At 58.3% G+C, this 57,671-nt stretch carries 41 protein-coding genes, 1 tRNA gene and 1 riboswitch (2 of these 43 only partly in view); of the genes, 28 read left to right on the top strand and 14 right to left on the bottom strand.

Going from position 1 to position 57,671, the window contains the following annotated elements; genetic code table 11:
* Both ASN_RS04805 and metH read right to left on the bottom strand, forming a co-directional pair.
* Window positions 1-477 carry the start of a Na/Pi cotransporter family protein gene (locus tag ASN_RS04805; protein WP_058987378.1) on the bottom strand. 1,281 nt of this gene lie to the left of the window's left edge, so 477 of the gene's 1,758 nt are visible here — the first part of the coding sequence; the start codon lies at window positions 475-477; its stop codon lies beyond the left edge, outside the window.
* A 72-nt stretch (window positions 478-549) separates the two neighbouring features.
* Window positions 550-4,056 carry a methionine synthase gene (metH, locus tag ASN_RS04800; RefSeq protein ID WP_058989130.1) on the bottom strand — a complete coding sequence of 1,169 codons (3,507 nt, stop codon included), beginning with the start codon at window positions 4,054-4,056 and terminating at the stop codon, window positions 550-552.
* 7 nt (window positions 4,057-4,063) lie between these two features.
* Between metH and ASN_RS04795 the strand changes: the two genes are divergently transcribed.
* The 8 genes from ASN_RS04795 to ASN_RS04765 all read left to right on the top strand — a co-directional run bounded on the left by ASN_RS04795 (window position 4,064) and on the right by ASN_RS04765 (window position 16,396).
* Window positions 4,064-4,567, top strand: a complete 504-nt coding sequence (locus tag ASN_RS04795; RefSeq protein ID WP_157765115.1) for a hypothetical protein — start codon at window positions 4,064-4,066, stop codon at window positions 4,565-4,567.
* Between the two features lie 139 nt (window positions 4,568-4,706).
* Window positions 4,707-6,968, top strand: a complete 2,262-nt coding sequence (locus ASN_RS04790) for a peptidase domain-containing ABC transporter (RefSeq protein ID WP_082666581.1) — start codon at window positions 4,707-4,709, stop codon at window positions 6,966-6,968.
* 3 nt (window positions 6,969-6,971) lie between these two features.
* Window positions 6,972-8,423 (top strand): HlyD family type I secretion periplasmic adaptor subunit, encoded by a 1,452-nt coding sequence (locus ASN_RS04785; protein ID WP_058987376.1) that lies wholly within the window; start codon window positions 6,972-6,974, stop codon window positions 8,421-8,423.
* A gap of 45 nt (window positions 8,424-8,468) precedes the next feature.
* Window positions 8,469-10,268, top strand: a complete 1,800-nt coding sequence (locus ASN_RS04780; RefSeq protein ID WP_058987375.1) for a tetratricopeptide repeat protein — start codon at window positions 8,469-8,471, stop codon at window positions 10,266-10,268.
* A gap of 47 nt (window positions 10,269-10,315) precedes the next feature.
* Window positions 10,316-11,461: a tetratricopeptide repeat protein gene (locus ASN_RS19875; RefSeq protein WP_167541292.1), complete on the top strand. Its 1,146-nt coding sequence runs from the start codon at window positions 10,316-10,318 to the stop codon at window positions 11,459-11,461.
* Window positions 11,386-13,389 (top strand): glycosyltransferase, encoded by a 2,004-nt coding sequence (locus tag ASN_RS04775; RefSeq protein ID WP_167541291.1) that lies wholly within the window; start codon window positions 11,386-11,388, stop codon window positions 13,387-13,389. The genes ASN_RS19875 and ASN_RS04775 overlap by 76 nt, the downstream gene beginning before the upstream one ends.
* Window positions 13,390-13,489: 100 nt before the next feature.
* Entirely contained in the window at window positions 13,490-14,824 is a 1,335-nt protein-coding gene (locus tag ASN_RS04770) for a hypothetical protein (RefSeq protein ID WP_058987374.1), read from the top strand.
* A 75-nt stretch (window positions 14,825-14,899) separates the two neighbouring features.
* The gene (locus ASN_RS04765) at window positions 14,900-16,396 is read left to right on the top strand and encodes a glycosyltransferase (protein WP_058987373.1); all 1,497 of its coding nucleotides are present in this window, start codon (window positions 14,900-14,902) and stop codon (window positions 16,394-16,396) included.
* 181 nt (window positions 16,397-16,577) lie between these two features.
* Here ASN_RS04765 and ASN_RS04760 read toward each other — a convergent pair whose 3' ends face one another.
* The 4 genes from ASN_RS04760 to ASN_RS04745 are packed head-to-tail and all read right to left on the bottom strand — an operon-like array spanning window position 16,578 to window position 20,081.
* Window positions 16,578-17,168 (bottom strand): PqiC family protein, encoded by a 591-nt coding sequence (locus ASN_RS04760; protein WP_039903505.1) that lies wholly within the window; start codon window positions 17,166-17,168, stop codon window positions 16,578-16,580.
* On the bottom strand, window positions 17,165-18,121 hold the full coding sequence (locus tag ASN_RS04755) for an MlaD family protein (RefSeq protein ID WP_006557671.1): 957 nt from the start codon (window positions 18,119-18,121) through the stop codon (window positions 17,165-17,167). The genes ASN_RS04760 and ASN_RS04755 overlap by 4 nt, the downstream gene beginning before the upstream one ends.
* A gap of 6 nt (window positions 18,122-18,127) precedes the next feature.
* Complete coding sequence (locus ASN_RS04750; protein ID WP_006557672.1) at window positions 18,128-18,910, bottom strand: ABC transporter ATP-binding protein; 783 nt, start codon at window positions 18,908-18,910, stop codon at window positions 18,128-18,130.
* Window position 18,911: 1 nt separating this feature from the next.
* The gene (locus ASN_RS04745; RefSeq protein ID WP_035381349.1) at window positions 18,912-20,081 is read right to left on the bottom strand and encodes an ABC transporter permease; all 1,170 of its coding nucleotides are present in this window, start codon (window positions 20,079-20,081) and stop codon (window positions 18,912-18,914) included.
* Here ASN_RS04745 and ASN_RS19545 point away from each other — a divergent pair.
* From ASN_RS19545 to ASN_RS04725, 5 genes are all read left to right on the top strand, one after another.
* Window positions 20,070-20,270 (top strand): hypothetical protein, encoded by a 201-nt coding sequence (locus ASN_RS19545; RefSeq protein WP_157765114.1) that lies wholly within the window; start codon window positions 20,070-20,072, stop codon window positions 20,268-20,270. The genes ASN_RS04745 and ASN_RS19545 overlap by 12 nt on opposite strands.
* A gap of 104 nt (window positions 20,271-20,374) precedes the next feature.
* Entirely contained in the window at window positions 20,375-21,289 is a 915-nt protein-coding gene (gene truB / locus ASN_RS04740) for a tRNA pseudouridine(55) synthase TruB (RefSeq protein WP_035381347.1), read from the top strand.
* Window positions 21,290-21,316: 27 nt separating this feature from the next.
* Entirely contained in the window at window positions 21,317-21,586 is a 270-nt protein-coding gene (gene rpsO, locus ASN_RS04735) for a 30S ribosomal protein S15 (RefSeq protein WP_006557675.1), read from the top strand.
* A gap of 294 nt (window positions 21,587-21,880) precedes the next feature.
* The gene (pnp, locus tag ASN_RS04730; RefSeq protein ID WP_035381302.1) at window positions 21,881-24,040 is read left to right on the top strand and encodes a polyribonucleotide nucleotidyltransferase; all 2,160 of its coding nucleotides are present in this window, start codon (window positions 21,881-21,883) and stop codon (window positions 24,038-24,040) included.
* Between the two features lie 60 nt (window positions 24,041-24,100).
* Window positions 24,101-25,519, top strand: a complete 1,419-nt coding sequence (locus ASN_RS04725) for an NAD(P)H-dependent flavin oxidoreductase (RefSeq protein ID WP_006557677.1) — start codon at window positions 24,101-24,103, stop codon at window positions 25,517-25,519.
* A 235-nt stretch (window positions 25,520-25,754) separates the two neighbouring features.
* On the opposite strand, the gene ASN_RS04720 is transcribed toward ASN_RS04725, so the two are convergent.
* Entirely contained in the window at window positions 25,755-25,940 is a 186-nt protein-coding gene (locus ASN_RS04720) for a YqaE/Pmp3 family membrane protein (protein WP_035381345.1), read from the bottom strand.
* A 268-nt stretch (window positions 25,941-26,208) separates the two neighbouring features.
* Here ASN_RS04720 and gyrA point away from each other — a divergent pair, with 268 nt between their 5' ends.
* The 4 genes from gyrA (at window position 26,209) to ASN_RS04700 (ending at window position 30,386) form a co-directional block, all read left to right on the top strand.
* On the top strand, window positions 26,209-28,989 hold the full coding sequence (gyrA, locus tag ASN_RS04715) for a DNA gyrase subunit A (RefSeq protein WP_058987372.1): 2,781 nt from the start codon (window positions 26,209-26,211) through the stop codon (window positions 28,987-28,989).
* Window positions 28,986-29,516, top strand: coding sequence for a pantetheine-phosphate adenylyltransferase (gene coaD / locus ASN_RS04710; protein ID WP_006557680.1), 531 nt, complete (start codon window positions 28,986-28,988; stop codon window positions 29,514-29,516). Before gyrA ends, coaD begins: the two co-directional genes overlap by 4 nt.
* Window positions 29,517-29,563: 47 nt before the next feature.
* Window positions 29,564-30,058, top strand: coding sequence for a peptidylprolyl isomerase (locus ASN_RS04705; protein WP_006557681.1), 495 nt, complete (start codon window positions 29,564-29,566; stop codon window positions 30,056-30,058).
* A 252-nt stretch (window positions 30,059-30,310) separates the two neighbouring features.
* Window positions 30,311-30,386 (top strand) — tRNA-Lys (locus ASN_RS04700).
* Window positions 30,387-30,669: 283 nt separating this feature from the next.
* Here ASN_RS04700 and ASN_RS04695 read toward each other — a convergent pair.
* Both ASN_RS04695 and ASN_RS04690 read right to left on the bottom strand, forming a co-directional pair.
* Window positions 30,670-31,590, bottom strand: a complete 921-nt coding sequence (locus tag ASN_RS04695) for a LysR family transcriptional regulator (protein WP_058987371.1) — start codon at window positions 31,588-31,590, stop codon at window positions 30,670-30,672.
* Window positions 31,591-31,732: 142 nt separating this feature from the next.
* On the bottom strand, window positions 31,733-31,903 hold the full coding sequence (locus tag ASN_RS04690; RefSeq protein WP_156479000.1) for a hypothetical protein: 171 nt from the start codon (window positions 31,901-31,903) through the stop codon (window positions 31,733-31,735).
* A gap of 225 nt (window positions 31,904-32,128) precedes the next feature.
* Here ASN_RS04690 and ASN_RS04685 point away from each other — a divergent pair, with 225 nt between their 5' ends.
* The 6 genes from ASN_RS04685 to gcvP all read left to right on the top strand — a co-directional run bounded on the left by ASN_RS04685 (window position 32,129) and on the right by gcvP (window position 41,370).
* Complete coding sequence (locus ASN_RS04685; protein WP_058987369.1) at window positions 32,129-34,828, top strand: hypothetical protein; 2,700 nt, start codon at window positions 32,129-32,131, stop codon at window positions 34,826-34,828.
* Between the two features lie 154 nt (window positions 34,829-34,982).
* Complete coding sequence (gene speD, locus ASN_RS04680) at window positions 34,983-35,447, top strand: adenosylmethionine decarboxylase (RefSeq protein WP_006557687.1); 465 nt, start codon at window positions 34,983-34,985, stop codon at window positions 35,445-35,447.
* A 96-nt stretch (window positions 35,448-35,543) separates the two neighbouring features.
* Window positions 35,544-36,416: a polyamine aminopropyltransferase gene (gene speE / locus ASN_RS04675; protein ID WP_058987368.1), complete on the top strand. Its 873-nt coding sequence runs from the start codon at window positions 35,544-35,546 to the stop codon at window positions 36,414-36,416.
* Between the two features lie 69 nt (window positions 36,417-36,485).
* Window positions 36,486-36,575, top strand: a riboswitch (glycine riboswitch).
* A gap of 172 nt (window positions 36,576-36,747) precedes the next feature.
* Window positions 36,748-37,881 carry a glycine cleavage system aminomethyltransferase GcvT gene (gene gcvT / locus ASN_RS04670; RefSeq protein WP_058989127.1) on the top strand — a complete coding sequence of 378 codons (1,134 nt, stop codon included), beginning with the start codon at window positions 36,748-36,750 and terminating at the stop codon, window positions 37,879-37,881.
* 50 nt (window positions 37,882-37,931) lie between these two features.
* On the top strand, window positions 37,932-38,297 hold the full coding sequence (gene gcvH, locus ASN_RS04665; RefSeq protein WP_058987367.1) for a glycine cleavage system protein GcvH: 366 nt from the start codon (window positions 37,932-37,934) through the stop codon (window positions 38,295-38,297).
* Window positions 38,298-38,451: 154 nt separating this feature from the next.
* A complete protein-coding gene (gene gcvP, locus ASN_RS04660) occupies window positions 38,452-41,370 on the top strand; it encodes an aminomethyl-transferring glycine dehydrogenase (protein WP_197603334.1) in 2,919 nt (972 codons plus the stop codon).
* Between the two features lie 253 nt (window positions 41,371-41,623).
* Here gcvP and ASN_RS04655 read toward each other — a convergent pair whose 3' ends face one another.
* From ASN_RS04655 to ASN_RS04635, 5 genes are read right to left on the bottom strand one after another with little or no spacing between them, the layout of a single operon-like run.
* A complete protein-coding gene (locus ASN_RS04655) occupies window positions 41,624-43,846 on the bottom strand; it encodes a beta-N-acetylhexosaminidase (protein ID WP_082666577.1) in 2,223 nt (740 codons plus the stop codon).
* Between the two features lie 22 nt (window positions 43,847-43,868).
* A complete protein-coding gene (gene nagB / locus ASN_RS04650) occupies window positions 43,869-44,669 on the bottom strand; it encodes a glucosamine-6-phosphate deaminase (RefSeq protein WP_058987366.1) in 801 nt (266 codons plus the stop codon).
* A gap of 58 nt (window positions 44,670-44,727) precedes the next feature.
* Complete coding sequence (locus tag ASN_RS04645) at window positions 44,728-45,648, bottom strand: N-acetylmuramic acid 6-phosphate etherase (RefSeq protein WP_058987365.1); 921 nt, start codon at window positions 45,646-45,648, stop codon at window positions 44,728-44,730.
* A gap of 20 nt (window positions 45,649-45,668) precedes the next feature.
* Window positions 45,669-46,988 carry an exo-beta-N-acetylmuramidase NamZ family protein gene (locus ASN_RS04640; RefSeq protein ID WP_058987364.1) on the bottom strand — a complete coding sequence of 440 codons (1,320 nt, stop codon included), beginning with the start codon at window positions 46,986-46,988 and terminating at the stop codon, window positions 45,669-45,671.
* Entirely contained in the window at window positions 46,985-48,472 is a 1,488-nt protein-coding gene (locus ASN_RS04635; RefSeq protein ID WP_058987363.1) for a sodium:solute symporter, read from the bottom strand. Before ASN_RS04635 ends, ASN_RS04640 begins: the two co-directional genes overlap by 4 nt.
* A 249-nt stretch (window positions 48,473-48,721) precedes the next feature.
* On the opposite strand from ASN_RS04635, the gene ASN_RS04630 reads away from it, so the two are divergent.
* The 5 genes from ASN_RS04630 to ASN_RS04610 form a co-directional block, all read left to right on the top strand.
* Complete coding sequence (locus tag ASN_RS04630; RefSeq protein ID WP_058987362.1) at window positions 48,722-49,615, top strand: LysR family transcriptional regulator; 894 nt, start codon at window positions 48,722-48,724, stop codon at window positions 49,613-49,615.
* Between the two features lie 154 nt (window positions 49,616-49,769).
* A complete protein-coding gene (locus ASN_RS04625; RefSeq protein WP_006558560.1) occupies window positions 49,770-52,628 on the top strand; it encodes a TonB-dependent receptor domain-containing protein in 2,859 nt (952 codons plus the stop codon).
* Between the two features lie 64 nt (window positions 52,629-52,692).
* A complete protein-coding gene (locus ASN_RS04620; RefSeq protein WP_058987361.1) occupies window positions 52,693-53,826 on the top strand; it encodes an acyltransferase family protein in 1,134 nt (377 codons plus the stop codon).
* 529 nt (window positions 53,827-54,355) lie between these two features.
* Complete coding sequence (locus tag ASN_RS04615; protein WP_082666576.1) at window positions 54,356-57,241, top strand: TonB-dependent receptor plug domain-containing protein; 2,886 nt, start codon at window positions 54,356-54,358, stop codon at window positions 57,239-57,241.
* 215 nt (window positions 57,242-57,456) lie between these two features.
* On the top strand, window positions 57,457-57,671 hold the 5' portion of the coding sequence (locus tag ASN_RS04610) for a serine hydrolase (RefSeq protein WP_082666790.1). It continues 1,426 nt past the right edge of the window; the window shows 215 of its 1,641 coding nt (coding positions 1-215); it begins with the start codon at window positions 57,457-57,459; its stop codon lies off the right edge, out of view.

Genomic DNA, 57,671 nt, shown 5'->3' with positions numbered 1-57,671 from the left:
CGGCTTGTGCGTGTAGGGGCTGAGCAGCATCAGGAACTGGCGGAGGGAGAGCAGGATAAGGCCCAGCCCGATGAACACCCGCCCGGAATCCCGCCATGCCCCCTGACTGCGGCGGAAGAGAATCACCCCCGTGAGCACAAAGGCTGGCGCGATGGACGACACATCAAAGGAGAGGAGCTGAACAATCAGCGTGGTGCCGACATTGGCCCCCAGCATCACGGCCAGCGCCGGTGCCAGATCAAGCTGCCCACGCGCGGCAAGGCCCGTGATCATCAGCCCTGTTGCGGTGGACGACTGGAGGATGGCCGTAATGCCCAGCCCCGTAAGAAACGCCTGAAACCGGTTGCCCAACATGCGGGCAAGCAGGCTGTTCAGCCGTGCGCCACAGGCTCGCTGCACGCCTGTCTGCACCATATGCACACCCCACAGCAGTAGGGCGACGCTTCCGGCAAGATCAATAAGCGTGAGCAGTTCCAACGGGTGAGGCTCCTTTGCGGTTCAGACGGGCCATGGCCCGGAGAAAACAGTGGAAGCCCCGGGCCGGGGAGGTCAGATGGTAAAGTATTTTGCGTGTTTGTTCAGGATAACAAGCGCGGAGGTGGATTGTTCTGGGTGAAGCTGGTCGCCATCCGTCAGGGAGACGCCAATTCGTTCTGCGCCCAGCAGGCCCAGAATGGGGTGCTGGTCTTCCAGCCGCGGGCAGGCCGGATACCCGAAGGAATAGCGCGAACCCCGATAGCCCTGTTGCAGCAGGGCATCCAGATCACGCGAATCCTCGCTTGAAAAGCCCAGTTCCGCGCGGATGCGCTTATGGGTGTATTCCGCCATGGCTTCCGCCACTTCCACGGAGAGGCCGTGCAGGTACAGGTAATCCTGATACCGGTTTTCTTCAAACCAGTCGCGCGCGATGTCAGACGCTTTCTGGCCGACTGTCACCACCTGCAGGGCCACCACATCACGCTCGGGGTCGGATACATCGCGCACAAAATCGGCAATGCATTCGCCATCTTCACGCGGCTGGCGGGGCAGGGTGAAGCGGGCGGCTTCCGTCACACCGTCTTCTTCAAACAGGATCAGGTCGTTCCCATCCCCGGCAGCTTTCCAATAGCCATAGGCTGCCTGCGGGCGGAGGATGTTCTCCTTGGCCGTCAGATCCAGCATGCGGCGCAGGATGGGGCGCAGTTCCTGCTTGGCCCACACCATGAAATCATCCAGAGAGCGGCCCTGTTTCCGGAACCCCCACTGGAACTGATACAGGGAGCGCTCATTCAGGAAGGGAATAACCGCTTCCGTGGGTGCTTCAATCACCTTGCTGCCCCAGAAGGGCGGTTTCAGGCGGGGTTCATCCGCTGTCATGCGCGCGCGGCGGGCACGGGCCACGGTGGGGTCTATGAGGGTGTAGCCACGGGTTTCGGCCTGCTCTGGCGTGCGGGCATTCTTCCGGGTGGCCTTGCCTGCCCGGCGTTTGCTGATGGCGGCCAGATAATCGTCAAAACCGTTCTGCGTGATCTGGTCCATCAGGGTCAGGCCATCAAAGGCATCCCGCGCGTAGGCCACGCGCCCCGTGGGGCTGTAGGCCGCCACACAGTCTTCTTCCACATAGTTGCGGGTCAGCGCGGCACCACCCAGCAGAACCGGCACATCCAGCCCTTCACGGCTGATTTCCTCAAGGTTCTCGCGCATGATGACGGTGGATTTTACCAGCAGGCCGGACATGCCAATGGCATGGGCCTTTTCTTTCTTCGCGGCCTCAATCATGTCCGCCACCGGCACCTTGATGCCCAGATTGACAACCTTGTAGCCGTTGTTGGTCAGGATGATATCGACCAGATTCTTGCCGATATCATGCACGTCGCCCTTTACGGTCGCCAGCACAATGGTGCCGCGCTGCTGGCCTTCTATCCGCTCCATGTGCGGTTCCAGCCATGCCACGGCGGCTTTCATGGTCTCGGCAGATTGCAGCACAAACGGAAGCTGCATCTTGCCAGCGCCAAACAGTTCGCCCACCACCTTCATGCCATCCAGCAGAACGGTGTTGATGATCTCAAGCGGCGGCATCTTGGCCATGGCTTCTTCAAGGTCTGTTTCCAGTCCCTTGCGGTCGCCATCCACAATGCGGTCTTTCAGCCGTTCTTCGACTGTTTCAGCCCGTTTGCGCTTGACGGCTTCCGATGCCTTGCGGTCTGCAAACAGTTCCAGCAGCTTTTGCAGCGGGTCATAATCCGCGGTGCGGCGGTCAAAGATCAGGTCTTCCGCAACCTTCACCTCTTCCGGTGCAATCATGTGCAGCGGCCGGATTTTGGAGACATGCACAATGGCGGCTGTCATGCCCGCACGCACGGCATGGTCCAGATAGACCGAGTTCAGTACGGCGCGTGCCGCCGGGTTCAGCCCGAAGGAGATGTTGGAGAGCCCAAGCACAATCTGCACATCCGGGAAGGCATCCCGGATCATCTTGATGCCTTCCAGTGTCCACTGCCCCAGTTTGCGGTCATCTTCCGCACCGGTGGCAATGGTGAAGGTCAGCGGGTCAATCATCAGATCGGACTGCGGCAGACCGTATGTGTCGCAGGCAAATTCTATCAGGCGGGTGGCAATACGCAGCTTGTCTTCCGGGCGGCGGGCCATGCCTTCTTCATCAATGGTCAGCGCCACCACGGCCGCGCCAAATTTGCGGGCCAGTGTCAGGCGGTCAGCCGCCGGACCTTCTCCATCCTCAAAGTTGATGGAGTTGATGATGGGTTTGCCCCCATGCAGCTTGAGGGCGGCCTCAATCACCGGGGTTTCCGTGGAATCGATCACCAGTGGCGCGTTAACGGAGGAGGTGAAGCGCTTGATCACTTCATCCATCTCGGCCCGTTCATTGCGGCCGACAAAAGCGGTGCAGATATCCAGCGCGTTGGAGCCTTCCTTGGCTTGCTCCCGGCCCAGAGCGACGCAGCCATCCCAGTCATGCGCTTCCTGAAGTTCGCGCCATTTCTTGGAGCCGTTGGCGTTGCAGCGCTCGCCAATGGAGAAGTAGGCGTTCTCCTGCCGCAGGGGCACCTGTGTGTACAGGCTGGCCACGGAGGGCACCCAGACTGATGTGCGCGCAACCGGGGCCGGGCGGTGTTTGCCCGTGCCTTCGGCCCGGCGCCGCAACATGGCGTCCAGCGCGGCTATATGGGGGGTGGAGGTGCCGCAACAGCCGCCAATCAGGTTCAGGCCGTCTTCCACAATAAAGCGCTCGACCCACACCGCCATTTCTTCGGGAGAGAGCGGATAACGGGTCTGGCCATCCACCAGTTCAGGCAGGCCGGCATTGGGCTGCACGGAAATCAGGCGCGGCCAGTTCTCGCTGAGCCAGCGAACATGCTCGGCCATTTCCTGCGGGCCGGTGGCGCAGTTCAGGCCCATCAGGTCCACATCCAGGCTGTGGATCACGGTGGTGGCTGCCGCAATATCCGGCCCCACCAGCAGGGTGCCGGTTGTCTCGACTGTCACCTGCACAAAAATGGGGGTGGTGGTGCCCATTTCCGCGCGGGCAATTTTCATGCCATTGACGGCAGCTTTGATCTGTAGCGTGTCCTGACAGGTTTCGATCAGGATGGCGTCCACGCCGCCTTCAATCAGGCCTCGGCCCTGCTCGGTCAGGGCGGCTTCCAGCGTATCGTAATCAATATTGCCTAGGGAGGGCAGTTTGGTGCCCGGCCCCACGGACCCTATGACGTAGCGTGTACGCCCATCGGCAAAGCTGTCCGCGGCCTCCCGCGCCAGAATGGCGGATGTGCGGTTGATTTCACGGGCCTTGTCTGTCAGCCCGAATTCACCCAGAGTAATGGGAGACCCACCAAAGGTATTGGTCTCGACCATATCCGCCCCGGCTTCATAATAGCCACGGTGGATTTCCCGGATCAGTTCAGGGCGTGATAGGGTCAGAATTTCGGTGCAGTTCTCCTGCCCCCAGTAGTCACGCGTCAGGTCCAGATCAAGCATCTGGATGCGTGAGCCCATCCCCCCATCGCAGAGCAGAACCTGATCACGCAGAGCATCAAGAAGCGGAAGACGAGAAGACATGGCATCCATGAAACAAAAAAATGGGGAGGAGCCCCTGCCGGAGCGCGACGGGGAAGGGCCAACCTTATTCCAGACACAGGCCAATATGTCCACTCATCCCGCATTCTGGAAAGGGAAAGGCGATGCTCGCATTCTTCTGCGAGTGCTGACACCACAGGAGTGTAAGGCCGTGCCGCGAGCGGAGGCTCTGGCACTTTTTGTGGCTCACCCTCCCTCTGACGATCTGCAGGCAGGCTGGTTGGTGACGCGATCGTGGGAGGGCACGGCCATTCCGTCCTCCCCTCACGGGGCTGGCTGTTCCTGCTGCCTGCCAGTGCAGGGGATGGGGCGCATGCTACTTCGCCTTGTGCAGGAACGGGCGCGTGGAGAATGTCCGTTTTTCAGCAGCGTAAATATTGTTTGTCCGGCATCGGAGAAGAGATTGCTCGTTTCTGCTCTTTGCGCAGATTCTCTTCTCACAGGGCTGTATGGACTTCTGCCCATTTCAGGCGGTTTTTTCTGCCATTCCTGAAAAAACTCAAACTAAAGACGCGGCAAAGATACAGAAAGACTTTGAGAGAAGGCGAACTCCCTGCCATAAGGGCTTGTCCGGCGGCTTTATTACAGGCTTTGTTCGGTAACAGAGTTAGGTTTTGTTAAAAGGGTTGTGCGTGAATCAGACTGACCATGTGCCTGAGGTTGCCGGCTCCTCTTCAGATTCAGAAGGCGCGAAAGCCTCTCGTCTGAGCCCGGCGATGATCCGTCTGCGCGCTGTTCTGGCAGCCGCCCATTATCATGGCCTTGAGCTTGATGTACGGGATTTTGCCGCAGACCCGGAAGAAGAAAGCCCATCGCCGGCCACCCTTGTCCGGTGGTTGGAGGAATGTGGCGCTGTTGCCAAAGGGATGCGGATCAAGTGGCGCTATCTGGTCAAGATGACCAATTCGCCGCCCATCGTCCTGATGTTCCGCGATGGCTCCGCCGCCCTCATGGTCAATGCATCACCCGACAAAGGCGTGGTCTGGCTGCGTGATCCCCTGAAGGGTGAGGGTGCTGCGCCCGTTCCCGTAGATGAACTGCGTCTGAGCCAGATCTGGACGGGGGACATCCTCCTCATCAAACGGCGTCGTGATGAGTCCGAAGCCGACGCCCCCATCAATTTCACATGGCTGGCCAAGATGGTGCTGCGGGAGAAAAAGTCTCTCCGCGATATCGCCATCGCCTCCATGACACTGAGTGTTCTGCAGATCTTTCCGCCCCTGATTGTCATGCAGGTGGTCGACCGGGTGGTGAGTTACCATTCGATGTCTACACTGATTTCAATCAGTGGTATCATAGTTGTATTTTCTTTGTACGAAGTCCTGCTGTCTTACGGACGGCGTGAGTTGTCGATGGTGCTGACAACACGGATTGACTCCCGTCTCTCCCTGCATCTGTTCAGTCGCCTTGTGTCGTTGCCTTTGGAATATTTTGAACGTCAGCAGGCAGGGAATATTCTGGGGCGCGTTTTGGCTATCTACAAGGTGCGTGACTTCCTCACGGGGCGACTGATGTCGACCTTTCTGGATCTTTTTACGTTGGTGGTCATTCTACCGTTCCTATTTTTCCTTAGTTCCACACTTGCCTGGATGACCGTCGCTGCTGCCGGTTTGATTGGTTTGATCGTTGTGGTTTTTATCGGCCCGCTTTCAAAAGTCATGGGAAAACAGATCGAAGCAGAACGGGACAGAGGAGCTATTCTTTATGAAACCGTCGCGGGTATTCGAACGTTAAAAACGTTGGCTCTTGAAAATACCCGTAAGCAGATATGGGATGAGGTCACTGCGCAGGTTGTTAAATGGAAGTTGGCGATGGGGCGTATATCTAACTGGCCTCAAACTCTTGTACAACCTTTGGATATGTTTATAAGTCGCGGCATTATCCTTGTGGGTGCTTATCTTGCTTTGGTTAGTCCATCCTCTGTGGGTGTGGGCGGTCTTGTTGCTTTCATGATGTTGGGGGGGCGGGTCGCTAGCCCGTTGGTAGGGCTGTCCAAGCTTCTGGCAGATTTTACAGAAGTAACAACCTCTCTTGGAGAAGCCGCGTCTGTTCTTAATCAGCCAACGGAAACCAGAGCGTTGACTACGGGTATGCGTCCACGCATCAAAGGGGCGCTTTCTTTCGACGAGGTCAATTTTTCGTACCCCGGTGCGAGTACGCTTGCGTTGAAAAATGTGAATTTTGAAATTCCGGCAGGGACCATGCTCGGGTTGGTGGGGCGAAGCGGCTCTGGTAAGTCCACAATCACACGGTTGCTGCAGGGTGTGAGCCGATCCTACACTGGTTATCTGAAGCTGGATGGGATTGATCTGCGTGAGATCAATTTGACCCATCTACGACGCTCCTTTGGGGTGGTGTTGCAGGACAACTTTCTGTTTCGTGGTAGTATTTACGACAATATCACAGCAGGACGGCCTGGTTTTACAATTGATGATGTGGTGCGGGCGGCGCGCCTTGCTGGCGCGGAAGAGTTTATTGAGCGGATGCCTGCGGGCTATGACACGTTCATTGAAGAAGGCTCTACCAATATTTCCGGTGGTCAGCGGCAGCGTCTGGCTATTGCACGTGCCGTGATTACAGACCCCAAGCTGATGATTCTGGATGAGGCGACATCAGCTCTGGACCCGGAAAGTGAGGCGTTGGTGAATGCCAATCTGGAGCGGATTGGTAAGGGGCGTACCATGGTGATTGTGTCCCATCGTCTGTCGTCCCTGGTAAATTGTGACCAGATTTGCGTGATGGATAAGGGCTCTGTTGCGGATATTGCGCCGCATGACGTGCTCCTGGAACGGTGCGATATCTATCGGACGCTCTGGATGCAGCAGAACCGGCATACGGAAGGGCGGCAGAAGCCTGAGGACAATCCGTCATCCCTGATTGCGGAAGGAGAATAAGCCATGGGCGAGAAGGACATCATTTCCGCAGGCCAGACTTCCGATTCGGATAACGGGGAAGAAAAAAGTTCCGATTTTCTGCGGCAGGCCGATGATCCCTATGCGCAGGGGGATATGCCGTCAGCGCTGCTGGAGTTTCATTCTCCCACTGCAGCGCTGGTCAATATGCCGCCGACGGCGTCTGCCCAGTATATAACGTGGCTTATTGGCGCGCTGGTTCTATCGTCTGTCACGGTCATGACAGTGTTCCCTCTTGACCGGGTGGTGTCCACGCAGGGACGTATGGTTTCTACGGAACAGACGTTGGTTGTGCAGCCGTTAGACGCGTCCATTGTCCGTTCTATTGAAGTGCGGGCTGGGGATTTTGTGCATAAAGGGGATGTGCTGGCCCAGCTTGATCCGACTGCGAGCGGGGCTGACATTGATAATATGCGCACGCAGGATGAGCAATATCAGGCCGAGGTTGATCGGCTTCTGGCCGAAGCTAAGGGTGAGATATATAAGGTTGACCCACAAAATCCGGAATCAGCAGAGCAGGAAGAGGCATTTCTGAAACGCAAGGCGGAGTACGACGCCAAGATCGAAAATTATGACAAGCAGATCGCCAGTCTGCAGAATGATCTGCAAGGCTATCTGGCGAGTGCGGCCATGTATGCGTCACAGGCAAAAGTAGCGGCAGATGTGCACAAAATGCGCATGCAGTTGCAGAAAGACCAGGTGGGAAGCAAACTTTCCACGTTGGGAGCACAGAGCTCCCTTATGGAAATTGAGCGCTCGCAAATTGGCGCACAGCAGCAGGCGGGTTCTACTCGTAACAAGCTGGCGGCTCAGGTTTCTGAAAAAGAAAGCTACGTTCAGAACTGGAAGGCCGAAGTTTACAAGGATCTGGTTTTGGCCCAGCATCATCTGGCCGAGGCAAAGGGTGCGTATCAGAAAGCTGTGCTGCACAGTAGCATGGTCACGCTGAAAGCGGATGAAGACGCTGTGGTACTCAGTCTTGCCAAAGTGTCCGTCGGATCAGTGCTTACTCAAGGGCAACAGATCATGACATTGGTGCCGCTGGGGAAAGGGCTTGAGATTGAATCTGTGATGTCCGGCAAGGATGCCGGCTTTGTCCGGCTGGGGGATAAGGCGCTCGTTAAGTTCGCAACTTTCCCTTTCCAGCAATATGGTGGGGCAGAGGCTACGGTACGGACCATCAGCGCGGATTCCTTTGTCTCTGATCAGAGCAACAGTCAGCAGGACCCTGGGGTGACGCCAGACAGCAGCACAAAGGCGTTTTATCGTATCCGGCTGCGGGTGGATCGTTATACCCTGCACGGGGTGCCCAGCTTCTTCCACCCACAGCCAGGGATGCCGATTACGGCGGAGATTCGGGTTGGGAAGCGGACAATCATGCAGTATCTGCTGAACCGCATCATGCCGCTGATGACAGACGGCATGCGTGAACCCTGATCCGGGTTTCGCGTCGTGTTCGGACGATAGTAGAGGACTGATGTCATGCTCGGTGGTCTGATCAGGCGGCTCTTCAGGCAGGGGCCGTCTCCCGTGGAAGTGCGTCTTGCCGATGCCAAGGTCCTGATGGAGGACCCCGACAGCGCCACACAGGGCTTTGCCGATCTTTCCGTTCTGGCGCGGGAAGGGGTGACGGAAGCCCAGTTTCTGGTGGGGCAGGCGTATCTGAACGGTATGGGTGTCCCTCCCAATCTGGTGGAAGGGGTGCGCTGGACACGTCGGGCCGCCCACAAAGGCTGGGCAAAAGCCGCCTTTGTTCTCGCCACGTTGTATCTGCATGGTTTGCCGCCAGAGGCAGAAGAGGGCAGCGCACAGGGGCCTTCAGTTTTTGATGAGGTTCGCCCTCCACCAGACCAAAAACCTGATCCAGATTTCGTCAAGGCGGCTCATTGGGCCAAGATTGCGGCGGAACAGGGGAATGCGGACGGACAGGCTCTTTACGGGTATGTGCTTAGTGCTGGGCCCGAGACAATCCGGAATGCCGCAGAAGGGCTGCGTTGGTACCAGAAAGCGGCGGCGGAAGGGTGTGCGCAAGGTCATCTCGGGCTGGGGCTGGCGGCACTGGCAGGGGCCAAAACGCACGATGACTACGCTGCGGCAGCCAAGGAATTAAAACTGGCGGCAGATAAGGGGCTTGGGACGGCCCTTTATCTGCTGGGTGTGATGAGCGAACGCGGAACCGGCGTGCCTCAGGATGATGCCGTCGCCATGCACTATTATGAGCAGGCCGCCGAAAAGAAGGTCCGTGGCGCACAGGCCAAATACGGGTTGGGCCTGATGGCCGGGCGTGGTGTGGACCGTAATGCGGGCCGGGGTGAGACCTGGTTGCGCCGGGCTGCCTTGGCCGGGGATGCGGAAGCCGCCGCCATTCTTGGAGATCTGTATGGGCGGGGCGGGGATCTGCCTCCCAATTATGCGGAAGCCATTTCCTGGTATCGTTTTGCGTCAGACCTCGGGCATGCGGCCTCCAGTCATACTCTGGGCACATTGTATCAGGCCGGAGTGGGCGTTCCCAAAGATCCCGAAGCCGCAGAACAGTGGTTCCGCAAAGCGGCCGAGCAAGGTAACAAAGAGGCCGTGGCTGATCTGGGCAATCTTGCTCTACGCGGGCAGATGTCTCCCGAGATCAGCGAAGATGTCATGAAGGCCTACCGCGCCAGTGCGGAGAAGGGTGATCTGCTGGCAGCATTCAACTTTGGTGTCTGTCTGGCGCAGGGCGTGGGAACGGAACGGAACGAAGAAGAAGCTCTGCAATGGTTGCGCAAGGCGGCGGATAAGGTTGTCAATGCGCAGTTCTGGTACGGGCGCATGCTGCTGAAAGGCCAGGGAACCGAGCAGAACCCTGAGGAAGGGCGAGCCTGGATTCAAAAAGCGGCAGAAGCAGGCATGGCGGAAGCCGAGGCTGCTTATGCGGATCTGCTGGTGCAGGGAATTGGCGGTCCACGTGATCATGGTGCAGCGCTTGCATTTTATAAAAAAGCAGCTGAGGCAGGGCAGGTTTCGGCCATGTTCTCCGTGGGGGCGCTGTATGGCGGTGGCCATGATATTCCTGAAAACCGGGCTTTGGCGCGTGAATGGTTTCAGAAGGCGGCAGAGCACGGAAACCCCGCTGCACAGTTGATGATGGGCCGTTATCTGGCCAACGGACTGGGTGGAGAGAGGGATCTTGAGGGGGCCAGCGTGTGGTACCGCAAGGCCGAAGCCCAGAATGTTATTCAGGCCAGCGCAGAACTCTCGGCGCTCAATGCAGTGCGGAAGGCAGAACAGGCCCCGGTAGAGGGATAAGGCATCTCAGTGTGTGATGATGTGACAGTGCCAAGGCTGGATGTATCATGACACTGTTGCAAAACATGCTGTTCTGGCAGGATGAAACCCTGACCAAAGAAGAGCGGACGGCCTTAGCCAGTGCGCAGGCGCAGGATTCTTTCCGGCGAGGGAATGCCGCGTGGGAAAGTGGACAGCAGGATGCTGCGTGGGACTGGTTGGAGCGCGCTAATCGTCAGGCGGCGGATAATCCTCATGTCATGTTTGCGTTGGCTCTTGCCCGCCATGCCGTGGGTGATGTGCCCGGTGCCATTCTCCTTCTGGAAACGCTGCTGAAGCGGTTCGACTTTCGGGAAGGCTGGGTTCTGCTCACCACATTTCGTCAGGCGAGTGGGGATGGTGGAGGGGCTGTGCGCGCGTTGGCGAAGCTTCTCTCCTGTTTTGCCGCAACGCCTGAAAGCCAGAAACTGGCGGCGTCTGTCTGTCGCCTGAATGGTGTGGCGCTCTGGGGTTTTCTCGACAGGGATGGACTGCTGAAACTTGCTGGTCCGCATGTGCCTGATAAGCCCGAATTCCGGCTGGATGGCGTGCCTGTTTGGGCTGTGAGAAAGCAGGGAGGCTGGTCTTTCCCGCAAGGCTGGCAACAGGCACATCTGTTGGAGGTCCGGTGTGCAGGTGTGCCGACCATGTTGGGAAGTCCCTTTTCTATAAAAGACTTTTTTAGATGCGAAGGCATGGTTTCCGCTGGGGCGGAGGGACTGGAAGGCTGGTGCTGGCATCCCTATAATGCGGATTGCGCCCCAAGCCTGACACTCTGCCATCCGCAGACGGACAAGGCCCTGCTGCGGGTGACAGCAGAAATGTTCAGTCAGTCTGTCAGCTCCGATCAACCTCTGGCACGGTATCGGCGCATTTTTGTGCCATGGAAGATGCTGCCAGAAGGTCCGGTGCGGGTGGTTGGTCCCAATGGACAGGAACTTGCGGGCAGTCCGTTGGAAGCGAGGCTTGAATGGCGTTCGGCCTATCAGACCGCTCAGATGCTGAATGGCGTAATGCCCGCATCTTCCATCAAAAACAAAACCGAAAAATCGCTTCTGCCCCTTCTTTGTTTTTGCCTTTGCCTGTTGTGGATACAGTCGTGGCTCAGCCAGACAAATCTGCCGGGCGCAAACCTGTGGCGGTTATTATTCCGGTTTTTCGGAACAGGGGTGTGACGTTGGCCTGCCTGCAAAGTGTGCAGGAGACTGTTGCGGACAAAAAGACCCGTGTTGTGGTGGTGGATGATGCCTCGCCCGAGCCGGATCTGGTGGAAGCAGTAGACATTTTTACCCGACAGCACGGGTTTCAACTGGTGCGCCATGAAAGAAACCGTGGTTTCCCGGCTGCGGTGAATACTGGGCTGCAAAAAGTTTCCGGGTGTGACGTCATTGTTCTGAACAGTGACACACTGGTGGCCGAAGGCTGGGTGGAGGAACTGCGCCATGTTGCCCATGCAGCCCCCAATACAGGCACGGTCACACCGTTTTCAAATGACGCCAGTATTCTGTCCTATCCATCGGCGGATAAGAAAAACCGTGCTCCTGATGATGAGGAAACGAAAACTCTCATGCTGGAGGCCCATGCGGCCAACGCCGGGCAGGCGGTTGAAATCCCGACGGCCAACGGGTTCTGCATGTATGTGCGGCATGATTGCCTGAGGCAGACGGGGCTGTTGCGGGAAGATGTTTTTGCCCAAGGGTACGGGGAGGAAAATGATTTCTGCATGCGGGCCCGCGCCTTGGGCTGGAAGCATATGGCTGCTCCCGGTGTATTTGTGGCGCATGTAGGGTCGGCTTCTTTTGGCGGAACGCGTGCCGCGCTGATGCAGCGCAACGCTGCCCTTCTGGAGCGTCTGCATCCCGGGTATCATGCGTTTATTGCCCGCTGGATGGCTCAGGACCCGCTTTTTGAGGCGCGGCGACGTCTGGATCTGGTGCGTTTTCGTAGCCAGAGTGCGCGAAAAGGGGGAAAAGCCAGGGCTGTTCTGCTGGTTACGCATCAGCATGGCGGTGGCGTAGAGCGCGTTGTGCAGGAGCAGGCCGCAGGCTTTCAGAAAAAAGGGGTCCGCGCGCTGGTGCTCAGGCCCGCACATCATGGCTGCGTACTGGAGGATGCCGCGGCATCCGCAGATGCGTGGCCCTCCCTGCGGTTTCGGTTGCCGGATGAATGGGCTGTTCTGACCCGCCTTCTGCGTGCGGAAGGGGTGGCTTTGGTCGCGCTCCATCATCTGGAGGGATACACGTCAGAGATTTACAAACTTGCAGACGCGCTCGGGTGCCCGCACACTGTGCATGTGCATGATTATATGTGGTTCTGTCAGCGAATTTCGCTACTGGGACCACAGGGAACCTATTGCGGCGAGCCTGATGTGGCGGGATGTCAGCAATGCGTGGCGCTGGCGGGCAGAAATATAACGGAAGAGCAGGATATTCCTGCTTATCTGGCGCGTTCTGCACGGGTGCTGGAAGAGGCACGGGCGGTGTATGTGCCCTCACATGATACGGCAAAGCGGATGGCGCGGCATTTTCCCACGGTGACGTTCCAGGTCAAGGCTTTGGAAAAACCACGCACCATGCTTCCAGACGCAGGTAATGCACCGATTTTTGCAGAAAAACATAGTGCATTGCCTCCGGTCGGCAGTGGTGTGCTGGGGCATGGCCTCGCGCAGAACGCACCGCGCCTCCGGTTGTGCGTTATTGGTGGCATCGGCTGGGAAAAAGGGTACGGCGTGCTGCATGAGGCGGCGCTGGATGCAGCCTTGCGTGATCTGCCGCTGGAGTTTGTTATTGTCGGACATACCCCTGATGACGCGACACTCATGAAAAGCGGGCGAGTTTTCATAACCGGAGAATATCAGGAGAAAGACGCTCTCTCCCTTATTGCCTCCGTGCAGGCGCAGGCGGCTTTTCTGCCATCCATCTGGCCGGAAACCTGGTGTTTTACACTCAGCCTCGCCTGGAAGGCAGGGCTGCCTGCCATCGTGTTTGATCTGGGCGCACCAGCGGAGCGCGTGCGGGCCAGCGGACGGGGAAAAGTGATTGATCCCGCTCTTTCCGGGGCTGCCTTGAATGACATTTTGATCAAAATGGATTTTACTGCGTAGGGAAGACGCAAATTATTAGACTTTGAGCCCGTGTTTCTTTACCTGTTCATAGTTTTTTGATTTACACTTGTGCCAACAGTGTCATGTTGAAAGAGGGTTTATGTCACAGACTAACCAGGCGCCTGCCCAGCAGCGTATTTCAGACCTTAAGGTATCAGGCCATCTGATGACGCTTCAGACTGGTTTGTTCTGTGTTTTTCACACTCCAGGCCAGCAGCCCCCAACGGCAGCAGGCCTGCCGGGCGTGCGTATTTCCCAGCCCCCCCTCAAAACACCCGGCGCTGTGGAAATTGTGACGTTCGAAGAGGATGGCTGGCTGGGTGCGCAGAATGGTGCGGCCCTTGTGCGTGTACGGCGTGGCCCGGCGCAGGTCATGATCACCATTTATCAGGAACTCAATTCCCCGCATGAAGCGCCACGTCTGCAGGTGGTGCAGTTGAGCGCGCAGGCTGATGCGCCCGCTCCGGCCGCTGCCGCCAGTGGTGCGGGCTTGCAGGCTCCTGCCGTTGCGCCACGGGCGCAGGGTGCGGCCTCGGCTTCTGAATCCACCTCCGTCGCAGCAGGCCAGAAGCCCGAAGTGGGCGCACACATCCAGCGCCGTGGCGATGTGGCTGTACGGCTTGGCGAATGGATGGGCGAACCCGGCAGCCATGCGTGGATTGAAGGGTTTGGCGTGGCGCCTGCTGAACTCATCGAGCCGTCCGATATTGAATATCAGGCTGTTCTGGGCAAAGGCTGGCTGTCTCCGTGGGTGGATGGCGGCCAGTATTGTGGCAGCCGTGGCATGGCGCTGCCTATTCTGGGTCTGTGCGTCCGCCTGAAAGGCGATGCCGCCAAGAAATTCATCTGCCGTGTTACCGCCACCTTTACGGATGGTACCAAGGTTGGCCCGGTAGAAAACGGCGAACCGGTAGAATCCGAAACACTTGCACCACTTGAAGCCTTCCTGCTGGAAATCCTGCCGCGGGGTGGCGCAGGGCGCGGTGGCCGTCGCAAGGGTGGCAAGACAGACAAGGCTGCCGCCAAGGCCGCAGCGGAAGATCTGGCCGCTCTGCTTGAAGAAGAAGTAGTAGAAGCCCTGGAAGAACTTGAAGAACTTGAAGAGATTGCAGAACTGGAAGAGCTGGAAGACGCTGAACCAGAAGAATTTGATCTCTTCATTGAAGAAGAGAGTGCGCCAGAGGAGCAGGAAGCTCCCCGTCGGCGTCGTGGTGGCCGCAAGCCGCTCAAGACCAAAGGGGCTGAGCCTGCTGCCGCTGCGCCGGTCAAGGCATCCCGTGGCCGTAAGGCCAGCGTAACTGAAAAGCCAGCCCCGGCTGCTCGGTCTGGTAGTCCTCGCCAGAGTGCGCGCGCCAAACTGGCAACATCCAAGGCTGGTCGGGCTACGGCTCCACGGGGCGCGGGCCGGGGCCGCAAGCCCGGATCACGCCGTTAAAGCGGGAATGGCCCGGTCTTTTCAGGCCGGGCCTTCTTCTTTGCAGAAGCCGAAAGACAGAACACAGGCGGCGTTTTGAAGTATCTTTTCATCCACCAGAATTTTCCGGGCCAGTATCTGCATCTTGTGCGCCATCTTGTGCGGGAGGGCGGGAACGAGATTGTTTTTATCAGTGAAGACAATGCGAACGTCATTCCCGGTGTGCGCCGTGTGCGTTACCGCGTGCCGCGCATGGCAACGGACAGGGCCCATCCCGGCGTGCGCGATCTGGATATGGGGCTCATGCGGGCGGATGCCGTGGCCAAGGCTGCCCAGACCCTGAAAACTCTGGGTTTTGTGCCTGACATTATTCTGGGCCACCACGGATGGGGAGAACTGCTGAACATTCAGGACGTGTACCCAAACGTGCCCGTTCTTGGGTATTTTGAATTCTATTACCACACGGAGCCCGGCTTTGATGTGGATTTTGACCCGGAGTTTCCCATGGCTCCGGAGGTCATTCCCTTGGTGCGGGCCAAGAATACGGTCAATCTGCTGGCCCTGACCAATCCCGGCTATGGGCAGACCCCCACGGAATTTCAGAAAAGTACCTATCCGCGCTGGGCGCAGGATAACATTACCGTCCTGCGGGAGGGGGTGGACCTTGAAATGTGCCGCCCAGACCCGAAAGCAGCCAAGAAAACGCTAAAAGTGGGGGATGTACGCATTACCCCCAAGCACAAGCTGGTGACATATGTTGCGCGTGATCTGGAACCCTACCGTGGGTTCCACGAATTCATGCGCGCTCTGCCACGGGTTCTGGATGAACAGCCCGATGCTCAGGTTGTGGTGGTGGGCGGAGATGGCGTCAGCTACGGCGCGCGCCTGCCGTCCGGTTGCTGGCGCGAAATCATGCTTGAGGAACTGAAGGGCAAGCTTGATCTCTCCCGCATTCATTTTGTGGGCAAGGTTTCTTACGAAACATTCCGTGCCTTATTGCAGCGTTCAGATGCGCATGTGTATCTGACCTATCCTTTTGTGGCTTCATGGTCCCTGCGGGAGGCCATGGCCATGGGGTGCGCATTGGTGGGGAGCGCCACGGCACCGGTTGAAGAATTCATTACGGATGGTGAAACCGGCCTTCTTGCTCCGTTCACGGAGCCAGAGCGGATTGCCGATGCCATTCTTGAGCTTCTGACCAACAAGCCGCTGGCCAAGCGTCTTCGCGCTGCGGTGCGGCAGGAAGCCGAACGCTCGCTCTGTATGGCGTCCTATCTGGCGGATTATGAAAAACTGATTGCGCGCCTGATCAAGGACCATTCCACGACAGAGCAGGTTCTGGATAAACAGGTTCAGACGAAAGATCAGGAAAAAGACACTGCGGTTGTACAGGCGTCTGCGTCAAAACCCCGCAGGGCCAGAAAAACGGTGGCTAAAACCAATGGTGCTGCCCCGCCTGCAACTCCGGTCAAAGCGCCTGCTCGTGCCCGTGTTGCGGTAAAAAAGGTCGCGTCAGCCAAGGTTGCGGCAAAGACCGCAGTGGTGGCTAAGTCCTCTTCATCCGTTCGGAAAAAACGCCGTCCTTCTGTGTGACAATCTCCCCTGCGACCCTTTGGGTTCGCAGGCTGGCAGGCTTCTCTTGTCGCCGGGCCGAAAGGTCTCCTCATATTCCAGTCGTGCCATGTCCCGCTGGAGGCATCCGGGGGACGGGCTCCCTTCCGCTTACCTCCTCGCACATTGGCAACAGACGGGGAGAGGCCCTTAGAGCGACCTCTCAGATATGCGGCGGGATGGACATGTTCACCCGGTCTGCCAACTGAAGGGTCATATGGCGCATCAATGCGGCCACATCCGAATCCGTGGCGACTGAGCCGGATGCGGTCAGATGTGCACGGTCACGAATCAGCGGCTTGTTGGGGTCCTGCGGCAGAACAGCCCAGTTTGCATCCAGCACGGCCTGCCCGTTGGCATCCACATCAAAGCGGGAAATGTTGACCTGCACCCGCAGCGTGGCCACGTCCACCAACGGCTGATCCGTAATCAGTTCATTGGGGTGGGAGTTAGCAATCTCGTTGGTAATCAGGTCCGTCATGCCAAGGGAAAGGCGTGTCGCCCAACGGGATTTCGGGCTGCGCACAATTTCTTCCCCATTGCGCAGCACCATGTCCTGAGAATCCAGATAATCAGGAATCACCACGCGGCTGATCTGAATGGTGGTGGCGCGGGAGGACAGGTGCGGCTGCCGCACTTCCTGATCAGAGGGCATGCCAAGGGTGTAGAGCCGCAACGGGGGCGAGGCACAGGCTGAAAGCAGGGCGCAGGCTGTAAGGGCGGTAAAGGCCAGACGGCGGGCGGAAAACATCATGGACGGCGTCCCATCAGCAGAAGTTGCGGGTTGCGTTCAACATCACTGGCAAAGCCACGCAGAGAGGCGGCGGCGGTCGCAATATCCCGCAGGGCAGCGTCCAGATTGGCCCGATCAGCCGAGCGCGGAGAGATAATGCCCTGCAGGCTGTCCAGCGCCTTGGTGGCGGACACCATGGTGGCGTGAATATCTGCCCCACGCCCGCTTAGCTGTGTGGTGCCGGTTTCCAGCAGCGTGTCCATTTTGGAGAGCGTGATATCCAGCTTGCTCTGAAGGTCGCGGATCGCCTGCGTGGCAGCCTGCACCGTGTCATGCGAGCGGTCGGTCGTGACTTTCATGCTGGCGATCAGCGGCGGCAGATCATCGTTCAGCTTGTCACTAAGGGACTGGATAGAGCGCAGCGTATCATCCGCGTGGTGGGCAATATCCTTCACGGGAAGCTGGCCCAGCGTGTCCTTCAGTTTTTCCATGGTGGACAGGCGGGCGGGAATTTCCGGCAGATCCGTAATGCGCGGGTGCAAAACAGCAGGGGCGGACTTGTCAAAATCCAGTTCGATGTTGGACTGCCCGGTTACAAAGCTTTGCAGGTTCAGTTCCGCGCGCAGGCCGTTGGCAATCATGTCCTGCACCCGCACCTTGGTGTCCCCCGGTACATCGCGCACCACATGGATCTGGTCTGGCTCAAGGGTCAGCACAACGGGAATGTAGGCTTTGTGGTCCAGCGGATCAAAACGCAGCGTGATGCTTTTGACAGACCCCACCTTCACACCACGGAAGTTGACGGGTGCGCCCACGGCCAGACCCGTAATGGAGTTCTGAAACACCACCGCAGCCTCCCGCGAGGGGGTGAAAAAGCGCATGTGCCCGAACAGCATGATGATGGCCAGCCCCAGTAAGCCGCCGCCTATCACAAACGCGCCGATCAGGGTTTTCCGGTTTGTGCCTTCAGCCATGCTGCTTCAGCCCTTTGTCTCAGAGGCAGGAGCGATGTCCGCCTTACGGTTCATGAATGCCACCACTTCAGGAATGGTGTTGTGGTCGCGCAGATCCCGCGGAGACCCACGGGCAATGGGGGTGTGGGTGCGGGCATCCAGAAAGATGCCGTCATCCGCAATCTTGAACAGGCTGGGCAGTTCGTGGCTGACAATCACAATTGTCGCGCCAAGCCCATCCCGCAGGGTCAGGATCAGATCATCCAGCCGGGCGGAGGTAATGGGGTCCAGCCCGGCGGAGGGTTCATCAAAAAACAGGATGTCAGGCTCCAGCGCAATGGCGCGGGCCAGCCCGGCCCGCTTGCGCATGCCGCCGGAAATTTCAGATGGCATCAGGTCAATGGCCTGCTCCATGCCCACAAAGCCCAGTTTGAGCTCCACAAGCCGCCGGATCACCTCTGGCGTCAGGTCTGTGAACATTTCCATGGGCAGGGCCACGTTTTCCCCCACCGTCATGGAACTCCACAGCGCGGCGCTCTGAAACAGCACGCCATAGCGATGGTTCAGCTCCGTGCGGCGCTTTTCGTTCTGTGCCCAGTAATCCTCCCCACCCACCAGAATCTGGCCGGAGGTGGGGCGCAAAAGGCCGATCATGCTTTTCAGCAGCGTGCTCTTGCCGCAGCCTGAACCGCCCATCACGGCAAAAATGGAACCGCGTTTAAGATCGAAGGAAACGTTCTGCTGAATAACCTTGGGGCCAAAGGCAATGGTCAGATCGCGCACGGAAATCAGGGTGTCTGGCTCGGTCATGTCAAATGTCCAGTGCGTTCGCGATAACCGCGAAAACCGCATCCATGGCGATAATCCCCACAATGCCGATCACCACCGCGCGGGTGGCGGCAATGCCCACATCTGCCGCACTCCGCCCGGCCTTCAGGCCCACACGGCAGGCCGCCAACGCAATAAAGCTGGCGAAAAAGAAGGATTTCACAAAGCCGAACACAAATTCATGCAGGGCCACGCCATCAAACGTGGTGGTCCAGTAACCAATGGCGGACACGCTCATCATGCTCATGGCCACCACAAACCCGCCTAGAATGGCGATCAGCGTGCCATACAGATACAAAAGCGGCATCATCAGCGCGAGCGAGAGGATGGACGGCAGCAGAATGTAGGTGGACACCGGAATGCCAAACACCTGTAGCGCGTCAATTTCCTCATTACCCAGCATGGTGGAGATGCGGGCCGCATACGCGCCGCCGGTGCGCCCCGCCATGATGATGGCGGTCATGATGGCTGAAATCTCGCGGGCGCAGGCAATGCCTACCAGATTGGCCACATAGATCTCGGCTGCAAAGCGGCGAAGTTCCACCAGCCCCACAAAGGCCAGAATGGCGCCCACCAGAAAATTCACCACACCCACAATCAGCAGCGCGGATGGGCCGGCGTTCCAGATATCGGTGGCCAGATCCTTCAGCCGCATCCCGCTTTTGCCGGTTACGGTTTTCAGCGCGCCCTTGGTGGTTTCTTCCGCCAGTTCGGCCACGGTGCCGGTTTCTGTCAGCGTGTTGAGGGTGATATCCCCCACCCGTTCCAGCAATGGTGGTTTGGGGCCGGGGCCAGCGGGCTTGGCGGCTGGCTGTTCTGGCAGCAACGCCAGCAGGCGTTGGGCGGGTTCTGGCAGATGTGTGGGGTCAAACGTCAGCCCGGCATGGCCCGCAGCCTGTTTGACATCCCACAGGAAGGTAATGAACGCGGAATCCCACTGTTGCAGGCCAGTGGTGTCTATTTGCAGCGTCTGGCCCTGGTGGGTCTGGTTCAGCCCATCGGTGGGGAAGGGAGCCATTCCGCCATTCTGCACCGTCCAGTCACCCTGCACATGCAGGCAGGGGGTGCCTGTGTGCATGTCCAGATCCCAATGGGGTGCGGCCCGGGGTGTCTGGCTGGCGGAGGAGGATGATGCGTTTGAATGATCAGTCATGGTGTGTGGCAACATTACGGCACGATGACAGGGCTGACCAGTCCTGCCCGCGCGCGCGGCTGGCCTGCTAAAATGGTCTGGATATTTCAGGCGCCCGCCTTGCATGGGGTGTTGGGTGGCTGGGCCGGGTCTTGCGAACGGCTGGCAAACAGGCCGTGCGCCATTGCCGCGGGCGCGGCTGTCGGTTAGATGCAGCGCGGTTCTGCCGGTTGTGCAAACCGGATGCAATTTGGTGTGATGGTGCCTGTTCTGAGCCGCAAGGCCGGAGAGCGCCTGTTGAAACGGGAGTTCCCATGCGACGCAGACGGGGCAGGCCGATAAACGGCTGGCTGATTGTTGATAAACCTACAGGCATGACCTCCACGCAGGTGGTGGGGCGCGCCAAACGGCTGTTTGATGCCCAGAAAGTGGGGCATGGCGGCACGCTGGACCCGCTGGCCACCGGCTTGCTGCCTCTGGCGTTTGGCACAGCCACCAAAACCGTGCCTTACGTGATGGATGGCACCAAGATCTACCGTTTTACCCTGAAGCTGGGTGAATCGCGCGACAGCGATGATGCGGACGGCAATGTGACCGGCCATTCTGACGTGCGCCCCACGGATGACGAACTGCGTGCCGCCCTGCCTGCCCTGACAGGGGATATCATGCAGGTGCCCCCCGTGTTCTCCGCCCTCAAGGTGGCGGGGGAGCGCGCTTATGACATGGCGCGTGATGGCCGACCGCCGGAGCTGCCGCCGCGTCCGGCACGGGTGGACCGGTTTGAACTGGTCGAACGGGTGGATCAGGATACGGCCATCTTTGAGGTCGAATCCGGCAAAGGAGTGTACATGCGTGCGCTGGCGCGTGATGTGGCGCTGGCTTGCGGCACTCTTGGCCATATAATCGCGCTCAGGCGCCTGCGCGTGGGGCCTTTTACTGAGGCAGACGCAATAACACTGGACAAAATCGCCCCGAACGACGACAACGCGCATGCCTCACCGGAGCTGCTGCGTCCGGTCGCGACCGCGCTGGCCGACATCCCGGCGCTGGCCCTGACCGCTGATGAAGCTGCTTCCCTGCTGCACGGGCAGGCGCTGAGCCTTGTCGATCTGATGGGACGCATCCCCCAGACCGAAGAAGGTGAGCCTGTTCGGGCCATGGAAGGGGGGCGCGTACTGGGGATCTGCCGCCTGGAAGATGGGCTGCTGCGCCCCGTGCGGATTCTGTGAACCTGATCTTTTTTATGGAGACATGTGATGTCGATTACTGCTGAACGCCGCACGGCGCTGATTAGCGAATACCAGACGACCCCGACCGATACCGGTTCCCCGGAAGTCCAGGTTGCGATTCTGACCGAGCGGATCAACAACCTCACCGAGCATCTGAAAACCCACGCGAAGGATTTCCATTCCCGCCGTGGTCTGCTGATCCTCGTTGGCCGTCGTCGTAGCCTGCTGGACTACCTGCGCGGCAAGAGCGTTGCACGCTATGAAGCGCTGATCGCCCGTCTGGGCCTGCGCCGCTAAGAGTGCGAAGCAAAGGGTGTCTGCCTGATAGTCAGGCGGCACCCTTTGCGTTCTCTTCTGGGCACGGTTTTGCCGTAACCCCTTGCATGTCAGCACGTTAGGCTGGATGCTAAACATGTTCGCCACAGGCTGTGAGCGCGGGAGTCTGATCCCGGCGGGCCACGGCGTTTCCGACCACATGGCGCCTGGGTGGTATAGCCGCCAGTCTCCATGCCGTCCGAGGCGCTGTCCGCTCCCTTCGGTTCTTTCCCGCCTGTTCTGTGGCTTTTGATCTGGAATGAAAGCTGGAACAGTATGAGTATTGATTTTAAGTATTATCGTAAGGAAATTGAATGGGCAGGTCGCCCGCTGGTGCTGGAAACCGGCAAGATCGCCCGTCAGGCTGATGGCGCCGTGGTTGTCACCTATGGTGAAACCGTTGTGCTGTGCACCGCCGTTGGTGCCAAGAACGTCAAGGCCGGTCAGGACTTCTTCCCCCTGACTGTCAACTATCAGGAAAAAGCCTACGCTGCAGGCAAGATCCCCGGTGGCTTCTTCAAGCGTGAAGGCCGTCCGTCTGAAAACGAAACGCTGGTCTCCCGCCTGATCGATCGCCCCATTCGTCCGCTGTTCCCCGAAGGGTTCCGCAACGAGGTGCAGGTTATCGCCACGGTGCTGACGCACGATATGGAGAATGATCCCTCCATTCCGGCGCTGATCGGCTGTTCCGCAGCGCTGACGCTGTCTGGCATTCCCTTCTTTGGTCCGGTTGCCGCAGCCCGCGTTGGCTACAAGGATGGCGCGTTCATTCTGAACCCCACCCTTGAGCAGATGAAGGACGCTGCGCTTGATCTGGTGGTGGCTGGCACGGAAGAAGGCGTGCTGATGGTGGAATCCGAAGCATCAGAACTGTCTGAAGACGTGATGCTGGAAGCCGTTACCTTTGGTCACACAGCCTTCCAGCCGGTGATTGAAGCCATCATCTCTCTTGCTGAACACGCTGCCAAAGCCCCGTGGGATCTGCCGGAAGCCTCCAAGGAAGAACAGAAGCTCCGCACCCGTGTGGACAAGGTTGGCCGCAAGCTGATTGCTGATGCCTATAAGGAAAAGGTGAAGCAGGCGCGCTACGAAAAGATTGGCGCTGCCAAGGAAGCCATCCTTGAAAAGCTGGCCGCCGAGGAACTGGACGTTGACGCTGCCAAGCCGATGCTGAAAGACCTTGAAGCCGATGTGGTTCGTACCGCCGTGCTGAAAACCGGCCTGCGTATTGATGGTCGTGATCTGGTAACGGTTCGTCCCATCGTGTCTGAAGTGGGCATTCTGCCGCGTGCGCACGGTTCCTCCCTGTTCACCCGTGGGGAAACGCAGGCGCTGGTTGTCACCACGCTGGGCACCGCACAGGATGAACAGGTGATTGACGCGCTGGAAGGCGAATATCGCACCAACTTCCTGCTGCACTACAACTTCCCCCCCTTCTCCGTTGGGGAATGTGGCCGTATCGGGTCTCCTGGCCGTCGTGAAATCGGGCATGGCAAGCTGGCATGGCGCGCCATTCACCCGCTGCTGCCCAGCCGTAAGGATTTCCCGTACACACTGCGCGTTGTGTCTGAAATCACGGAAAGCAACGGCTCTTCCTCCATGGCCACGGTGTGCGGTAGCTCACTGGCACTGATGGATGCCGGTGTGCCGTTGAAGCGCCCGGTGGCGGGCATTGCCATGGGTCTGATCAAGGAAGGCAAGAACTTTGCCGTTCTGTCTGACATTCTGGGTGATGAAGATCACCTGGGTGACATGGACTTCAAGGTAGCGGGCACCGAACAGGGCGTGACCGCCCTGCAGATGGACATCAAGATCACGTCCATCACGCCGGAAATCATGAAGATTGCGCTGGGTCAGGCCCGTGATGGCCGCCTGCACATTCTGGGTGAAATGAGCAAGGCGCTGACGGAAGGCCGGACGGATGTGTCCTCCACAGCCCCCAAGATCACCACTCTGACCGTGCCGCGCGAAAAAATCCGTGATGTGATTGGTTCAGGCGGTAAAGTTATTCGTGAGATCGTTGAATATTCGGGTGCGAAGGTCGATATCGGAGATGATGGCACGATCACCATCGCTGCGATGTCTGACGATCAGGCCAACAAGGCCATCGAACGGATCAACGGGATTGTGGCTGAACCGGAACTGGGCCGCATTTATGACGGCAAGGTCGTCAAGACGGCTGATTTCGGTGCGTTCGTGAACTTCCTGGGCGCGCGTGATGGGCTGGTTCACATCTCTGAACTGTCTCAGGGCCGTGTGGGCAAGACCACCGATGTTGTGAAGCAGGGCGATGCCGTGAAGGTCAAAGTGATCGGCTTTGATGATCGCGGGAAAGTTAAGCTGTCCATGCGCGTTGTCGATCAGGAAACCGGAGCCGATATCACAGAAACCGTGGGCGCAAAGCCTGCGCGGGCTCCCCGTCGGGATGCTGAATAAGCATCCCCCCAAGGGGTGCTTTGCACAGCAGCGCTGATTAAGCAGAACGATAGGACAGCAATGAAGGCGATCAACGCAGTTCGCATGGGGGGCGCAGATGTCCTGCCGCTGGTTGAAGGCGGCAAGGGCGTTTCCGTATCCACAGGTGCTTCAGCCGGAGCATGGGCTGCGGCGGGCGGGGCCGGTACGGTCTCGATCGTCAATGCGGACAGTTATGATGAGGCCGGAAACCCCGTGCCTCAGATCTATCATGGCCGCACCCGGCGGGAACGGCATGAAGAACTGGTAGACTACGCCATTCGGGGCGGGATTGCGCAGGCGCGCATCGCGCACGAGATGGCAGGCGGCAAAGGCCGTATCCACGCCAATATCCTGTGGGAAATGGGCTCTGCCGAACGGGTGATTACCGGCGTTCTTGATGGCGCAAAAGGGCTGATTCACGGCCTGACCTGCGGCGCGGGCATGCCGTATCGCCTTTCGGAAATTGCAGCCACGTATGGGGTGTACTACTACCCCATCGTGTCTTCCGCACGCGCCTTCAATGCGTTGTGGAAGCGGGCCTACAGCAAGGCGTCTGATCTGCTGGGCGGCGTGGTGTATGAAGATCCGTGGCGGGCTGGCGGCCATAACGGCCTCTCCAACACGGAAGACCCGCTGAATCCGGAAGATCCCTATCCGCGGGTTGCGGCTCTGCGCAAGCTCATGCGCTCTTTTGGTCTGGATAACACGCCCATCATCATGGCGGGCGGCGTGTGGTGGCTGGAAGAATGGGAAGACTGGATTGATAATCCGGAACTCGGCCCGATTGTCTTTCAGTTCGGCACACGTCCGTTGCTGACCAAGGAAAGCCCCATTCCGCAGGCGTGGAAAGATCGGCTGCTGACCCTGAAAAAGGGAGACGTGTACCTCAACCGCTTCTCCCCCACAGGTTTCTATTCTTCAGCAGTCAATAACAGCTTCCTTCAGGAACTGCGTGGCCGGTCTGAACGGCAGGTTGCGTTTTCTCCCGAACCGCTGGGTGCGCATCAGGTGCCTTACGGCGTGGGCGCGCGTAAGCGTGAAGTGTTTGTTGCGGCGGAAGATTTTGAGCGTATTCGCGGGTGGGAAGCAGAAGGCTTTGTTGAAGCCATGCGCACACCGGATTCCACGCTTATTTTTGTCACGCCAGACCGTGCGCGGGAAATCATGGCAGATCAGGTGGCCTGCATGGGGTGCCTGTCTGAATGTAAATTCTCCAATTGGAGCCAGCGCGGCCCCAATTACACCAACGGGCACAAGGCTGATCCGCGCTCCTTCTGTATTCAGAAGACGCTTCAGACCGTGGCGCATGCCAACGGTCCGGATGCGGAAGACATCATAGATCACAACCTGATGTTTGGCGGCACCAACGCATGGCGCTTTGCAACTGACCCGTTCTATTCCAACGGGTTTGTGCCAACCGTCGGTCAGTTGGTGGAAAAGATCCTCACCGGGCGCTAAGTCCCGCAGGCTTTTCAAAAGTGATCATCTGTTGCGGCTTTTGTTATGAGGCCACAACAGCAGAAAAGGGCGCTTCGGCGTCCTTTTTTTGTGCCTGCTGCGAGGGGTTTTTGCTTTCCTTAGCTAACAAAGAGGCAGCCCGTTTTGCGACGGGAGGCTGGATGAGGCAGCAAGAATTGCAGGGGCCGTCATGAGGAACCTTAAACTAATCCAGAATGTAACCGCAGCGGCCTTATTACTTTCCCATCCGGGCAATTTTCTGGTCGGTCTTATACTGGCTCAGAGCGTAAACGGACCAGATGGCTGCTGGAATCCAGCCAATGATCGTTACCTGCAACACCAGACAAATCAGGCCCGCGAAGGGACGCCCGATGGTGAAGAACTGAAGCCACGGTAAAAGCAGGGCCAGAAGAAGGCGCATGGAGGTCATCCTTGTCTTGGGGGCGAGAAGAACGCCCTGAAGGGGAGGATGGCTGCTGTGTTGCCGCAAAACAAGCCCCATTGCGCGCTTTGGCGCGTGAGAGATGGGGGTAGCCCTATGTGCGTTCGCCTTTGTGTGCTAGAAGAAAGACACTCACAGCCAGACTGCTGTACAGGCCGGGTTTTGCCCGGTTCAGCGGCCCGGCGCACAACAGTTTTCAGGCGCGCCTCATTCCCTCAGGCGCGCGGCATGACAAGACGGATGGACCTTGACCGAGATTTCTGACCAGCCGGGATCGCCGGAGCCTTCTGACCTTCTGCCTGTCACCATTGAGGAGGAGATGCGCTCCTCCTACCTCGCGTATGCGATGTCGGTGATTGTCAGCCGTGCCCTGCCTGATGTGCGAGACGGCCTGAAGCCGGTGCATCGGCGTATTCTGTACGCCATGCATGAAAGTGGCTTCACGCACGATAAACCCTACCGCAAATCGGCCCGTGCGGTGGGTGACGTGATGGGTAAATACCACCCGCACGGTGACTCCTCCATTTACGATGCCATGGTTCGTATGGCGCAGTCCTGGTCCATGCGCGTCAAGCTGATTGACGGGCAGGGGAACTTTGGTTCCGTGGATGGGGATAGCCCGGCGGCCATGCGTTATACGGAAGCGCGGCTGGCCAAGGCTGCCACCTTCCTGCTGAACGACATTGACCGCGATACGGTTGATTTCCAGCCCAACTATGATGAAAGCGAGCAGGAACCGACCGTTCTGCCCGCAGCTTTCCCTAACCTGCTTATCAATGGCGCCACCGGCATTGCTGTGGGTATGGCCACTAACATTCCGCCCCACAACCCGGCGGAAGTGATTGATGCAACCCTCGCTCTTATCGAAAAACCCGATATGGGGCTTGAAGAGTTGATGGAGCATGTGCCGGGACCCGACTTCCCCACAGGCGGCATCATTCTGGGGCGCTCAGGCATCCGCAGTGCGTTTGCTACCGGCCGTGGCGCGATCATTATTCGTGCCCGCGCCGAGGTTGAGGAAATCCGCAAGGATCGCAAAGCCATTGTGATCACGGAAATTCCGTATCAGGTGAACAAGGCCACCCTGCAGGAGCGCATTGCCGAATTGGTGCGCAACAAGCAGATTGAAGGCATATCAGACATCCGCGATGAATCGGACCGGTCCGGCATGCGCGTGGTGATTGAAATCAAGCGGGACGCCACGCCGGAAGTGGTGCTGAACCACCTCTACCGTTACACCCAGTTGCAGACGTCCTTTGGCGTGAACATGCTGGCGCTGGATGGCGGCAAGCCTCGCCTGATGGGGCTGAAGGATGTTCTGTCCGCCTTTGTTTCCTTCCGTGAAGAAGTCATTCTGCGCCGGGCGCGGTTTGAACTGAACAAGGCGCGGGATCGCGGGCATATTCTGGTCGGGCTGGTGATTGCCGTCGCCAATATTGATGCCGTGATCGCCCTGATCCGCGCAGCGCCTGATGCCGCAACTGCCCGTGAATCCCTGATGGCAGCAAGCTGGGATGCCGCAGATGTCGAGCCCCTGCTGGCGCTTATCCATGATGAAGGCAATCAGGTTGTAGACGGCAAGGTCCGTCTTACTGAAGCACAGGCCCGTGGTATTCTGGAACTGCGCCTGCAACGCCTGACCGGCCTTGAACGCGAAAAGATCCAGCAGGAACTTTCCGAAGTTGCGACCCGGATCAACGAGCTTCTTGAAATTATTGGCAGCCACATCCGCCGCATGGAAGTGCTGCGCGATGAACTGATACTGGCGCGGGCGGAAATTGCGACCCCACGCGCTACCGAAATTTCTGATTACGCAGGGGATCAGGATGATGAAAGCCTGATCGAACCCGGCCAGATGGTTGTTACCATCACGCGGGAAGGCTTCATCAAACGCACGCCGCTTGATGTCTTCCGTGCCCAGAACCGTGGTGGCCGTGGTCGCACCGGCGCTGGCACCCGCGGCGATGATATTGTGGTGCGGTCCTTCAACGCCCACACGCACCAGTGGGTGATGTTCTTCTCCTCCGGCGGCAAGGCGTATCGGGAAAAGATCTGGCGTCTGCCAGAAGCCAGCCCCACCGCTAAAGGCCGTGCGCTGGTCAATCTGCTGCCTGATCTGGGTTCGGACACCATTACCGCCGTTCTGCCGCTGCCGCAGGATGAGGAACTGTGGGAATCCCTGCATCTGGTGTTTGCAACCGCCAGCGGTGGCGTGCGCCGTAACCGTTTGAGTGATTTCCGCAACATCCGTTCCTCCGGCTTGATCGCCATGAAGCTGGATGAAGGCGATAGCCTGATTGGCGTTGCTACCTGCCGTGAAGGGCAGGATGTGTTCCTGGCAACCCGTGGCGCACGCTGCATCCGCTTCCAGATTACGGATGACACATTGCGCGTGTTTGCAGGCCGTGGGTCTTCCGGTGTGCGCGGCATCAGGCTGGCGGATGGCGACAAGGTGATCAGCCTTGCCGTGCTGAACCATGTTGAAGCCACGGTGGAAGAACGTTCTGCTTATCTGCGTATGGCCAATGCCAAACGCCGTGCAGAAAACGCCGCCGAAACCGAGGATGATGCCGAAACGCCAGTTGTGGATGCGGATGAGGAAGAAGCCTCCTCCGGCACAACCCTGCTGACGCCGGAACGCTTTGCCGAGCTTGAAGCTGCCGAAGAAATTCTGCTGGTGGTGAGCGATGGCGGGTTTGGCCGCCGGTCTTCCGCGTATGATTACCGTGTCAGCGGTCGTGGCGGGCAGGGCATTACCAACATGACCTTCTCCTCCAACAAGCGCGGCAAGGAAGTTGCAGCCACCCTGCCGGTTCTGGATGGCACGGATGTCATGCTGGTGACGGACGCTGGCCGTCTTATCCGTGTGCCGGTGGATCAGGTGCGCGTCATGGCGCGTCAGGCCAGCGGTGTGACCCTGTTCCGCCTGAATGAGGATGAGCGCGTGACGAGCGTGTTCCCCGTCATGGATGATGGTGAGGAAGAAGGGGGCGAGGACGCCGCTGAAACACCGGGCGAAGGCGCGTGATCACAGGCGTGCGCCCTGCCCGGCGCATTGGCTTTTATGCCGGGACGTTTGATCCCGTCACCACCGGGCACCTGGACGTGATTGAACGGGCCGCCCGGTTGGTGGACCGTCTGGTGATCGGGGTGGCGGAAAACCCCGCCAAAAACCCGCTCATGCCGCTGGCGGAGCGCGTGGAGTGTGTGGAGCATGAGCTTCCCGCCATAGCGGAGCGCACAGGCGGCGAGTTGAAGGTAACGCCCTTCAACTCCCTGCTGGTGGAAGCGGTGCGTGCGCATGATGCTACGCTTATTTTTCGCGGCCTGCGGGTGCTGACGGATTTTGATTATGAAATCCAGATGTCCGGCGTAAACCGGCGGCTGGATGCCACCATAGAAACCGTGTTTCTGATGGCGTCCGAGCGCACGCAGTTCATTTCCTCCCGCCTTGTGAAGGAAATTGCCGGTTATGGTGGTGCCGTTTCCGAGTTTGTCACCCCATATACACAGGAACGTCTGCTCGCCCGGCTAAAGGCGCGGGCTGCGGGGTAACAGGTGCGTTGGCGCCGGTTGCCGGAAAGAGTTAAGGAGAATTCTCTATGTCTACCGAGACAGACAAAAACGACCTGATCTACATGGATGTGCCCGCAGGCCGCGTGGTCATCCGCCTGCGTCCCGATATCGCACCGCTGGCTGCCGAGCGTATCCGCACCCTTTCTGCTGAAGGGTTTTACGATAACGTTCCCTTCCATCGTGTAATTGAAGGCTTCATGGCACAGGCCGGTGACCCCACGGGCACAGGCACAGGTGGCAGCCCGCTGCCGGACCTGAAGGCGGAATTCACGCGGGACGCCAAGTTCCTGCGCGGCACGCTGGGCATGGCGCGTACGTCTGACCCCAACAGCGCTAACAGCCAGTTCTTCATCATGTTTGAACCGTCTCCGCATCTGGATGGTCAGTACACCATTGTGGGTGACGTGATTGAAGGCATGGAAAACATCGACAAAATCAAGCGCGGTGGCGGCGCGTCCGGCATGGTGCGTGAGCCCGACCGGATTATCAAAATGCGTCCGGCTTCTTCTGAAACTGCCTGATTGTTTCAGAATTTATCCAGACAGGAAGCGCGGCCCCGCAACGGGCCGCGTTTTTTTGTTGGGGGCGATATTTCGGGAGACCGGGCCTGCCATCAAGAAGGGGTATTGGTGTTTTCAGGAACCCTTTTGCGCGTTATGGGCTTGAAAAAGCATGTCATCGCTTGACACGGGGGGAATGATCCGTCTAGACAGCGTCCCAACAGAGGGCGCACCCTGTTTCAAACCGAGTGCTGCTATTCTGCAAGATGGTGTGAGCCGGTAGCTCAGTTGGTAGAGCATTCGACTTTTAATCGAATGGTCGAGGGTTCGAGTCCCTCCCGGCTCACCATTCTTCCCCACAAGATACGGGCTCTAAAGCAGAGTTTCCACAGAAACCGGGACTCGACTCCGGATTCGTATAACCTGTTTTTTTTATTGCCTTTTTCTGATTCACCTCCGAATCGGGTTGCGCAATCTGTACCCGTTATCCACAGATTTACCCACTGCCCCTATTCCTGCACTCGGAGAGTGGTGCAGCACGCGCAGAATGTGTGGAAAAACCATGCGCCTCATCACAGAACCAGAGTGACTGTGTGGCGGATGGCCAGCGCTGTCTGCCCCTAGGGAGTGGCTTAGGGGAGATCCTGCTCCCATGGGGGAACGGGGCCATAGCATTCCACCAGATAATCAATCATGGCCCTTACTTTTAACGGGGTTGTCTGGCCGGGGGCGTAAACAGCGTGCAGGGGCGGGGCTTCCATCAGGGGCTCATCAAGCGTTATGGCCTGCAACTGGCCGGAACGTAGTTCATTGCTCACCACAAAAACGGGAAGATAGATCAGCCCTTCCCCCGCAACGGCGGCTTCACGCAGGGCATCGCCATTGTTGGCGCAGAGCGGGCCGGAAATAGAGACCCCGTGCTCTCCCTTCACACCGAAATTCCAGCGGCTCGGGTTGCCGGGGTCTCCCAAAGTGTACCCCAGGCATTTGTGCTGGCTCAGTTCCTCAATGCGCTGCGGTGTGCCGGCCTGCGCCAGATAGGCGGGGGAGGCGCACACCACGCAGCGTATGGGCGCGAGCTTGCGCGTGCGCAGGCTGCTGGGGGCCATGTGCTTGATCCGCAGGGTAAGGTCCCAGCCTTCTTCAATTAGGTCCACTGCGCGGTCATTCAGGCCCAGCTCGACCGTCACCAATGGGTGTCGGCGGTTAAATTCGGGCAGCAGAGGGGCAACATAGCGTATGGCAAGGGAAACAGGGGCATTAAGCCGCAGCCGCCCCTGTGGTTCGCGTCGCTGGGCGGTTACGGTCCGCTCCACTTCATCCAGATCAGCCAGAATTTTCTGGCATCCTTCCAGAAACAGCCGTCCGGCTTCTGTCAGCGATAATTTGCGCGTGCTGCGGTGGAAAAGGGTTACACCCATCTGCCGCTCAAGCGCTGTGATGTGCTTTGTCACCATGGTTTGGGAAAGGGAAAGCGCTCGCCCGGCAGCCGTAAAATTGCCGGTGGCTACAACCTTTACAAAAACCTGCATGCTTGTAATGCGGTCCAGCATAAAATCCACGCACGGGGTTAAGAGGGCAGTAAATGCGCCAGAAATCTGCTGGCGGCGTCACCCTATCATGGTTTGTTCGTGCCGTGCGTGGTTTTGCCAGTGTGGCGGCGTGTGCCGCCAGAAGGGCTGAAAAGCCCGAGGTTTAGTAGCGCGAGCCGGGTGGGCGGCCGCGGTAATCATTGTAATACCCATGGTCATGCCGCCCGTGGCGGTAACCATCCCTGTCATGATAGCGGTGCGGGCCAGAATAACAGCCAGCAAGGCCCAGCGGCAGCAAAAGCAGAAGAAGCGCCGGAACAGATAATTTCTTCATGGAATCCTCCAGAGCAAGAAAGCCATCTGATGTGGCTAAAGCGGTAATGAGGCTTTTTAACGTTCTCTCCATTCCCGGCGTTCCGCAGCCTGCGCGGTTTGTCTTTTCCTTTGTCAGCCTTGGCGATCAGTGCAAAGAGAGGGCACACTCACTAGGGCGCTGGGTGTGCGCTATTGCCCGGCATCCATGGCGTGGCGAAACCAGACAGGGAGCAACAGAAACCTCGTGACGGGACGGAACAAAACAGACCGGATCTTGGTTTCTTGCCTGATGCTTCAGGCGTTGGTGGCTGCGCCTGCCACAGCGGAAGGCGTGGATGGGCTGCAGCGGGCTCCGGTAGCGGCTGTCACGCAGGATGCTCTGGGCCAGAAAGGTGAGCAAAACGCCCAGACAGCACTGTTTCTGCCTTTTGATGCGCAAACCGGCATTGCGGCGTTCTGGTCCGGCCCGGATTTTATTGTGGTGGCAGACCAGCCTGTGCCGGCCATGATGCGTGCGTCTGGCGGAACAGGTGTGTTTTCCGGCCTGACAGTCACCGTGCTGGATCACGCCACCCTGTTGCGCATCCCTCTGCCGCAACACCCTGCCTTGCGGCTCTCGCGCCAGAAAGAAGGCTGGCAGTTGCAAGCGCCGGAACCTGCATCTTTACAGAAAAAGGATGGGCAGACGGCGCTGGCTCCTTCCGCCGCAGCAGGGGGCAGTGCTGCTTCTGCGTCGACTGCCGCTTCTACATCTGCTTCGGCTCCTGCTCCTGCTCCTGCTCCTGCTCCTGCTCCTGCTCCGGCTACGACTGCGGCTGCCACTTCCACTTCCACTACCACTGCGCCTGCAACTTCCGCTTCCGCAGGCTCCTCCTCTCCGCCCCCTTCTTCTACGGCTACGTTGTCGTCCACGGGGGCTGCGGAAGCGGGCAAACCATCTTCTGGCGGGGGAGGGGGGGCTGCGTCTCTGCACACAATTACGGCGCAGCCTGCGCCCGGTTATGTGCTGTTTCCGCTGCAACAGCCTGGGCATGAGTTTGAATTGCCGGACCCCGCTACCGGCGCGCGGCTGCTGATTGCAACATCCCGCACAGCCTCAGGCGGCGTGGCGCAGGCGCAGCACGCGGTTGGCTATTCCGTAAGGCCCACACTGGAAGGTGTGGTGGTGGAAGCCGATGCCGATCAGATCGTGATGCAGGGCACGGCCAAAGGGGCCGTTCTGTACGCTGTCTCGCTGCATCCTGTGCCTGTGGGCCTCCCTGTGCCCGAACAGGGGATAGAGGCCTCCCGCCAAAAGGACTGGCAGTGGTTTGGCTTGCAGGAGGCATCGCCCGCCACTCTGGCAGCGGAGCGGGAGGAAAAACTGGCGGCGTTGGCCAAGGCGTCGCCCCGGCAGAAAAAAGCGGCGACTTTTGCCGCTGCGCAGGCGGCTTTTGCGTCTGGAGCGTTTCAGAAAGCCGCCACGCTGCTGGCCGATATGCCAGAAACCACACCGGATTCGGGATCAGCCAGTGCTGGTGCACCTTCTACCCAGCGGCCGGAAATAGCGCTGCGTGCGGCGTCAGCTCTCCTTGCGGGCAACCTGAAAGGCGCACAGGCACTGGCCGCGCCGGAGTGGATCAGCCTGTCGGAGTTCCATTTGTGGCAGGGGCTGTATGGTCTGTATGCCTGGCAGAACAGCCAGCGCACCGCCATTCTGCTGGCGGCAGGGTTTGCGCAGGCGCAGCATTATCCCGCCCCGCTACGGGACCGGATTGCGCCAGCCATGGCGCTTTACATCGCCCGCTATGGCACCCCCGCCACGGTCAGGATGATGGAGCCACTGCCCGATGGCCCCGCGTATGATCTTCCCCGCGCGCTGCTACAGGCGCGGGAGGGAAAAACGGAAACAGCCCGCGTTGCACTGGAAAATCTGACAGCATCGGACGATGCTCAGCGCGCCGCCATTGCCCGCACGGAAATTGTGCGGCTGATGCAAGATGCGGATCTGATTGCGCCGGATATGGCGGCGGACGTGTACCGCAAACTGCTGAAAGGCGAGAACGGGGCTTCACCCGCGCCTGCTGACATCCGCACGCTTACTGCCGTGGGGCTTGCGCACGCCCTCATCCGCAATGGTGAGCCCAAAGTGGCGCTGAGCGTGCTGGAAGGGCTTCAACCTAGCGCGGATGTGCCAGAGGACGTGCTGGCGGAGGCCTATCGGGCCGCTTTGTATCGGCTGGTGTTCAGCGGTGCGTCCGCCTCCCTCGGCCTGCCGCCCGGCAGCGAGGAAGAACTCTCGGTCACACAGCGTACCGCGCTGGTGGCGCAGGGGCTGCCGCATGTGCCTGATGGGGCGGAGAAAGCCAAGCTGCTGCTGGGGTATGGTCGCCTGCTGCTGGAGGCTGGTCATGCAGATACCGCCGCGACGGCCTTCAGTCAGGCCATTGCCATGCAGGCAGACCCACAGGCACGGGCGGAGGGAGAAGAACTGTTGGCTCAGGCCGCCATGCAGGCGCATCAACTGGCCCTGGCGCAGATGGCTCTGGATCACGCGGTCTCCCCGCTCATGCCGGATGATCTGGCGGCCCGCAAAGCGTATGATGCCGCCCGCGTGGCGCAGGCACGTGGAGAGACGGAAAAGGCGCAGACCCTGCTGGCGCATGACGAATCGGACGCAGGGCTGGATCTGCGCGGCCAGCTTTATGAGGCGGACCACCGCTGGGCGGATGCCGTGCTGGTGGTGGGGCGTCTGGCCAGCCGTGGTCTGCCGCAGGATGGGGCGCTGACAGAGGCGCAACGGGCCCTTGCTTTCCGGCTGGCGACCGATGCCGCCGCCGCGCGGGACTGGGAAACCCTGCACCGGCTGAAAGACTGGCTGGCGGGCCGTACGCTGGGGCGCGAGCGTGATGCGTTGTTTACACTTCTGTTACGGCAGATGCCCCGCAGCGCCGCATCACATTGATTTCCTTCACTTCGTTTTCGGGCAGTGTGAAAAAACCTGTTTTTTATGCAAGATAATGCTTGTCATGCGGGGCTATAGGCCGTAGTTACACCCGCTCTTGGCCCAAGGGGGCGATTTCGCCCAACAGGCTGTCTACTGGTTTGGGGGTACGTCAATGAACGCACTTGCTCAACTGGGGATGGTCTCGGAACTCCCGAGCAATAACCAGGCATCTTCTGTTCCGGTCTCGTCTGACGATGATCGTAAGGATTACTTCGTCGAAAAAGACGGCGAGAAATTTGCAGGCACACACCTGCTGGTCGATCTGTGGGACGCCACAAATCTGGATGATCCGGAAAAAATAGACCGGACATTGTGTGAGGCTGCCGTGGCTGCGGGAGCAACCATCCTGCACAGCCACTTCCACCACTTCACGCCCAATGGCGGCGTGTCTGGCGTGGTTGTGCTGGCGGAAAGCCATATTTCCATCCACACATGGCCAGAACGCAATTTTGCGGCCGTGGATATCTTCATGTGCGGTGCATGTGATCCGCACCTTGCCATTCCGGTCATGCAGCGCCTGTTCCAGGCAAAGCGGCTGGAAGTGGATGAGCAACGCCGTGGGCGCGTGGCCATCTAAGGTCCGTTTCCGTCTTTGATGGTGTGTTTGAGGGGGCCAGAATAACGCCGTAACAGGCCGCGTTCTGGCCCTTTTCTTTGTTTGGGATAAAGAGACATGACTGAGCAGTGGATTGAAGAAACCCTTTATGACAACTGGGGCCAGCGCTTCCGCGTCACAAAGGAACTGGCCCGTACCAAAAGCCCGTTTCAGGACATTGTGGTCTTTGAGAGCGAGTCCCACGGCCGCGTGCTTCTGCTGGATGGCGTGGTGCAGATCACGGAGCGGGATGAGTTCGTTTATCAGGAAATGCTCACCCATGTTCCGTTGTTCACCCACGGCGCTGCGCGCAATGTGCTGATTATTGGCGCGGGTGATGGCGGTGTGCTGCGCCGCGTGCTGGAACATCCCGGCGTGGAAAAAGCCGTGATGGTGGAAATTGACGGCGCGGTCATTGAACTTTCAAAACAACACCTGCCCGGCATTGCCGGAGATGCCTGGACCAACCCGCGCGCGGAAGTGATTGTGGGTGATGGCATTGATTACGTGGCAAAGGCGGCTGATGCTTCCTTCGATGTGATCATTGTAGACAGCACGGACCCCATTGGCGTGGGTGAAGTCCTGTTTACGGATTCCTTCTATCAGCATTGCGCCCGTATCCTTACGGCGGAAGGCCTGATTGTGAACCAGTGCGGCGTGCCCTTCATGCAGGCGGATGAACTGCATGAAACCAGCGAGCGCCGGGCCAAGTTCTTCCCGCATGTGTCTGCCTACGTGGCGGCAGTGCCCACCTATGTGGGCGGCTTCATGACGCTGGGTATTGCCTCCAAGGGCAAAAGCCCCGTGGGGCAGGATGTGAACACCGTGCGCACCCTCGCGCAGGACGCCGGAATTCTGGGCAACACCCAGTACTGGACGCCGGAAATTCACGTGGGCTCTTTCAATCTGCCGCCCTATATTGCCAAACATCTGCCCAAGGCAGACGCATAAAACGGGCCATTTGGCCCGCGCAGACTCTACAACCGTGATTGACTTGAAAACGCAATGATGTCACGGTTTTTATCGCGCAGAGGGAGAGACTGGCCTAGCGCCAGCGCCGAAGGAGCAACCGCCCCGGAAACTCTCAGGCAAAAGGACCTTGCGCGATAAACTTCTGGAGAGAGGCGCTTTCGCGCCCGCCGACGGGATAGCGATCTCAGGCAAAGATACAGAAGGGGCAGACGGATATTCTCTGGTCCGGGGCCCTGAACTTTGTCTTTTTATCGGTCACAGTTTTCCGAATACGCAAGGTGCCCCAGTCTTTTTGCGGAAGGCTGCGTGCATGAGCACTGATTCTCTCCTCCACACCCCTCTTTTTTCCCTGCATGAAGATCAAGGCGGCAAAATGGTGCCGTTTGCCGGTTATGCCATGCCCCTGAATTATGCAGATGGCATCATGGCCGAGCACCGCCATGTGCGCACCCATGCGGGCCTGTTTGATGTCTCGCACATGGGGCAGGTGAAGGTGCGTGCCCGCTCTGGCAGTGTGGAGGCCGCCGCCAAAGCGCTGGAACGTCTGGTCCCGGCTGATATTGTGGCCATCAAGAATGGTCGGCAGCGCTACACCCAGTTCACCAATGCCCAGGGTGGCATTCTGGATGATCTGATGGTGGCGCGGCTGGATGATACTCTGCTGCTGGTGGTCAACGCCGCGTGCAAGGCCGCCGATATTGCCCTCATGCAGGATGAACTGGTGGATTGTCTGGTAGAGCCGCTTGAAGAACGCGCTCTGCTGGCGCTTCAGGGGCCGGAAGCCGAACAGGCGTTGGCGGCGCTTGCGCCGGATGTGAAAACCATGGCCTTCATGGATGTGCGCGCTCTGGATGTAGATGGCGCAAGCTGCGTGATTTCCCGCTCCGGCTACACCGGGGAGGACGGGTTTGAAATTTCCGTGCCCGCGCTGGATGCCTCACGCGTGGCGCGCCAGTTGCTGGCTCAGCCCAACGTTAAACCCATAGGCCTCGGCGCGCGGGACAGCCTGCGGCTGGAAGCTGGCATGTGCCTGTATGGCGCGGATATTGATGAGACGACCACGCCAGTTGAAGCGGCCCTTGAATGGTCCATTCAGAAATCCCGCCGCAAGGGCGGTGCGCGGGAAGGGGGCTTTCCGGGCGCGGACATCATTCTGGGCCAGCTTGAAAATGGCGTGACCCGTCGCCGTGTGGGGCTGCTGGCAGAAGGCCGTGCCCCTGTGCGCGGCGGTGCCCCCCTTTATTCTGATCCCGCTTTTGCCGATGGCATAGGCAAGGTGACCTCCGGCGCCTTTGGCCCCACGGTGGAAGCCCCGGTTGCCATGGGCTATGTGGCCACTGCCTGTGCAGCCCCCAAAAGCCCCGTTTTTGCCGAACTGCGAGGCCGCGCCGTGCCTGCGGTTGTGGCGTCCCTGCCGTTCGTGCCTGCGCGCTTCAAACGGTAATTCTGTTTTCTCAACGGTTTCAAAAGACTTTTTTCAAGGAGTGCTGAGGCATGACACTGTATTTTACTAAAGAACATGAATGGCTGCGCGTTGAAGGTGAGTCCGCCGTGGTGGGCATTACCAAGCACGCTGCCGAGGAACTGGGCGAACTGGTGTTTGTTGAAGTGCGTGATGCCGGAACCGAGGTCAAAGCCGGTGAATCCGTAGCCGTGGTGGAATCCGTCAAGGCGGCTTCAGACATTTATGCCCCGGTGGATGGCGAAGTGCTGGAAGGCAACGCTACCCTGACGGATGACCCCGCCCGCGTCAGTTCCGACCCGGAAGGCGAAGGCTGGATTCTGAAATTCCGCATCACCAACCCGGATCAGCTTTCCGGCCTGCTGGATGCCGCCGCCTACGCCGCATTGATCGCCTGAGTCTGCCCGCCGGGGCGTGGAGGGCGGTCTGTTCCCGCCCTTATGCCCCGGCACCCTGCCAAAGGGGCGTTGCGCTGCCCGGTTTTTGTTAAGCCACAGCGCAACGCCCGCCAGAAACATTCTTCCTGTTTCCCGCTTTTTCAGGATACCCCGCATGTTCACCCTTGCTTCCGGTCCGGACCGTTCCTCCGGCTGTTCTGCTGATACGCTGCCCGCTTTTGCAGGCCTGCAACCGGAGGCAGATACCTTTGTGCCCCGCCATATCGGTCCCACGGCGGATGATCTGGCGGTCATGCTCAAAACAGTCGGTGCGCCCTCGCTTGATGCGCTGATGCAGGAAACGCTGCCTGCCGCCATTCGGGCCACACAGCCCATGGGTATTGGCAAGGGCTGGAGCGAGGTGGAGGTTCTGGCCCATCTGCGCACATTGGCCAACCAGAATCAGGTCATGACATCGCTGATCGGGCAGGGCTATTACGGCACCGTTCTGCCAGCCGTCATTCAGCGCAATATTCTGGAAAACCCGGCATGGTACACGGCCTATACGCCGTATCAGCCGGAAATCAGCCAGGGCCGTCTGGAAGCGCTGCTGAACTTCCAGACCATGATTTCCGAACTGACCGGGCTGGATATTGCCAACGCGTCCCTGCTGGATGAAGCCACTGCGGCAGCGGAAGCCATGGCCATGGCGAACCGGGTATCCAAATCCAAGGCCACAGCTTTTTTTGTAGATGCAGACTGCCACCCACAGACCATTGCCGTGCTGAAAACACGTGCGGAACCGCTGGGCATTGCATTGGTCATTGGCGCGCCGGAAACAGATCTGGTTGCAGCAGATGTTTTTGGTGCGCTGTTCCAGTATCCGGGGTCTTCCGGTGCTCTCAAAGACCCTCGCGCAACCATTGAGGCCCTGCATGCGGCGGGCGGTATTGCCGTCATGGCGGCAGACCCGTTGGCGCTGACAGTGCTGACCTCTCCCGGTGAACTGGGGGCGGATATCGCCATTGGCTCCACGCAGCGTTTTGGCGTGCCCATGGGGTTTGGTGGCCCGCACGCGGCCTATATGGCCACGCGGGATGCGTGGAAGCGCAACATGCCGGGCCGTCTGGTCGGGGTGTCCATTGATAGTCAGGGCCGCTCTGCCTACCGGCTGGCGCTGCAAACGCGTGAGCAGCATATCCGGCGTGAAAAAGCGACCTCCAACATCTGCACGGCGCAGGTGCTGCTGGCCGTTATTGCGGGCATGTATGCGGTCTATCACGGGCCGGAAGGGCTGCGCGCCATTGGCCGCCGGGTGCATGGGCTGACCACCACACTGGCTGCTGGTCTGAAAGCGCTTGGTGTTACAGTCCAGACCGAACAGTTTTTTGATACCATCACCCTTCAGGTGGGCGATGGTGCTGCGGATATTCTGGCTCGCGCCCGGTCCGCTGGCCTTAACCTGCGTGATGCTGGCAAGGGGCGTATCGGCATCAGTCTGGATGAAACCTCCACCCCCAAAACCGTTCTGGCCGTATGGTCCGCTTTCTGTGCGGAACAGGGCCGGGTGGATAAAATGGCGCAGGCGCTGGCTCCGGCCACCAGCACCATTCCCACTAATCTGAGCCGCCAGTCTGCTTTCCTGACGCAGCCGGTGTTCAGTTCCTGCCGTTCAGAAACAGACATGCTGCGCTATCTGCGCCGTCTGGCTGATAAGGATCTGGCGCTTGACCGCACCATGATCCCGCTTGGCTCCTGCACCATGAAGCTGAACGCCACCGTGGAGATGATCCCCATCACATGGCCCGGTTTCAGTGACATTCACCCCTTTGCCCCGGCAGATCAGACGCGGGGGTATCAGGCCCTGTTTGCTGATCTGGAACGCTGGCTGTGCGCCATCAGCGGGTATGATGCCGTGTCCTTCCAGCCTAATTCCGGCGCGCAGGGTGAATATGCCGGGCTTCTGGCCATCAGCGCCTATCATCGCGCACGGGGGGAAACCAACCGTACAGTGTGCCTGATTCCGGCCTCCGCCCACGGTACCAACCCGGCCTCCGCCCAGATGGCGGGCATGAAGGTTGTGGTGGTGAAGTGTGATGCCGGTGGCAATATTGATCTGGAAGACATGCGGGAGAAAGTGACTGCTCACGCGGCTGATCTGTCCGCCGTGATGATCACCTATCCCTCCACCCACGGCGTGTTTGAAGAAAGCATGCGTGAAATCTGTGATCTGGTGCATCAGGCCGGAGGGCAGGTGTATGTGGATGGCGCGAACATGAACGCGCAGGTGGGCCTTGCCCGCCCCGGTGATTACGGTGGCGATGTCAGCCATTTCAACCTGCACAAAACGTTCTGTATTCCGCATGGTGGCGGTGGTCCGGGCATGGGGCCAATTGGCGTCAAGGCGCATCTGGCTCCGTTCCTGCCCGGCAACCCTGCGGCGGAAGGCACGGCTCTGGCCGTCAGCGCCGCGCCGTTTGGTTCGGCCTCTATTCTGCCGATCTCCTGGGCCTATATCCGCCTGATGGGGGATGAAGGGCTGAAACGCGCCACGCAGGTGGCCATTCTGAACGCCAATTATATTGTCAGCCGTCTGATAGAGGCCTACCCGGTGCTGTATCGGGGCGCGCAGGGCCGCGTGGCGCATGAATGCATTCTGGACCTTCGCCCTTTGAAAGATGCAGCCGGTGTCACGGTGGATGACATGGCCAAGCGTTTGGTGGATTACGGCTTCCATGCGCCCACGGTCAGCTTCCCGGTGGCGGGCACCTTCATGATCGAACCCACGGAATCTGAAAGCAAAGCGGAACTCGACCGCTTCTGCGAGGCCATGCTGGCCATTCGTGAGGAAGTGCGCGCCATTGAAGCGGGCAAGCTGACGGCAGAGCAATCCCCCCTGCGCCACGCGCCCCATACCGCCAGCGATGTCACGGCAGAACCGTGGGACCATGCCTACACCCGTCAGGACGCCTGCTTCCCGCCCGGTGTCAGCCGTTCCAGCAAATACTGGCCACCTGTGGGGCGGATTGATAACGCCCATGGGGATCGGAATCTTGTCTGTTCCTGCCCCGATATTTCGGAATGGATGGAATAAGAAAGCCACCCGGCCACAGCAGACCCACGACAAAAGAAAAGGGCGGAGCCAGCAGGTTCCGCCCTTTTTGTTTATGAGGTTTTGTAGAATTCTTTTGAAAAAGATATGGTGCAATCAAAGGCTATCTGAAAGCCCTTACCTGCCAACCTGCCAACCTGCCAACCTGCCAACCTGCCAACCTGCCAACCTGCCAACCTGACCAGACAGGCTTTCCCTTCACCCTCTGGTTTGATGATTTGCGAGTTAAGGCTGCTTAGTGGGCACCCCCCTCTCCATGCATGATGCGGGCGGAAAGCGCTTCAATCCCTGGCAGGATATCCTGAAGCAGATCACCCGGCGGTTGCGGCGTGTTGGTGACCACTTTGGTGGTAGCAGAGGCTGCAATTTCCGCACGCGCCTTGCGCACGGCGGCGCGCACCCGGTGCTTCCAGCCAGCCGAATGATCATACCCCAGCATCATCAACCCGGCCTGTGCCAGATTTTTCAGGTTTTCAGAAGCAGGCAGGGCATTTTGCAAGGCGGGATTACGGGCTGCGGTGGCCTGAAACGCGGCGTCATTCGCAACCCAGTAACTCAGTTGCGCCCGCAGGGTGGCTTTCAGGTCCTTCTGGCCTGCGGCATAGGCTGCGGCCTGTCGGTTGAAGGTATCCGCTGCAAAGCTGTCCGGGCTGGCAATGTCGGCCAGCGTATTCAGGTCCTGCTCCGTAGCGCGCTGCTTGTGGCGGATCTGTAAAAACTCGTGATTATGCGCGTAATTCCGCACAGGGCTGGTTACACTCAGCAGCACACTGGCGGGAGCCGTCTCACCCGGAGCCAGCCGAGCAAGCCTCTGGCTGGCATGGGCGCTGCTTTCCAGCCCCAGTTCTTCCAGCTTGTCCTGCGTTACGGCAAGGCGAGGGTAAAGGGTCTGCCCGTCACAGGCTGAGGCCGGGGACCAGAAGCGCTCGGCAAGGGCGGCCATGCGGGGCCACAGGCGGCTATCCAGCATCTCTTCAGTGACAATTTCCGTCCACAGCGCGGCTTCCGCGCCCAGAACCAGCCCCTTCTGCGCGTCTGTCAGCGGTGTGGTCTGGGTTGTGACTTTGTCGGCAATGGTGCCACCCGGCCCGGTGGCCTGTGCGGCGGCTTCCGCTTCCGCCATGTTGGCAACATTTCCCAACGGGTCCTGCGCATACGGGATGGCGGCGGGTTGCAGTCGGTCCAGATAATAACCATCAGACACAACCACCGGGTGGCCTGCCGCCGTGGCGGCGGCTGTGCGGGCTGCCCCGCGCCAGATTTCCACCACGGTATCACGCGGGATATCGGCGGCGGTGATCTCATCCCAGCCAATAACCTTCTTGTGGCGGCGGGTCAGCGCCTGCGCAACGCGCGTGGTGAATTCTGCCTGCATTTCCGCAGGTGTTTTGAAACTATGCGCCTGCATATAGGCCTGAATGTGTGGGGACGTTGTCCATTGCTTGGCCACAACCTCATCCCCGCCTATGTGAAAATATGCGTCCGGGAATAGGGATGCCATTTCTCCATATAGCGCCGTGACAAAGCGGTAGGTGGCGGGGTTGGTCGGGTCCAGCGCGGCGCGGTTTTTCTCGGCCCGGTCTTCCATGTTCAGTGGGGCCTGTGCCGCGTAACGCGGATAGGCTTCCAGCAGGGCAAAGGTATGGCCCGGCGTGTCAAATTCGGGCACCACGCGGATGCCCCGTTCCGCCGCATAGGTGACAAGGGCCCGGATCTGCTTTTGCGTATAATACGCCCCGTGTGACGCCACGGTGTGCAGGCGCGGGAACAGGCGGCTTTCAACCCTGAAGCCCTGCCCATCAGAGAGGTGTAGGTGCAGCACATTCAGTTTCACCATTTCCATGGCGTCAATCTGGCGCTGCAACGTGGGGATGGACATGAAATGGCGGCTGACATCAATCATCAGCCCGCGCCAGCGGAAGCGGGGGGCATCATTCAGGCTGGCATGGGTTATCACCGCGCCAGTAGCATCCCGCCCGGCAAGTTGCAGCAGGGAGGCCAGACCATGCAGAATACCCACCGGCCCGGCAGCATTCAGCGTTGCGCCAGAAGCTGAGACAGTCAGCGCATACTGTTCCGGCATGTCCAGAGCGGGAAACGCACCGTCTTTCCCGGCGCAATGGAGCGTGATGGTAAAGGCCGAGGCATCCGCAGAGGATGAGACAAATCTGATCGGCTGGCCTGTCAGTTTTTCAAGGTGGGTGCGGAAGCGTTCAACCGCCGTGACCAGAACGGGCAGCGCTTTTCCATCCCACCGGATCACTATGGTTTTGGGCAACGGAGACGTTGCACCATCGGTCTGGATACTGGAGGGTGCTGGCATGATAACGGGTTTTTCCGCCCCGCCCAGTCCCGCCCCGCTTGTAACAGGGGCGCTCAGTGCGGGGGCGGCAGACCAGACCAGCGCCGTTGCGGAAACCAGAAAACAGCGCATGGGCCGGGTGATCTGTCGCATCATGAAAAATCCGTTGTCCTTCTTCTCAGGTCAGCAGCGTGTGCAGGGCGCGTAATTCCGGGTCATGCTTCAAGGCATGATCCAGCGCCGGGCGTATGGTCAGGGCGCTGGCGGCGTCTTCATCTGCCAGAACAAGGCAGTTGGTATGAAAATGCAAGGCCGAGGCGCTGATTTGCGCTGTCACTGGCCCTTCCAGCACGGCGCGCAGCATCTCGGCCTTGGCCTTGCCAGCCACTGTCAGCACAATGCGCCTGCTTTCCAGAATGGTGCCAGTGCCCATGGTCAACGCCAGAGGCGGAACAGATTCCGGCTTACCATCAAAAAGCCCAGCATTCTGCAGGCGTGTTTCCGGGGCCAGCACAACCGGGCGCGTGCGGGAGGCAAGGGAGGAAAGGGGTTCGTTAAACCCAATATGCCCGTTTTCTCCCAACCCCAGAAGTTGCAGGTCTATGCCCCCTGCGGCCTTGATGGCGGCATCGTACCGTTGCCCTTCGGCTGCCAGATCTGCCGCCATGCCGTTGGGCAGATGTGTGCGGTCCGGGGCAATGCCGACATGCTGGAACAGGTGCGTGTGCATGTAGGCATGGTAGGAACGCGCATCCGTTGCAGGCAGGCCCACATATTCATCCAGATTGAAGGTGGTGCAGCCTGAAAAATCCAGCCCATCCTCCCGGTGGCGCTGCACAAGGTGGGCATACACCGCCTCCATGGTGCGGCCAGTGGCCAGCCCCAGAACAGAATTGGGCTTGCGGCTGATCTGCTCGGCCAGAAGGGTGGCCGTCAGGCGGGCCAGATCCGTGCGGTTGGGGCACAGAAAAACTTTCATGGTCCTACAAGGTCCTTTGCAAAAACGGCTGGAAGGGCAGGGGCATTGCGGGTGGTGTTCAGCGCTGCGTCTGCGCCAGAACGATGCGCAGATTGCCACCGTTTTCAGCCAGCACGGTGCGGCCTTCCTCCGGGGTAAAGCCAAAACACACCAGAATGGCCAGCTTGATGCTGCCTTCGGCTTTTTCCAGCGCGGCGTGGGCCTCGGCCTCGGTGCAGCCTGTCAGTTGCTGCACCATGCGGTGGGCGCGGCGCACCAGTTTGGCGTTGACTATCCGCATATCCACCATCTGCCCGCGCCATGTGTGGCCCAGCCGCACCATCAGCGCGGTAGAGAGCATGTTCAGCGCCACTTTCTGGGCTGTTCCGGCTTTCATGCGGGTGGAGCCTGCTACCACTTCCGGGCCGGTTTCAATCAGAATACCGATCTCGGCATCGTGCAGCAGGCGGGCGTCCGGGCTGCAGGAAAAACCAATGGTCAGGCTGCCTGCCGCACGGGCGGCGGTCAGGGCTGCGCAGGTATAGGGCGTGCCGCCACTGGCTGCTACGCCAATCACCACATCATCCGGCCCGGCCTTGTGGGTGGCAATGGCGGCGCGGGCGGTGTCTTCTTCATCCTCGGCCCCTTCAACGGGCTGGAACAGCGCTGCGTCTCCGCCTGCCAGCAGCAGTACAAGCCGGTCTTCCGGCCAGCCATAGGTCGGGATCAGTTCCACCCCATCCTGCAAGCCAATGCGGCCTGATGTTCCTGCCCCCACGTAAAACAGCCGCCCACCGCGCTGCAGGCGCGGCAGGGCTGCCGTTATGGCGTCTTCCATGCCCGGCAGGGCGGCTTTGACAGCGGAAACCGCACCAAGCTGGCTTTCCAGCAGCGCTTCCAGCAGGGTTCCCGTGGGCCAGAGATCAAGTGCCTCATACCGGGAATCAGACATTTCAGTTTTGGCGGGCACACCGGCGGAGGACGAAACCGTGGAGGTCATGAAGCGGAAAATCCTGTTCTCTAGTATAAAAGATGCGTGTGGCGCAGGGCGCTGAAGCGGTCCAGATCAGCCTGCCATGTCGCGGCCAGTGCTGTGGCGTCTGCTCCATGGTCAAGCAGGGGGCGGATCTTTCGGCTACCGCAAAGCTGGTCAAATGTCTTGCCATTCCCGCGCCAGAAGGCTGGTCCGGCCAGCCTGCGGCCCGTGCTTAGCAGGGTCATGCCGGTGGCAACGGGGTCAAACACGGTGCGGTCCATAACGGCGCAGTGCAGCCCATGCAGCAACGTGTTTTTGAACGGATCTACCTGCGGCGTGAACCACACATCCCGGAAGGCGGCACCGGCACAGCCAGCCGCAGCTGCCTGCTCCGCCCAGATCCGGCCATCCACGCCCGCGCTGCCCAGATACAGGAACGGCATGGTGGTGCCACGCCCTACGGAAAAGGATGTGCCTTCAAATAAACAGGTGCCAGGATACACCAGCGCCGTCAGCGCGGAGGGCATGTTGGGGCTGGGTGGGCACCATGTCAGGCCGGTGTCTTCAAAAAACATGCCGCGCTGCCAGCCTTCCATGCGCACAACGTCCAGCGTGGCGGCCTTGCCCGCCAGTGCGGGCATGAAGGCGGCATTGAACAGCCGCGCCAGTTCCGCAACCGTCATGCCATGGCGCAGGGCAATAGGCGCACGCCCCACAAAGGAGGACAAAGCCGGGTCCAGCACCGGGCCGGAAGCATCGGTGCCGGAAATGGGGTTGGGGCGGTCCAGCACCAGCAGCGGCAGGCCAAGCTGCGCACAGGCCGCCATGCAGTCAAACAGGGTCCAGATATAAGTGTAAAACCGAGATCCCGTATCCTGAACATCAAACATCAGCAGCGTAATGCCTGATTTTTTCAGGATGCTTTTCAGCGCGTCTCCGCTTTTGGCGTAGATGTCATACACTGTGCAGCCCGTTTGCGGGTCCTGCGTTTCGGGCTCGGAAAATCCTTCCCGCATGGAACCACGGAACCCGTGTTCCGGCCCGAAAACAGCGTGCAACTGCACGGAGGGCGCGTCATGCAGGCAATCCACAATGGAGCGGAGTGCAGCATCCACGCTCGCCACGTTGGCAATGACCCCTATCTTGTGGCCCTTGAGGGGAGCGTAGTTGTCTTCACGTAGTTTTTCAAAGCCGGTTTTTACGGGGGCGGTGGCCTGCTTCTGGCAGGGTGTTGGTGCGGGTGGGGCGGCGTGGGCTGTAGCGGCAGCCCCGCGTGTTGCCATGGCTCCCCCCAACCCCACAGCAGCCTGAAGAGCAAGTTTGCTGGCGCGTGTGGCCAGAGCGCGGCGGCTGATACGGGTCATGATTTAGGCCTTTTGGCAGGCAGGGAGATCACGCCGCGCACCACATGCAGGCCCGCGGCAAATACAAACAGCAGCACCATGCCCAGCAGAATCAGCCACGGAAACGCCAGTGCATGGCCACCGGGGTGCAGCACCACCATGGCCAGCAGCATCAGCGGCACGGTCATGCAAAAGGCGGGCAGAAGTTCGGCAGAGCGGGCGGAGGGCAGCAGCATGCCTGCCAGAAAGGTGCCCAGCATGGGGCCATAACTACAGGCGGCAATGGACAGCCCAAGCAGCACGGCGGACTGGCTTCCCTGTGCAAACAGCAAGGAACAGCCAACAAGAGCCGCAGCCCAGACCACGGTAATGCCACGCGCCAGCGCCAGCGGGCCAACGCTGATCATCCGGCTCAGACGGGTGCAGAGCGCGGAGAAATCTCCCACCGTGGCGGCTGTCATGGCGGACAGGGTGGAGGAGAGTGACCCCATGGTGGCCGCCAGAATGGCCGCAACCATCAGCCCGCGCAGCCCCGGTGGCAGTCCGTGCACAATGTAGTCAGGAAACACGGCATCTGGTGAGGATAGGCCCGTTTGCGCCAACGGCACTTGCCCATGATACATCCACAGCAGAATGCCAACGCAGGAAAGCAGGAAGAACAACGCCGCCACGCCCACGGCGCTGCCCATCAGCGCCATGCGGGCTTCCTTCAGGTTACGGGCTGCCAGCACACGTTGCACCATCAACTGGTCTGTCCCGTGGGAGGCAAGCGTCATCAACGCGCCCCCACCAATGGCGGCAACAGGGGTGAAAGCACTGCTGAAAGGGACGGATGCCTGCGCAAACAATGCAAATTTCCCAGCATGCTGCAATGTGCTGAAGGCGCCGGAGGGCAATCCATGCAGCAACAGGGCCGCACACAAAGCGGAGCCCCCAAGATACAGGCAGAACTGAATGGCGTCAGACCACACAACCGCCCGCAGGCCCCCGCATAAGGTGTAAAAAAGCGTAATGCCCACAATGCAAACCAGCAGCAGGGTACGGGGCACAGCCATATGGGCCGCGGCCAGCATGGCCGTTAGTGGTAGCATGCCGGCAAACAGCCGCACGGCTTCCGCCAGAACGCGGGTGCCCAGAAAAGTGGCTGAGGCCGCACGCTGCATACGGCCACCAAAGCGCTGGCCCAGATAATCATACGCGCTCAACATGCGGCCGGAACTGTAAAGCGGCAGAAATTTCCAGGCCACAATGGCACGGCCCAGAAGATAGCCAAGTGCCAGCCCCACAAACACCATGCCGCTGCCAAAGGCCACGCCGGGCACACTGATAACGGTGAGGGTAGAGGTTTCCGTTGCCACCATGGAAAGGCAGAGCGCCCACCATGGCAGATCATGCCCGCCTTCCAGATACGCGGCGGTGGATGCCTGGCGGCCCGAAAGAGCTACGGCCAGCAGCGGCATGCCCGCCAGGTAGGCGAGCATCACGGCCAGATCAAGTATGGTCATAAAAGCCGTGTCTTCACAGTCTGGTCTCTCCCTGCAATGCAGGGGCAAGTATGCGGCCAAGCTGGCGGGGGGACAACACGGCACGGGGCATTGTGTCTTTCAATTTTGTTGTGGCATGTTAACATTCTGTTATGACAGGACAGCAGGCTAGGCAGGCTTGCGTCTTTATGGAACGCGTTCTGCACGCTGCCCGCGCAGAGACTGTGTGTTTCAGGAACACGATAAAACAGGAAGGATGAAACGCCCGTTATGCGTTTACGTCAGATCGAAGTTTTCTATGCGATCATGTCCACAGGTTCCCTGCGTCGTGCTGCTGAAGTGTTGCATGTCTCTCAGCCTGCGGCCAGCAAGGTTCTGCGCTATGCGGAGCAGTCTTTGGGGTTCGCGCTGTTCGAGCGTACGGGCGGCAGGCTTGTGCCCACGCGTGAGGCCCTGATCATGCTGCCGCATGTGAACACCATTTTTGAGAAAGTGTCCGATCTCAAAAGATTGACGGAAAACCTCCGCTACGCGCGGGATGGTCACGCCATCAGCATAGGCTGCGTGCCGAGCCTGGGGCTGAGCGTGGTGCCACGGGTAATTCAGCGTTATCACGCCACCCATCCGGGTAACGAACTCACAATTGATACGCTGCATGGGCCGGAGATTGTCTCGCGCATTCTCAACCATGATCTTGATCTGGGCATTGTGTTCGGCACGTATGAAAAACAGGGCCTGACCGCCAGCCATATTGCCGAAGTACCGCTGGTGCTGATTGACCAGAACTGCACCAAAGGCCCCGTTGCGTTGGAGGACATTGATCCCGCCCGCTATATCGGCCTGAGCGAGAACGATCCCACAGCCCGCCTGCTGGATATGGCGTGGGAGGAAGCGGGTCTGTCTGCCGTGCCTGTTGTGCGGGTGCGAACCCATTACATGGCGGCCGAACTGGTGCGGCTTGGCGGTGGGTGCGCCATTGTGGATGGGCTGACGGCCCTGCATCATCCGGGCCTGCCACCGCCGCTTCCGCTCAAGCCACCGCTGGGCATGGCCTGCACGGTTCTCTTCCGGGCGGATTACGCACTTTCCCATATCTCGCAAGATATTCTCACGCTTCTCAAGGAAGAGATAAAACGTGATCTCGCGGCTTTGCCCACGCTCTAACTGCGGAAAGCCGCCATTTCTGTCCGGTCATTCGGGCCTGTCTTAACCATTGGCTAATGGAAGCAGATGTTTTTGACATGGACAGATGTCCATTTTCTCCTGACCATTGCGCTATCGTATTCAGGTGGTAGTCGGGGCGGGAGGGAAGCACGTTATGCGAGGATCAGGTTCTTGTAGAAAAGCAGCACTTCTTTTAGGAATTTCAGCTTTCTGTTACGGCTGGGCGACTGAGGCGCACGCCCAGATCATTTCCCTGCCAGGCACCACAACTGGTAAGGCCATTACCAACAAATCCTCTAAAAGTTCCAAGGTTTCCTCAACGGCCGAGGGCAAGAACGAGACCATTACCGTGGTCGGCACCCATCTGGGCGCAAAGGAAACAGCGGAAATTCAGCCCGTTACCATGATTACGGGTGAACAGATCCAAAAATCATCTTCCATGACACTGGGGGATGTTTTTGCCCATATTCCCTCCATGGGGTTCTCCGGCAACACGTTCAGTAACGATGGCGGCTCCTGCCTGAATATTCGTAGTTTGGGTGTGGCCCGCACGCTTGTTCTGGTCGATGGTCACCGTATGGTAAACGGCAATGGCTCCGTTGACTGCCCGGACGTGAACTCGATCATCCCCGCCATGGTGGACCGTATTGAAATTCTGAAAGACGGATCTTCCACCACCTACGGGTCAGATGCCATTGCGGGTGTGGTCAACATCATTCTTAAAAAGAATTTTACAGGCACAACCGTTACGGCCAATGGCGGCATCAGCGAATATGGTGATAACCAGACCGCCAATGTCACCATCGCGCATGGCTTCAACTTCATGCATGATCGGGGTAATTTTACTATTGCTGGTTCCTACAACTATCAGGCCCCCATGGCAGCCGACCAGCGGAAATGGGCGATGGAAGAAGCCAAGGTCAACAACCCGCCCGGGCAGGCCCAGTATTTTGGCTCACAATACGGACCCCAGCCTGTTTTTGCCGCAGTAAATGGTGGCGCACCGCTTACAGCCCAAAGTGATGGTGTGGCGCAGTCCGTCATTTCTGATGGTCACGGCGGGTACCGTCCCTATAGCTGGAATGATAATTACGATTACTCCAAAGATAATCAGATCATTTCCGAGCAGCAGTGGGGCGCATTGTCCGGCACGGGTCATTTCGATGTGAATGATTACGTCCAGCTTTACATGACCGCCAACTATACTCACACCCAGACGCAGGATGTGGGCACCCCCATGTATGTGGCCACGCCTGCCACAACCCTGACCGGAAATTCCGGCGCGGTGGTTGTGCCATCCGGCACACCGGGCAACCCGTTTGGTGAAGATGTGGCAATGTATCAGCGTATGTTCGGTCTGGGCCGGGAATACGGATACAACAATATCAACATGTATCAGTTTACCGGCGGGGTGCGTGGCGCGCTCCCACATTCCGGCGGCTGGACATATGATGGCTTCTTCTCATTCGGTAAGACCGTCACATCCTCCAGCCTGAGCAATCAGGTAAACTGGAGAAATCTTGAAAATTCGCTGGGCTTCCATCAGACCGGCGGCGCTGGGTCTACAGAAGGGTATTATGATCCCAACCTGTGCGCCGGTATTGCCGGGTGTGCGTCCTATAACCCGTTCACCGGGTCCATGTCGCAGGCCGCAGCGAATTATATCGGCTTTACGGATACCTACCCCTCAGCGCAGGAACTGCGTGACGTACAGTTGACGTTCTCCAACAAGCATATTGCAAAACTGCCCTATGGTCCGCTGGGTATTTCCGTTGGGGTGGAGCACCGTAGTCTGGATGGGTACTGGCACGCTTCCGACGAGGATAAGGCCGGTCTCAACTCAAACTCCTATCGCACGGACACCAGTGGCGGTTACAACGTGACCGAAGTGTTTGGCGAACTGAGCATCCCGCTGCTGAAGGACCTTCCGGGCGCTAAAGCGCTTTCTGCTGAAGTCTCTGGCCGTTTTTCCAATTACAACACCTATGGGCAGACCTATAACTGGCATGCGGGCCTGATCTATGCTCCCGTGCCGGATATCAGCTTCCGCGCCAATATTTCCACCGGGTTCCGTGCCCCGACCATTCAGGAACTTTACAAAGGAAACCTGATCAGTCTGACCGGCACGCGTGATCCTTGCGCGTATATCGGCACGTTCCCCAGTTCCTTGCAGTCCATTGTAGCGGGCAACTGCCGTGCACAGGGCATCAATCCGGATACATTCAAGCAGAATAACGGCGTTATCAAATACCAGACGGGCGGCAATATTCATCTTCAGCCGGAAATCTCCCGTACCTATACCATCGGCACGGTGGTAACCCCCCGGTTCCTGCCTGGCTTTACGGCAACGGTTGATTACTTCCATACGCATATTACGGAAACCATCGGTTATCCGACTCTCTCCACGGAACTCAATGGCTGTTACAGCAGCGCCAATTTTTCCAGCTCCTACTGTTCAATCCTGAACGGGCGAGACCTCAACGGGCAGCTTAACCCGGTCAACCGTTACCAGAGCAACATGGGCGCGTTTATTGAAGATGGGTTGGATATCAACGCCAGCTATCATGTGCCGATTGATTACAATAACGCTCTGACATTCGGTGCGGATATTCAGGATGTGATGGCTTATAAAACCCAGACACAGCCAAACCAGCCTTTTGTCAGCTATCTGGGTACGGATTACGGCCCCATGAAGTGGGTGGCCAACGGCACCATTACCTACACGCACGGCCCATGGGCGCTGACATACATGCTGCGCTATACGGACGGGTTCAATTATTATCCCAACTCATCCTACGGGCCGGGCCTGTCCATGTGGTACAAGGTGGATCAGACCTTCTATCATGACCTGATGGTGACCTACACGGGCAATATCTATACCGTAACAGGTGGTGTTAAAAACCTTGGAGGTCAGGACCCAACGTTCTACGCAAACGGGTCTTACAATACGGCCCCCGGAATTTATGATTACTCCGGCCGCTATGTTTATCTGAAAGCACAAGTTCATTTCTAGGCCTGACCATGGGGCGGAGGCCACAGGGCTTCCGCTCCCCCGGCGCATTGTCTCCATTGATATCATGCGTGGCGCTACAATTGTGTTCATGGTGATTGTCAATAACCCCGGAGACTGGAACAGGGTCTGGTCACCTCTGGACCACGCGGCATGGAACGGTTGCACACCGGCCGATCTTGTTTTTCCGTTCTTCCTTTTTCTGATGGGGTGCGTCATCCCCTTTGCGTTTGACAGACGGCTGAGGGAAGGGGCGCAGCGCAGCCAGTTGGTGGGCCACATTGCCTGGCGGGGGTTGGCGCTTGTCGGGCTCAAGCTGCTTCTTAGCCTGTATCCTTTTTTCCACGTCACGCATCTGCGTTTTTTTGGCGTTCTGACACGGACCGCCCTGTGTTACGTGGCTGCCGCCAGCCTTTATCTCTGCTCCCGCAAAACCGGGTTTCTTGTCTCTGTCATTGGTCTCATTCTGCTGGCCTATTGGGCCATTCTGTATGCGCTTCCGGTTCCGGGGCTAGGGTGGCCGGGGAAGGATTTTGCGTTTCTTGACCCAGACCGAAATATGGCCGCATGGCTAGACCGCCAGTTTTCCGCATGGTGCCAGACATGGCTGCATACAGGCATCCTGTATGAAAAAACATGGGACCCTGAGGGACTTTTAAGCACGCTTCCGGCTATTGCCACCACCTTGTCCGGTGTTCTGGCCGGGCAGGTTTTTAGAAGGAGGGATATCTCACCTGCTCGTCGGCCAATGCTCTTTATGGCGGCCGGGGGTGCCTGCATTCTGCTGGGGCTGCTGTGGGGGCAGGTATTTCCGCTGAACAAATCCTTGTGGACCAGTTCCTTCACGCTCGTCTCTTCTGGTGCAGCACTGTGCAGTCTGGCGGTATGTGACGGTATTTTTGATGTCCTGCGGTTACAGAACAAAAACACTATTATTCAAGCCATTGCGACTTTTTGTCAGATGTTCGGCATGAACGCTGTTTTTGCCTTTCTGTTCTCCGGATTTCTGGCCAAAACCCTTCTTGTGCTGCCGTCGCCTGTAGCTGGGAGCACAAGTTTGGAGGGCGGGATATATCAGGTGCTACGGGCGGGTTATCCTTCCTCAAACCTCACCTCTTTCCTCTTCTCCTGTTGCTTCCTTATTCTTGTTTTCTTGCCGGTTTACGGCCTGTACCGGAAGAAGATCTTCATTCGGCTTTAGCGGCTTCCCCCGGATGACTGGCAGGCACCCGCAAGAGGGGGCTCCCATAAAAAGAATTGCGCATCCTGCGTGCAGTGGCGGGCTTGGAAAGGGGGCAAGTGGCCCCATGTATCATGCTTGCTATCAAGCGAATCCCTTTAGAAAGAGATAAAACGGGGCGCTAAGGTTTTTTCTTCAAGAAAAGGGGGGATGTTCATGAAGAATACGTGATAGAATAAAAGAATATTTTCCCGTCATTACCGAAAATTAATACGGATATATCTGAATATCCACCCGTTCTATTTTTTAAAAAACTATAAAATCTAGTTTACGGATAAATTTTTTATCTATAAATTTTTTCAATAAATACTTCCTATCCTTATACGGGGTCTTAAGGATAATGATTGAAAACCTGAGCATATCTTGGCGATAACCCTAGGTTAACGGATAAAAATAGTTTTGAAATCGACACAAAAACGTTAACTCGCCACATTGGTGACACATCGCAACATAAGAACGCCACCTTACCAGAATCCAGGAAGAAAAAATTATGACGGCTTATGCAAAAAAGCGTAGTTTTTTGTTCTTCTTTGTGGCGCTTTCATCGGGAACGGTCTTGCCCTTTACGGATACGGCCTATGCTGAATCCCTCCCTGATGCACAGGCTACAAAGTCGAAAAACAAACAGGCCGCTCACGTGGGCGCAAAAGTAAAGCCGTCTGCCGCCAAGAAAAACGCCAACAGTGAAGTCCTTACGGTTACTGGAAGCCGTATTGCCAACCCGCATGCCAAATCACCCACGCCTGTCAGCACATTGACGCAGAGTGATATTGCCAATCAGTCCCCCACCAACAACCTTGCAGATCTTGTCAATCAGCTTCCGCAATTTGCAGGAAGCCAGACGCCGCAGAACTCTCGTCTGGCACTCAGTGGTGGCACAGCGGGTATCAATGCTCTTAACCTGAGAAACCTGGGGGCGGTGCGTTCTCTGGTTCTGCTGGATGGCCGCCGTACCGCGCCTTCCACCATTACCGGGCTTGTTGATATCAACACCCTGCCGCAGCAGCTTGTAAAACGGGTTGATGTTGTTACGGGCGGTGCGTCCGCCCAGTATGGGTCAGATGCTGTTGCCGGTGTCACCAACTTCGTGCTCGACAAGACGTATACGGGCCTGAAAGTTAACGCAGATTCCGGTATTTCCACCTATGGTGACGGCGTCAATTACTCAACATCAATCGCGGGTGGGTTCGGTTTTGCGCATGATAAAGGCCATGTTCTGCTGAGCGGCGATTACGCTCATGAAGATGGCATTTACAGCGTAACGCGCAAATGGAACGAAAACGGCAACCGCATTATTGCTAATCCTGATTATGCCGTAGGCAATGGCCAGCCTTATTACATTGTGCGCGGGCCGGGCGGCACCAATAACGCCCTGCCGGGTGGCATTATCAATTCATCAACGGGTGCGGTTAAGAATTCTCTGAGAGGCATTTATTTCGGAGAAGGTGGAAGCGTCAATCATTACAATTACGGTTCTCTCAGCACGTCCACAACATCTATCGGGGGCGATCATTCTCTTGCCGATAACGGGCGTAATATCGGCCTCCAGCCGGGCAGTGACCGCAAAAACCTTTTTGGCCGTCTGAGCTACGATGTTGCGCCATGGATGACCCTTTATGCAGAAGGGGCCTATAATGAAAGCGAATACATCTACAACGCTGGCCCCCAGTATATGACATCCGTTAACCTGACGAGCGACAATCCTTATCTGATTGACGCGTTGGGGGCGGATGCACTGAAAGATGTCTCCTCCGTCACGTTGGGCACCACCGCTCATGACATGCCGTATCGCAGAACGGATAACCGACGGAACGTGCAGCGTTATACGTTTGGTGGCGAAGGCAATTTTCAGATGTTTGGCAAGCGTGCTTCATGGAGTGCCTATGCGCAGTACAGCGCAACCCGCACGCATGAGCAGATCTATAACGTGATGAACAACGCCAAGATCAAAAATGCGACTGATGCTGTGCGTTCGGCATCTGGAAACATTGTTTGCCGTTCAACGCTGACAGACCCCTCCAATGGATGTTCGCCCATAGATTGGCTGGGAACCGGCGTCATATCGTCTGACGCGATTGATTATGCCCTGGGCAATCCCTACCGTGATGAAAAATTTGAGGAAATTGTTTCAGGCGTAAACCTGTCCATGATTCCGTTTGCAACATGGGCTGGGGATGTGAACGTTGCCGTAGGTGGCGAATACCGAGACGAACGCGCATCCGGATATGTGCCAACGGCGTATCAGTCAGGGTGGTCTGTCGGCAACTTCCTGCCAACAAATGGTGGCTACAACGTCAAGGAAGCCTATCTTGAAACGGAAGTCCCCCTTGCAAAAGGGTTGACGTTCAATGGCGCAGTGCGTGGAACTGATTATTCTACCTCAGGGTATGTCACCACCTGGAAAATTGGGGGAACCTGGCAGCCCATTCAGGATGTTCTGTTCCGTGCAACCCAGTCACGCGATGTCAGAGCGCCGAACATCAACGAACTGTATCAGGGGGGCACCTCCCGTACCACATCCATTCTTGATCCGGCGACGGGCGCGACAGACACTGTGCTGGAAATGACAACGGGCAACAGCAAGCTCAGGCCTGAAAAAGCAAACTCCACAGTGGTGGGGTCTGTCATCACGCCGCGTTTTGCGCCGGGCCTGTCCATCTCGGTTGACTGGTTCCATATCAAACTGAAAGACGCCATTCAGCAGTTCTACTCACAAGATATTGTCAACCAGTGCTATGAAGGGAATCAGAGCTTCTGCTCCGCTGTTGGCCCGGATCCTTCCGGCAACCGTGATCTGTTTATTCAGGCAAGTCCGTTCAACTTCAGCCAGATCACCACAAGCGGCATTGATATTGATGCCAGTTACAGGCTTCCGGTGCGTCGCATTTTTGCCAAGGTGCCAGGGGTTCTGACAGTCCACGGTCAGGCAAGTAACTATCTTAAATATGTTGCGGATTCAGGGCTGAGCCCGGCTATCAATACTGCGGGTGATATCACGTCTGGCCCGCCCAAATGGATCTATCGTTTCTCCGCCACGTATAGCCTGCCCAGCTTCAGCGTAACGGCCATTGCACGCGGTATCAGTGCGGGTAACTATTCAAACAGCTACGTGCAGTGCGCCACAGGGTGCCCGGCCTACAACGCATATTTCCCGACGATCGACAAAAACCACGTTAAGGGTACATTCTACTTTGATATGAACTTCACGTATAAGCTCAAATATCAGAATATCGGCAACATGCAGGTTTTCCTGAATATTACAAACCTGGCCAATTCCAAGCCGGTGCTTGTGCCAGAAAGCGGTCTTGCGGCTGATAGCACCTACAGCAGCCTGCTTGGGCGTACTTTCCGCGGCGGGGTTCGGTTTGAACTCTAACAGCAGCCTGTAAACACTGCTCTGATACGCATGAGTTCTGTCATGAACTTGGAATGATCAAATACCAAGCCCTGTATATTGTGCAGGGCTCATGCGTTTTTTCTAATCATTAAGAAAATTTCCAATTGCATCTACACATTTTTTTCAATTCCAATAGTGTTCAAATCAGGATCTTCGCTCTGGCTCTTGGTACCGTCCTGCCATATGAGTTTTTCATGGTTTACAAACAGGCATTCACCACAATGGCGTTTACACACAAAAGAATGAAACACCACGCAGGCACAGGCTTGCGGCGTATTCCTCTGGCGGCTCTGCTCCTGGCATTGTGTGGCACGCACGTTCATGCCGCTTCCCTGCCAGATGGTCTGACAGAACAGCAGATTGATAATGTTGTCAGCAGAACACAGCAGGCGTTTCAGGTGCCCGGTGT

The organism is Acetobacter senegalensis, assembly GCF_001499615.1.
GTDB lineage: Bacteria > Pseudomonadota > Alphaproteobacteria > Acetobacterales > Acetobacteraceae > Acetobacter > Acetobacter senegalensis.
Note: the sequence above shows the minus strand (reverse complement) of the source record. Positions and strands in the feature narration are given on the sequence as shown.

Excerpts from the sequence above, each read along its gene's own strand:
- gcvT (WP_058989127.1), top strand. The coding sequence starts at position 36,748 with ATGAGCACTGATTCTCTCCTCCACACCCCTCTTTTTTCCCTGCATGAA.
- ASN_RS19545 (WP_157765114.1), top strand. The coding sequence starts at position 20,070 with ATGATCAGTCATGGTGTGTGGCAACATTACGGCACGATGACAGGGCTG.
- ASN_RS04755 (WP_006557671.1), bottom strand. The coding sequence starts at position 18,121 with ATGGCTGAAGGCACAAACCGGAAAACCCTGATCGGCGCGTTTGTGATA.
- truB (WP_035381347.1), top strand. The coding sequence starts at position 20,375 with ATGCGACGCAGACGGGGCAGGCCGATAAACGGCTGGCTGATTGTTGAT.
- ASN_RS04745 (WP_035381349.1), bottom strand. The coding sequence starts at position 20,081 with ATGACTGATCATTCAAACGCATCATCCTCCTCCGCCAGCCAGACACCC.
- ASN_RS04760 (WP_039903505.1), bottom strand. The coding sequence starts at position 17,168 with ATGATGTTTTCCGCCCGCCGTCTGGCCTTTACCGCCCTTACAGCCTGC.
- rpsO (WP_006557675.1), top strand. The coding sequence starts at position 21,317 with ATGTCGATTACTGCTGAACGCCGCACGGCGCTGATTAGCGAATACCAG.
- ASN_RS04705 (WP_006557681.1), top strand. The coding sequence starts at position 29,564 with ATGTCTACCGAGACAGACAAAAACGACCTGATCTACATGGATGTGCCC.
- ASN_RS04750 (WP_006557672.1), bottom strand. The coding sequence starts at position 18,910 with ATGACCGAGCCAGACACCCTGATTTCCGTGCGCGATCTGACCATTGCC.
- ASN_RS04690 (WP_156479000.1), bottom strand. The coding sequence starts at position 31,903 with ATGAAGAAATTATCTGTTCCGGCGCTTCTTCTGCTTTTGCTGCCGCTG.
- gcvH (WP_058987367.1), top strand. The coding sequence starts at position 37,932 with ATGACACTGTATTTTACTAAAGAACATGAATGGCTGCGCGTTGAAGGT.
- ASN_RS04795 (WP_157765115.1), top strand. The coding sequence starts at position 4,064 with ATGAAACAAAAAAATGGGGAGGAGCCCCTGCCGGAGCGCGACGGGGAA.
- nagB (WP_058987366.1), bottom strand. The coding sequence starts at position 44,669 with ATGAAAGTTTTTCTGTGCCCCAACCGCACGGATCTGGCCCGCCTGACG.
- ASN_RS04770 (WP_058987374.1), top strand. The coding sequence starts at position 13,490 with ATGTCACAGACTAACCAGGCGCCTGCCCAGCAGCGTATTTCAGACCTT.
- ASN_RS04640 (WP_058987364.1), bottom strand. The coding sequence starts at position 46,988 with ATGACCCGTATCAGCCGCCGCGCTCTGGCCACACGCGCCAGCAAACTT.
- ASN_RS04615 (WP_082666576.1), top strand. The coding sequence starts at position 54,356 with ATGACGGCTTATGCAAAAAAGCGTAGTTTTTTGTTCTTCTTTGTGGCG.
- ASN_RS04720 (WP_035381345.1), bottom strand. The coding sequence starts at position 25,940 with ATGCGCCTTCTTCTGGCCCTGCTTTTACCGTGGCTTCAGTTCTTCACC.
- ASN_RS04620 (WP_058987361.1), top strand. The coding sequence starts at position 52,693 with ATGCGTGGCGCTACAATTGTGTTCATGGTGATTGTCAATAACCCCGGA.
- ASN_RS04785 (WP_058987376.1), top strand. The coding sequence starts at position 6,972 with ATGGGCGAGAAGGACATCATTTCCGCAGGCCAGACTTCCGATTCGGAT.
- ASN_RS04695 (WP_058987371.1), bottom strand. The coding sequence starts at position 31,590 with ATGCTGGACCGCATTACAAGCATGCAGGTTTTTGTAAAGGTTGTAGCC.
- ASN_RS04630 (WP_058987362.1), top strand. The coding sequence starts at position 48,722 with ATGCGTTTACGTCAGATCGAAGTTTTCTATGCGATCATGTCCACAGGT.
- gcvP (WP_197603334.1), top strand. The coding sequence starts at position 38,452 with ATGTTCACCCTTGCTTCCGGTCCGGACCGTTCCTCCGGCTGTTCTGCT.
- ASN_RS04645 (WP_058987365.1), bottom strand. The coding sequence starts at position 45,648 with ATGACCTCCACGGTTTCGTCCTCCGCCGGTGTGCCCGCCAAAACTGAA.
- speD (WP_006557687.1), top strand. The coding sequence starts at position 34,983 with ATGAACGCACTTGCTCAACTGGGGATGGTCTCGGAACTCCCGAGCAAT.
- ASN_RS04635 (WP_058987363.1), bottom strand. The coding sequence starts at position 48,472 with ATGACCATACTTGATCTGGCCGTGATGCTCGCCTACCTGGCGGGCATG.
- ASN_RS19875 (WP_167541292.1), top strand. The coding sequence starts at position 10,316 with ATGACACTGTTGCAAAACATGCTGTTCTGGCAGGATGAAACCCTGACC.
- ASN_RS04655 (WP_082666577.1), bottom strand. The coding sequence starts at position 43,846 with ATGATGCGACAGATCACCCGGCCCATGCGCTGTTTTCTGGTTTCCGCA.
- pnp (WP_035381302.1), top strand. The coding sequence starts at position 21,881 with ATGAGTATTGATTTTAAGTATTATCGTAAGGAAATTGAATGGGCAGGT.
- ASN_RS04780 (WP_058987375.1), top strand. The coding sequence starts at position 8,469 with ATGCTCGGTGGTCTGATCAGGCGGCTCTTCAGGCAGGGGCCGTCTCCC.
- ASN_RS04625 (WP_006558560.1), top strand. The coding sequence starts at position 49,770 with ATGCGAGGATCAGGTTCTTGTAGAAAAGCAGCACTTCTTTTAGGAATT.
- speE (WP_058987368.1), top strand. The coding sequence starts at position 35,544 with ATGACTGAGCAGTGGATTGAAGAAACCCTTTATGACAACTGGGGCCAG.
- metH (WP_058989130.1), bottom strand. The coding sequence starts at position 4,056 with ATGTCTTCTCGTCTTCCGCTTCTTGATGCTCTGCGTGATCAGGTTCTG.
- ASN_RS04725 (WP_006557677.1), top strand. The coding sequence starts at position 24,101 with ATGAAGGCGATCAACGCAGTTCGCATGGGGGGCGCAGATGTCCTGCCG.